The organism is Georgenia subflava, from assembly GCF_009193155.1.
Taxonomy (GTDB): Bacteria; Actinomycetota; Actinomycetes; order Actinomycetales; family Actinomycetaceae; genus Georgenia; species Georgenia subflava.
Genome location: NZ_VUKD01000003.1, coordinates 55,151 through 111,641, shown reverse-complemented (window position 1 = coordinate 111,641; position 56,491 = coordinate 55,151). Strand labels below are relative to the sequence as shown.

Annotated in this window: 52 protein-coding genes and 1 tRNA gene (2 of these 53 cut by a window edge); 26 read left to right on the top strand and 27 right to left on the bottom strand. The window is 73.1% G+C overall.

What is annotated here, in order from left to right; genetic code table 11:
- From GD748_RS10645 to GD748_RS10630, 4 genes are all read right to left on the bottom strand, one after another.
- Positions 1–994 carry the 5' portion of a tRNA (adenine-N1)-methyltransferase gene (locus GD748_RS10645; RefSeq protein ID WP_193312942.1) on the bottom strand. Its footprint begins 203 nt before the window's first position, so 994 of the gene's 1,197 nt are visible here — the first part of the coding sequence; it begins with the start codon at positions 992–994; its stop codon lies off the left edge, out of view.
- Between the two features lie 65 nt (positions 995–1,059).
- A complete protein-coding gene (locus tag GD748_RS10640; RefSeq protein WP_152195197.1) occupies positions 1,060–2,217 on the bottom strand; it encodes a site-2 protease family protein in 1,158 nt (385 codons plus the stop codon).
- A 52-nt stretch (positions 2,218–2,269) separates the two neighbouring features.
- A complete protein-coding gene (locus tag GD748_RS10635; protein ID WP_152195196.1) occupies positions 2,270–3,499 on the bottom strand; it encodes an RNA polymerase sigma factor in 1,230 nt (409 codons plus the stop codon).
- Positions 3,496–3,819, bottom strand: coding sequence for a YciI family protein (locus tag GD748_RS10630; protein ID WP_152195195.1), 324 nt, complete (start codon positions 3,817–3,819; stop codon positions 3,496–3,498). Before GD748_RS10630 ends, GD748_RS10635 begins: the two co-directional genes overlap by 4 nt.
- Positions 3,820–4,078: 259 nt before the next feature.
- Here GD748_RS10630 and GD748_RS10625 point away from each other — a divergent pair, with 259 nt between their 5' ends.
- Both GD748_RS10625 and GD748_RS10615 read left to right on the top strand, forming a co-directional pair.
- Positions 4,079–4,675, top strand: a complete 597-nt coding sequence (locus GD748_RS10625; RefSeq protein WP_152195194.1) for a dihydrofolate reductase family protein — start codon at positions 4,079–4,081, stop codon at positions 4,673–4,675.
- A gap of 253 nt (positions 4,676–4,928) precedes the next feature.
- Positions 4,929–5,999 carry a RecB family exonuclease gene (locus GD748_RS10615; RefSeq protein ID WP_264372477.1) on the top strand — a complete coding sequence of 357 codons (1,071 nt, stop codon included), beginning with the start codon at positions 4,929–4,931 and terminating at the stop codon, positions 5,997–5,999.
- On the opposite strand, the gene GD748_RS10610 is transcribed toward GD748_RS10615, so the two are convergent.
- Positions 6,000–6,704 (bottom strand): HAD family hydrolase, encoded by a 705-nt coding sequence (locus GD748_RS10610; RefSeq protein WP_226921173.1) that lies wholly within the window; start codon positions 6,702–6,704, stop codon positions 6,000–6,002.
- Between the two features lie 31 nt (positions 6,705–6,735).
- On the opposite strand from GD748_RS10610, the gene GD748_RS10605 reads away from it, so the two are divergent.
- Entirely contained in the window at positions 6,736–7,707 is a 972-nt protein-coding gene (locus GD748_RS10605) for a PAC2 family protein (RefSeq protein ID WP_152195193.1), read from the top strand.
- Positions 7,708–7,753: 46 nt separating this feature from the next.
- Entirely contained in the window at positions 7,754–8,455 is a 702-nt protein-coding gene (locus GD748_RS10600) for an MBL fold metallo-hydrolase (RefSeq protein WP_152195192.1), read from the top strand.
- 119 nt (positions 8,456–8,574) lie between these two features.
- On the opposite strand, the gene mshC is transcribed toward GD748_RS10600, so the two are convergent.
- Positions 8,575–9,852 (bottom strand): cysteine--1-D-myo-inosityl 2-amino-2-deoxy-alpha-D-glucopyranoside ligase, encoded by a 1,278-nt coding sequence (gene mshC, locus GD748_RS10595; RefSeq protein ID WP_152195191.1) that lies wholly within the window; start codon positions 9,850–9,852, stop codon positions 8,575–8,577.
- A 76-nt stretch (positions 9,853–9,928) separates the two neighbouring features.
- Positions 9,929–10,813, bottom strand: a complete 885-nt coding sequence (locus GD748_RS10590; protein ID WP_152195190.1) for an undecaprenyl-diphosphate phosphatase — start codon at positions 10,811–10,813, stop codon at positions 9,929–9,931.
- 187 nt (positions 10,814–11,000) lie between these two features.
- Between GD748_RS10590 and GD748_RS10585 the strand changes: the two genes are divergently transcribed.
- The gene (locus GD748_RS10585) at positions 11,001–11,975 is read left to right on the top strand and encodes an aldo/keto reductase (protein ID WP_152195189.1); all 975 of its coding nucleotides are present in this window, start codon (positions 11,001–11,003) and stop codon (positions 11,973–11,975) included.
- Positions 11,976–12,049: 74 nt separating this feature from the next.
- Here the strand turns inward: GD748_RS10585 and GD748_RS10580 are convergent, their stop codons facing one another.
- The gene (locus GD748_RS10580) at positions 12,050–12,319 is read right to left on the bottom strand and encodes a DNA primase (RefSeq protein WP_152195188.1); all 270 of its coding nucleotides are present in this window, start codon (positions 12,317–12,319) and stop codon (positions 12,050–12,052) included.
- A gap of 102 nt (positions 12,320–12,421) precedes the next feature.
- Here GD748_RS10580 and GD748_RS10575 point away from each other — a divergent pair, with 102 nt between their 5' ends.
- A complete protein-coding gene (locus GD748_RS10575) occupies positions 12,422–12,658 on the top strand; it encodes a DUF5703 family protein (RefSeq protein WP_152195187.1) in 237 nt (78 codons plus the stop codon).
- Positions 12,659–12,821: 163 nt separating this feature from the next.
- Here the strand turns inward: GD748_RS10575 and GD748_RS10570 are convergent, their stop codons facing one another.
- Genes GD748_RS10570 through GD748_RS10560 form a run of 3 tightly spaced genes read right to left on the bottom strand, consistent with a single transcriptional unit; the run spans position 12,822 to position 17,461 of the window.
- Complete coding sequence (locus GD748_RS10570) at positions 12,822–14,168, bottom strand: M20/M25/M40 family metallo-hydrolase (protein WP_152195186.1); 1,347 nt, start codon at positions 14,166–14,168, stop codon at positions 12,822–12,824.
- 48 nt (positions 14,169–14,216) lie between these two features.
- Positions 14,217–16,337 carry a M3 family metallopeptidase gene (locus tag GD748_RS10565; protein WP_152195185.1) on the bottom strand — a complete coding sequence of 707 codons (2,121 nt, stop codon included), beginning with the start codon at positions 16,335–16,337 and terminating at the stop codon, positions 14,217–14,219.
- Positions 16,338–16,372: 35 nt separating this feature from the next.
- A complete protein-coding gene (locus GD748_RS10560) occupies positions 16,373–17,461 on the bottom strand; it encodes a bifunctional GNAT family N-acetyltransferase/nucleoside triphosphate pyrophosphohydrolase family protein (protein WP_152195184.1) in 1,089 nt (362 codons plus the stop codon).
- A gap of 81 nt (positions 17,462–17,542) precedes the next feature.
- On the opposite strand from GD748_RS10560, the gene GD748_RS10555 reads away from it, so the two are divergent.
- The 4 genes from GD748_RS10555 (at position 17,543) to GD748_RS10540 (ending at position 20,054) form a co-directional block, all read left to right on the top strand.
- Complete coding sequence (locus GD748_RS10555; protein WP_152195183.1) at positions 17,543–18,403, top strand: SDR family oxidoreductase; 861 nt, start codon at positions 17,543–17,545, stop codon at positions 18,401–18,403.
- 150 nt (positions 18,404–18,553) lie between these two features.
- A tRNA-Leu gene (locus GD748_RS10550) sits at positions 18,554–18,639 on the top strand.
- A gap of 213 nt (positions 18,640–18,852) precedes the next feature.
- Positions 18,853–19,383 carry a hypothetical protein gene (locus GD748_RS10545; RefSeq protein ID WP_152195182.1) on the top strand — a complete coding sequence of 177 codons (531 nt, stop codon included), beginning with the start codon at positions 18,853–18,855 and terminating at the stop codon, positions 19,381–19,383.
- Positions 19,380–20,054 carry an RES family NAD+ phosphorylase gene (locus tag GD748_RS10540; protein WP_193312916.1) on the top strand — a complete coding sequence of 225 codons (675 nt, stop codon included), beginning with the start codon at positions 19,380–19,382 and terminating at the stop codon, positions 20,052–20,054. Before GD748_RS10545 ends, GD748_RS10540 begins: the two co-directional genes overlap by 4 nt.
- 186 nt (positions 20,055–20,240) lie before the next feature.
- Here GD748_RS10540 and GD748_RS10535 read toward each other — a convergent pair whose 3' ends face one another.
- Positions 20,241–20,447, bottom strand: coding sequence for a hypothetical protein (locus GD748_RS10535; RefSeq protein WP_152195180.1), 207 nt, complete (start codon positions 20,445–20,447; stop codon positions 20,241–20,243).
- A gap of 162 nt (positions 20,448–20,609) precedes the next feature.
- On the opposite strand from GD748_RS10535, the gene GD748_RS10530 reads away from it, so the two are divergent.
- From GD748_RS10530 to GD748_RS10520, 3 genes are all read left to right on the top strand, one after another.
- The gene (locus GD748_RS10530) at positions 20,610–22,367 is read left to right on the top strand and encodes a sensor histidine kinase (protein ID WP_152195660.1); all 1,758 of its coding nucleotides are present in this window, start codon (positions 20,610–20,612) and stop codon (positions 22,365–22,367) included.
- On the top strand, positions 22,355–23,002 hold the full coding sequence (locus GD748_RS10525; protein ID WP_152195179.1) for a response regulator: 648 nt from the start codon (positions 22,355–22,357) through the stop codon (positions 23,000–23,002). The genes GD748_RS10530 and GD748_RS10525 overlap by 13 nt, the downstream gene beginning before the upstream one ends.
- Before the next feature lie 339 nt (positions 23,003–23,341).
- The gene (locus GD748_RS10520; protein WP_152195178.1) at positions 23,342–24,175 is read left to right on the top strand and encodes a mycofactocin-coupled SDR family oxidoreductase; all 834 of its coding nucleotides are present in this window, start codon (positions 23,342–23,344) and stop codon (positions 24,173–24,175) included.
- Positions 24,176–24,218: 43 nt separating this feature from the next.
- Here GD748_RS10520 and GD748_RS10515 read toward each other — a convergent pair whose 3' ends face one another.
- The 4 genes from GD748_RS10515 to GD748_RS10500 are packed head-to-tail and all read right to left on the bottom strand — an operon-like array spanning position 24,219 to position 29,880.
- A complete protein-coding gene (locus GD748_RS10515; RefSeq protein ID WP_152195177.1) occupies positions 24,219–25,391 on the bottom strand; it encodes an NAD(P)H-dependent flavin oxidoreductase in 1,173 nt (390 codons plus the stop codon).
- A gap of 24 nt (positions 25,392–25,415) precedes the next feature.
- Positions 25,416–26,357, bottom strand: a complete 942-nt coding sequence (locus GD748_RS10510; protein WP_152195176.1) for a hydroxymethylglutaryl-CoA lyase — start codon at positions 26,355–26,357, stop codon at positions 25,416–25,418.
- A complete protein-coding gene (locus tag GD748_RS10505) occupies positions 26,357–28,300 on the bottom strand; it encodes an acetyl/propionyl/methylcrotonyl-CoA carboxylase subunit alpha (RefSeq protein ID WP_152195175.1) in 1,944 nt (647 codons plus the stop codon). Before GD748_RS10505 ends, GD748_RS10510 begins: the two co-directional genes overlap by 1 nt.
- 5 nt (positions 28,301–28,305) lie before the next feature.
- Positions 28,306–29,880 (bottom strand): carboxyl transferase domain-containing protein, encoded by a 1,575-nt coding sequence (locus GD748_RS10500; protein ID WP_152195174.1) that lies wholly within the window; start codon positions 29,878–29,880, stop codon positions 28,306–28,308.
- A 69-nt stretch (positions 29,881–29,949) separates the two neighbouring features.
- Here GD748_RS10500 and GD748_RS10495 point away from each other — a divergent pair, with 69 nt between their 5' ends.
- Entirely contained in the window at positions 29,950–30,567 is a 618-nt protein-coding gene (locus GD748_RS10495) for an SACE_7040 family transcriptional regulator (RefSeq protein ID WP_152195173.1), read from the top strand.
- A 57-nt stretch (positions 30,568–30,624) separates the two neighbouring features.
- On the top strand, positions 30,625–31,896 hold the full coding sequence (locus tag GD748_RS10490) for a glycosyltransferase (RefSeq protein ID WP_152195172.1): 1,272 nt from the start codon (positions 30,625–30,627) through the stop codon (positions 31,894–31,896).
- Positions 31,897–31,930: 34 nt separating this feature from the next.
- Here GD748_RS10490 and GD748_RS10485 read toward each other — a convergent pair whose 3' ends face one another.
- The 6 genes from GD748_RS10485 to GD748_RS10460 all read right to left on the bottom strand — a co-directional run bounded on the left by GD748_RS10485 (position 31,931) and on the right by GD748_RS10460 (position 37,024).
- Positions 31,931–32,722 carry an enoyl-CoA hydratase-related protein gene (locus GD748_RS10485; RefSeq protein ID WP_226921169.1) on the bottom strand — a complete coding sequence of 264 codons (792 nt, stop codon included), beginning with the start codon at positions 32,720–32,722 and terminating at the stop codon, positions 31,931–31,933.
- Between the two features lie 5 nt (positions 32,723–32,727).
- Positions 32,728–33,123 (bottom strand): VOC family protein, encoded by a 396-nt coding sequence (locus GD748_RS10480; RefSeq protein WP_152195171.1) that lies wholly within the window; start codon positions 33,121–33,123, stop codon positions 32,728–32,730.
- 188 nt (positions 33,124–33,311) lie between these two features.
- Complete coding sequence (locus GD748_RS10475) at positions 33,312–34,832, bottom strand: catalase (RefSeq protein ID WP_152195170.1); 1,521 nt, start codon at positions 34,830–34,832, stop codon at positions 33,312–33,314.
- Entirely contained in the window at positions 34,829–35,269 is a 441-nt protein-coding gene (locus tag GD748_RS10470) for a Fur family transcriptional regulator (protein WP_152195169.1), read from the bottom strand. The genes GD748_RS10475 and GD748_RS10470 overlap by 4 nt, the downstream gene beginning before the upstream one ends.
- Before the next feature lie 349 nt (positions 35,270–35,618).
- Complete coding sequence (locus GD748_RS10465; protein WP_152195168.1) at positions 35,619–36,524, bottom strand: D-hexose-6-phosphate mutarotase; 906 nt, start codon at positions 36,522–36,524, stop codon at positions 35,619–35,621.
- 47 nt (positions 36,525–36,571) lie between these two features.
- Positions 36,572–37,024, bottom strand: coding sequence for a hypothetical protein (locus tag GD748_RS10460; protein WP_152195167.1), 453 nt, complete (start codon positions 37,022–37,024; stop codon positions 36,572–36,574).
- Between the two features lie 356 nt (positions 37,025–37,380).
- Here GD748_RS10460 and GD748_RS10455 point away from each other — a divergent pair, with 356 nt between their 5' ends.
- The 4 genes from GD748_RS10455 to GD748_RS10440 all read left to right on the top strand — a co-directional run bounded on the left by GD748_RS10455 (position 37,381) and on the right by GD748_RS10440 (position 41,685).
- Positions 37,381–38,088, top strand: a complete 708-nt coding sequence (locus GD748_RS10455; RefSeq protein ID WP_226921165.1) for an HAD hydrolase-like protein — start codon at positions 37,381–37,383, stop codon at positions 38,086–38,088.
- Positions 38,081–39,073: an aminoglycoside phosphotransferase family protein gene (locus GD748_RS10450; protein WP_152195165.1), complete on the top strand. Its 993-nt coding sequence runs from the start codon at positions 38,081–38,083 to the stop codon at positions 39,071–39,073. Before GD748_RS10455 ends, GD748_RS10450 begins: the two co-directional genes overlap by 8 nt.
- A gap of 28 nt (positions 39,074–39,101) precedes the next feature.
- Positions 39,102–40,487 carry an AI-2E family transporter gene (locus GD748_RS10445; protein ID WP_226921162.1) on the top strand — a complete coding sequence of 462 codons (1,386 nt, stop codon included), beginning with the start codon at positions 39,102–39,104 and terminating at the stop codon, positions 40,485–40,487.
- Between the two features lie 70 nt (positions 40,488–40,557).
- On the top strand, positions 40,558–41,685 hold the full coding sequence (locus GD748_RS10440) for an LOG family protein (RefSeq protein ID WP_226921159.1): 1,128 nt from the start codon (positions 40,558–40,560) through the stop codon (positions 41,683–41,685).
- A gap of 361 nt (positions 41,686–42,046) precedes the next feature.
- Here GD748_RS10440 and GD748_RS10435 read toward each other — a convergent pair whose 3' ends face one another.
- Complete coding sequence (locus GD748_RS10435) at positions 42,047–42,688, bottom strand: toll/interleukin-1 receptor domain-containing protein (RefSeq protein WP_193312915.1); 642 nt, start codon at positions 42,686–42,688, stop codon at positions 42,047–42,049.
- A gap of 362 nt (positions 42,689–43,050) precedes the next feature.
- Between GD748_RS10435 and GD748_RS10430 the strand changes: the two genes are divergently transcribed.
- Entirely contained in the window at positions 43,051–44,037 is a 987-nt protein-coding gene (locus tag GD748_RS10430; RefSeq protein WP_152195163.1) for a diaminopimelate dehydrogenase, read from the top strand.
- Positions 44,038–44,140: 103 nt separating this feature from the next.
- Here the strand turns inward: GD748_RS10430 and GD748_RS10425 are convergent, their stop codons facing one another.
- Positions 44,141–47,626, bottom strand: coding sequence for an error-prone DNA polymerase (locus tag GD748_RS10425; RefSeq protein WP_152195162.1), 3,486 nt, complete (start codon positions 47,624–47,626; stop codon positions 44,141–44,143).
- 167 nt (positions 47,627–47,793) lie between these two features.
- On the opposite strand from GD748_RS10425, the gene GD748_RS10420 reads away from it, so the two are divergent.
- The 3 genes from GD748_RS10420 (at position 47,794) to GD748_RS20265 (ending at position 50,662) form a co-directional block, all read left to right on the top strand.
- Positions 47,794–49,752, top strand: coding sequence for an LTA synthase family protein (locus GD748_RS10420; protein ID WP_152195161.1), 1,959 nt, complete (start codon positions 47,794–47,796; stop codon positions 49,750–49,752).
- Positions 49,753–49,850: 98 nt separating this feature from the next.
- A complete protein-coding gene (locus GD748_RS10415; RefSeq protein ID WP_152195160.1) occupies positions 49,851–50,222 on the top strand; it encodes a DUF4267 domain-containing protein in 372 nt (123 codons plus the stop codon).
- A 29-nt stretch (positions 50,223–50,251) separates the two neighbouring features.
- Positions 50,252–50,662, top strand: coding sequence for a PIN domain-containing protein (locus GD748_RS20265; protein WP_405002676.1), 411 nt, complete (start codon positions 50,252–50,254; stop codon positions 50,660–50,662).
- A gap of 106 nt (positions 50,663–50,768) precedes the next feature.
- On the opposite strand, the gene GD748_RS10405 is transcribed toward GD748_RS20265, so the two are convergent.
- From GD748_RS10405 to GD748_RS10395, 3 genes are read right to left on the bottom strand one after another with little or no spacing between them, the layout of a single operon-like run.
- Entirely contained in the window at positions 50,769–51,590 is an 822-nt protein-coding gene (locus GD748_RS10405; protein WP_152195159.1) for an MBL fold metallo-hydrolase, read from the bottom strand.
- 50 nt (positions 51,591–51,640) lie between these two features.
- Positions 51,641–53,260: a DNA polymerase Y family protein gene (locus GD748_RS10400; protein ID WP_152195158.1), complete on the bottom strand. Its 1,620-nt coding sequence runs from the start codon at positions 53,258–53,260 to the stop codon at positions 51,641–51,643.
- A 1-nt stretch (position 53,261) separates the two neighbouring features.
- A complete protein-coding gene (locus GD748_RS10395) occupies positions 53,262–54,245 on the bottom strand; it encodes a hypothetical protein (RefSeq protein ID WP_152195157.1) in 984 nt (327 codons plus the stop codon).
- A 393-nt stretch (positions 54,246–54,638) separates the two neighbouring features.
- On the opposite strand from GD748_RS10395, the gene GD748_RS10390 reads away from it, so the two are divergent.
- The 3 genes in view from GD748_RS10390 to GD748_RS10380 are tightly spaced (each overlapping or abutting the next) and all read left to right on the top strand, a layout consistent with a single transcriptional unit that may run on beyond the window.
- Positions 54,639–55,166 carry a YbhB/YbcL family Raf kinase inhibitor-like protein gene (locus tag GD748_RS10390; protein WP_152195156.1) on the top strand — a complete coding sequence of 176 codons (528 nt, stop codon included), beginning with the start codon at positions 54,639–54,641 and terminating at the stop codon, positions 55,164–55,166.
- Positions 55,163–55,771, top strand: coding sequence for a YbaK/EbsC family protein (locus tag GD748_RS10385; RefSeq protein WP_152195155.1), 609 nt, complete (start codon positions 55,163–55,165; stop codon positions 55,769–55,771). The genes GD748_RS10390 and GD748_RS10385 overlap by 4 nt, the downstream gene beginning before the upstream one ends.
- Positions 55,772–56,491: the 5' portion of an AAA family ATPase gene (locus tag GD748_RS10380; RefSeq protein WP_152195154.1), read on the top strand. 561 nt of this gene lie beyond the right edge of the window; the window shows 720 of its 1,281 coding nt (coding positions 1–720); the start codon lies at positions 55,772–55,774; its stop codon lies off the right edge, out of view.

The window sequence follows — 56,491 nt, the reverse complement described above, 5'->3', positions numbered from 1 at the left end:
GGCGGGCGATGTCGCGACGGACCCGGCGGACCTTCTTGTCCGAGATGACCCGCTCGCCGACGTCCTCGGGCGACCAGTCGCCGTCGGCCGGGTACGCCCCCTTCGCGGGACGGCGGGTGCGCTGTGGCGGGGTGTTGCCGGGGGCGAGGCGCCGGGTGGTGACCAGGAAGCCGGTGTGGGCGATCATCCGGTGGTCCGGGCGCACGGACAGCCCTTCGAGGTGCCAGGTGCGCACCATCGACTCCCACGCGTGCGGCTCGGTGAAGCACTCGGTGGCCCGCACGTCCTCGGCGAAGCGGCTCAGCTGGGTGGCGGTGGCGACGTAGGCCACGAGCACGCCGCCGGGGACCAGGGCGTCCGCGGCGACCTCGAGGTTCTCCCAGGGGGCGAGCATGTCGAGGACCATGCGGTCGACCGTGCCGGGCTCGACGGCGCCGGGCAGCACGTCCGCGAGGTCGCCGACGCGCACGTCCCACGCCGGGTGCGTTCCGCCGAACCAGGACTCGACGTTGCCGACGGCGATCTCGGCGAAGTCCTCGCGGCGCTCGACCGAGAGCAGGCGGCCGCGCTCCCCGATCGCGGAGAGCAGGCTCATGCTCAGCGCCCCGGAGCCGACGCCGGCCTCGACGACGCGGGCGCCGGGGTAGATGTCGCCCATCTGCACGATCTGGCCGGCGTCCTTGGGGTAGACGACGGCGGCGCCGCGCGGCATCGAGAGCACGTAGTCGCTGAGCAGCGGGCGCAGGGCGAGGAGCTGGTGCCCCGTGGCGGTGGTCAGCACGGTGCCCTCGGGCTTGCCGATGAGCTCGGTGTGCCGGAAGGAGCCGCGCTGGCTCTGGAAGTAGCCGTCCGTGGTGAGCAGGATGGTGTGCAGGCGGCCCTTGGTGTCGGTGAGCTGCACCCGCTCCCCCGCCCGGAGCGGTCCGCGCCGCCGGGCGGGGCCGCCGGGAAGGTCGGTCGCCGCGTCGGGAGCGTCGTCGGCGGGTGAGGTCACGGCGTCGGTGGCGTCGGTCTCGGCGGTTGGCTGGGCGTCGGGCTCGCTGGTCACGACGGGCGAGTCTACGTTCCGCGGATCCCCATGGCGCGCGCCACCGCCGCCACCTCGACGACGCCGAGCACCTGGACGCCGTCGTGCAGCACCACGGCCGGTCCGTGACGCTGGGCCTTGGCCACCGCGGCGACGGCGGACGGGCCGGTCAGCGGCGCGACGACCTGCTCGGGCGCCAGGGTGCGGGCGACGGACCCGAGCGAGGTGGTGGCCCGGTGCTCGGGCGGCACGGCGGCGACGGCGGAGGGATCGAGCATGGCCACGGGCCGGCCGGCATGGACGAGCACGACGGCGGCCCCGCCGCCGGAGAGGACCGTGTCGGCCGCCGCGAGGGAGGCGGTGGCGTCCAGCACGACGGTCGGCACGGCCAGCGAGCGCAGGTCGACGGCGGCCGCGGCGCGCTGCATGCCGGCGCCGCGCAGCGCCTGGCTGGCGCCGGCCCAGAGGAAGGAGCCGAGCAGGACCACCCAGATCACGCTGGTCAGGTCCGGACGGCCGCCCCGCAGCATCGGCACCACGAGGAACCAGAGCAGCACGCCGATGACGACGACGCGGCCACCCCAGGCGGCGACCACCGTGCCGCGGGCCCGGTCGCCGGTGATCTTCCAGACGAGCGACTCCAGGACCCGGCCGCCGTCGAGCGGCAGCCCGGGCAGGAGGTTGAACGCGGCGACGATGCCGTTGGCGATCACGGCAGCGAACAGCACGAGCCAGGCGGTGATGTCGAGCCGGTCCAGGCCGACCGTCTCGAGCACGAGCCAGGCGAGGCCCGCCAGGGCGGCGTTGGCGGCCGGGCCGGCGATCGAGACGAGGGCCGAGGAACCAGGCCCCGGCAGCTCCCGGTCGAAGGCGGTGTGGCCGCCCCAGAAGGTCACGACGTACTCGCGTGCGCGGGCGCCGAGCGGTGCGGCGGTGAGTCCGTGCGCGAGCTCGTGGACGAGCACCGAGACGAAGAGCATGACGACGAACGCCAGCGTGGTGAGCACGACCGTGCCGGTCGGGGCGCGCGGCACATAGCTGGAGACGACCGGGTAGTACAGCAGCACCAGCACGGCGGCGATGAGCAGCCACGACGGCGCGAGCACGACCGGGACGCCGCCGACCCGGCCGATCACCCAGCCCGAGGAGGTTCGCATGCCCAGGCGGGGCCGGTCGGTGGCTTGGCTCATCGTCCCAGCCTATGCGGGGCAGGCGTCGACCCGGCCCCGCCCTGTGCGGGCGCTACCCCAGCTGGTCGCGGCGGCGCGTCAGGTAGGCGATCTCGGCGGTGTTGCCCGCCAGCTCGATGGCCCTGTCGTACGCCGCGCGCGAGCTCGTGCCGCGGCCCAGGCGGCGCAGCAGGTCGGCGCGCGTCGCGTGGTAGGCGTGATAGCCGGCCAGCTCGTCCGCGAGCTCGTCGACGGCCGCCAGGGCCGGCTCCGGGCCGTCGAGCTCGGCGACCGCGACGGCCCGGTTGAGGGCGACGACCGGCGAGGGGTCGAGGCGGACCAGCTGGTCGTACAGGGCGAGGACCTGCGACCAGTCCGTGTCACGTGCGTCGCGGACGGAGGTGTGGACGGCGCTGATCGCGGCGAGGATCTGGTACCGCCCCGGCGCCACGTGGGCGGCCAGCCGCTCGCGCACCAGCTGGTGCCCCTCGGCGACCAGCTCCGTGTCCCAGGTCCCACGATCCTGCTCGCCGAGCGTGACCAGCTCGCCGCTCGCCGATACCCGGGCGGTGCGGCGGGCCTCGGTGAGGAGCATCAGTGCCAGCAGCCCGGCAGCCTCACCGTCCTCCGGCAGCTGGGCACGGATCAGCCGAGCGAGCCGGATCGCCTCGGTGGTCAGCTCCTGACGCACGGGATCCGTGTCGGGGCCGGTCGCCATGTAGCCCTCGTTGAAGACGAGGAACAGGACGGCGAGCACGCCGGAGATCCGTGCGGGGAGCTCCTCCGCGGACGGCACCCGATAAGGGATGCGAGCGGCCCTGATCTTCGCCTTCGCGCGCGTGATCCGCTGCCCCATGGCGGCCTCCGTCACCATGAAGGCGCGGGCGATCTCGGGCACCGTCAGCCCACCGACCATGCGCAGCGTCAACGCCACGCGGGTCTCCATCGCGAGCGCCGGGTGGCAGCAGATGAAGATCAGCCGGAGCCGCTCGTCGGCGATCGCGCCGAGAGGCTCCGGCGGTTCGTCGTCGTGCAGCAGCTGAGCCTCTCTCTGCTTGCCGTCGCGCTTGTTCTCGCGCCGGATGCGGTCGATGGCCTTGCGGTTGGCAGTGGTGGTCAGCCAGGCGCCGGGGTTGGGAGGCACGCCGTCGGCCGGCCACCGCTGGACGGCGGTCGCGAACGCCTCGGCAGCGGCCTCCTCGGCTATGTCCAGGTCACCGAAACGCCTGGTCAGTGAGGCGACCACCCGGTGCCACTCCTCGTGGTGGACCCGTGTGATCGTCTCTTGGACGTCGACCTTCACCGGAACGGTCGCACCTCGATCTTCCGGTTGCAGGCCTTCGACCCCTCGGCAGCGAGCTTGAGGGCGACGTCGAGGTCTGCCGCCTCGAGGATCCAGAAGCCGGCGAGGTGCTCCTTCGACTCCAGGAAGGGACCGTCGGTGACGATCGCCTCCTCGCCGCGGTTGTCGATGACGGTGGCCGAGCTGGGCGCCGCGAGGCCACCGGCGAAGACCCAGTGGCCGTCCGCCTCGAGCCTGTCGTTGAAGGCGTTGATGGCCTCCATCTCGTCCGGGGTCGCGAGGCCGGCCGTGTCGTCGATCACGGAAACCAGGTATTGCATCTGTCGTTCATCTCCTTGGGTTCGGCCCTGGTGAGGAGCCTCTCACTCCTGCTACGAACGCCGCTGCCCGGATCCGACACCAAGCTCCTGGTGATCCTCACGCCTGCTGCCGGGACATGGGCAGTCATCGGACCGCCCGGGTTTGGCGGGTCGTCCGGAGGCGGTTCGTGGGTCGAGGCATTTGTCGGATCGTCCGGATGCGGTTCGTGGTGGGGGTAGATGGCGGTCATCGGGACCGCCCGGAGCTGAGGAGCATCGGATGACGAACGTCGTCGCAATCATGTCCATGTCGCTCGACGGCTACGTCGCAGACACCGACGACGGCGTGGCCGAGGTGTTCGACTGGTACTTCACCTCGGGGGATGTCGAGGTCCACACCGGAGGGTCGGACCCGATGACGTTCAGGGTGTCCGAGTCAAGCGCCGAGCACCTTCGAGGACTGTGGTCCGAGCTCGGCGCGGTGCTGACGGGTCGACGCACTTTCGACGTCGCCCAGGGCTGGGGCGGGAACCACGCCTGGGGACCAGCATTCGTCCTCACCCACCACGTCCCCGACGGCTGGCCGCGTCCCGGCTCGACCGTCCACTTCGTCACCGAAGGCATCGAGGACGCGGTAGCGCGGGCGAGAGCCGCCGCCGGTGGGAAGTCCGTCGGCGTCCACGGGGCGGACACCATTCGGCAGTGCCTCGACGCCGGCCTCCTGGACGAGATCCACGTCGACATCGCGGCGGTGCTTCTCGGCTCCGGCATCCGGCTCTTCGACAACCTCGCTCGGACGCCGGCCGCCCTCGGCAGCCCCACAGTTGTCCCGGGCAACGGCGTCACCCACCTGCGCTACCCGGTGCACCAGGCGTAGTCAGCCGCCGACACGGCTCGAGCGGACGCCGTCGCCGACGCCCACCCTCATGGAGCAACGGGGGCACTCGGCGACGTCGCCCGCCGCGGCGACGAACCCGTCGAGGTTCTGCGGCGTCGCCCCGCCGTGGCGACGCATTCGCCCGCGGTTCCGCGGCGTTGCCCGCCGTGGCGATGCACCCGAGGTTCCGCATCATGCACAGGTGTGGCGCGGTTGACCGCCGGTGTCGGCGGGCGAGGTTAACGTGAGCAGCATGACGCAGACGACCGACCTCGACACCATGACGGGCCCCGGCGCCGCGCTCGATACGGCACCCGCGGCCGATGCGGCACCGGCTGCCGACATGGCTACGGGAGCCGAGGTGACGACGGCGGTCGACGCAACGACTCCAGCTCTGGGCGGGCTGTCCCTCGGCACGGTCCCCCTCGAGCCGCTGACGCCGGACGCGGCCACCCCCGAGGAGGCGGCGTCGACGCCGGAAGGTTCCCCGCACGGACGACGCCGCGCCGCCCTGTCCCCCTCGCGCGCCAAGGACTTCCAGCAGTGCCCGCTGCTGTTCCGCTTCCGGGCGGTGGACCGCCTGCCGGAGCCACCGTCGGCCGCGGCGGTCAAGGGCTCGCTCGTGCACGCCGTGCTCGAGCGCCTCTTCGACCTGCCGGCCGCCGGCCGCACCGAGGAGGCGGCCCAGTCCCTGCTCGATCCGGAGTGGAGCCGGCTGCAGGCCGAGCGGCCCGACGTCGTGAGCATGTTCGCGGGGCCCGAGGACCTGGGTGCGTGGCTGGCCCAGGCGCGCAGCCTGCTCACCCAGTACTTCCGCATGGAGAACCCGCAGCGTCTGGAACCGGCCGAGCGCGAGATGCTCGTCGAGACCGAGCTGGCCTCCGGGGTGCTGCTGCGCGGGTTCGTCGACCGCCTCGACGTCGCCCCGAACGGCGCCGTCCGGGTGGTCGACTACAAGACGGGCAAGGCCCCCAACCCCCGCTTCCAGGACGAGGCGCTCTTCCAGATGCGCTTCTACGCGCTCATGCTGTGGCGGCTGAACGGCACGGTCCCAGCGCGGCTGCAGCTGGTGTACCTGGGCAACGGCCGCACCCTGACCCACGACCCCGTCGAGGCGGAGCTGGTGGCGCTGGAGAAGCACCTCGACCGGCTGTGGGAGACCATCTCGGCGGCGGCCGCCACCGGCGACTTCCAGCCGCGCGTGTCCCGCCTGTGCGACTGGTGCAGCTTCCAGTCCCTGTGCCCGAAGTTCGGTGGCGAGGTCCCGCCGATGCCGCCCGAGGGCGTCGAGCACCTGCTCACCGCGCGAGCGGCGCCGCAGTAGTCAGTGCCGGCTGTGGCTGGGCTCGAGCTCGTCCACGACCTCGCCGGCCAGCACCCGGCTCAGCAGCTCGACGTCGGCGTGCTCGAGGGAACGCAGTCGCGACAACGTGTCCCGGGCCGGGACCGGGACCATCATCGGCACGGCGACGGTGCGCGCGCCGGACGCCAGCGCGGCGGTGACGCCGACCGTGGAGTCCTCGATCGCCACGCACCGGGTCACATCGACGCCGAGCCGCTCGGCGGCCGTGAGGTAGGCCTCGGGGTGCGGCTTGCCCAGGGTGACCTGATCACCGGTGACCACCGCCTCGAACGAGCCGGTCGGCGCGGCCTGCACGACGGCGTCGGCGAGGGCGGCGTAGGACATGGTGACCAGGGCGCAGGGCACCCCCGCCCCGCGCAGGGCCGCCAGCAGTCGCAGGGCGCCCGGGCGCCACGGCGCACCGTGCTCGAGCACGCGGGACACCACCCCGCCAAGGATCTCCGTCACCAGCGCCTCGGGCGCACCGGGGATACCGGTCTGCTCCTGGATGATCCGGGCCGAGGTCAGCAGGTCGTTGCCCACCAGCTGCAGACCCTGCTCGTGCGTCCACGTACCGCCGTGGCGGGAGACGACGGCGGTCTCGGCGGCCATCCAGTAGGGCTCGGTGTCGACGAGGGTGCCGTCCATGTCCCACAGGACGGCATCCGGAAGAGAGTGGCTGATCACCCGCCGACCATATCCACCCTACTGTGGGTCCATGACGAGCACGGACCCCGGCAGCACCGATCGCCCGGAGGAGACTCCGCCCGAGACCGTCGAGGAGCCTCTGGGCGCGGCGTCCCGGGAGGACTCGCCGGAGCCGGGCAAGGAGCTGCCACCTGCCCTGCTGCTGGCGGCGTTCGAGGGCTGGAACGACGCCGGCGGCGCCTCCACGCACTCCCTCGAGCTCATCGCGGACGCCTGGGAGGCCGAGGTGGTCCACGAGCTCGACCCGCAGGACTACCACGACTTCCAGGTCAACCGGCCCGTAGTCGGCGTCGACGCGGACGGCAAGCGGGACCTGACCTGGCCGAGCACGACCATCTCGGTGGCCAGCACACCGATCTCCGGCCGCAAGGTGGTGCTCGTCCAGGGCGTCGAGCCGTCCTTCCGCTGGCGCGACTACTGCGAGGAGATCCTCGAGGTCGCGAAGGGGCTCGGCGTGGGCACTGTGGTAGGGGTCGGCGCGCTGCTCGCCGACGTGCCGCACTCACGTCCCATCCCGGTCCAGACGAGCTCGAACGACCCGCAGGTCCAGGCGCTCCTCGGCGTCGAGGGCTCCGACTACGAGGGGCCGTCGGGCATCACCGGCGTGCTCACCCACCTCGCGGCCGAGCGCGGTATGCACACCCTGAGCGTGTGGGCCGCGGTGCCGCACTACGTCGCCCAGCCACCGTCGCCGAAGGCCACGCTCGGGCTCATGGTCCGGCTCGAGGAGCTGGTCGGCGAGCCGCTGCCGGTGGGCGACCTGCCCGAGGACGCCCGCGCCTGGCAGGCCGGGGTCGACGAGCTGGCCGGGCAGGACCCGGACGTGGCGGAGTACATCCACCAGCTCGAGGAGGCCAAGGACACCGCCGAGCTGCCCGAGGCCACCGGCGAGGCCATCGCGCGCGAGTTCGAGCGCTACCTGCGTCGTCGGGACATCCGCGGCGACAAGGGCGGCAGCGGACCCGGCCCGGGAGGGCTCTGAGGATTTCGGTTGCCGGCCGACCTACCCGTCACGAAAAGATGACGTGATGATCGCCGAACAGCTGAACCCTGACCTCTTCCTCCTCACCCTCGGCGGCTGGCCCGCCTACCTGTGGCGCGACCCGGACGGCGTCACGCTCGTGGACGCCGGCCCGGTCGGATCCGGGGCGGACCTGCTCCGTGCCCTCGACGAGATCGGGGTGGAGCGATCCGACGTCCGACGGCTCGTGCTGACCCACTTCCACGACGACCACGCCGGCGGCGCCGCGGAGGTCGCCGGCTGGGGCGGCGTCGAGATCATCGCCCACGAGAGCGACGCCCCCATCATCCGCGGCGACCGCCCCGGTCCCCCGCCCAGCTTCAGCGACGCGGAGCGCGCCCTGCACGCGCGGGTGGCTGGTGACCTCGAGCCCGCCCCGGCCTGTCGAGTCGACACCGTGGTCCGCGACGGCGACGTCCTGGACATCGCTGGCGGCGCCACAGTCGTCTCCACGCCGGGGCACACCGACGGCAGCGTGGCGCTCTACCTCGACCGTCCCCGCGTCCTGTTCACCGGCGACACCGTCGCCGAGCACGACGGCGTCATCATGCGTGGCGTCTTCAACCTCGACGGCGAGGCGGCGGCGGAGTCGTTCCGGGCGCTGACGGCGCTGCCGGCCGAGATCGCCTGCTTCGGGCACGGCCGTCCCGTGCTCGGCGACGCCCAGGCGATCCTGACCACCGCCGCCGCCGCGATGATCACGGTCTGACTGAGCTCACCGCTGCCGCAGCCGACGACGTTCGCTTCCCGTGCCACCGCCGTCGCGGCGGAGAGGGTCCCCGTCTGACCGGGCCTCCGACGCCGCAGGTGGTTCGACCCGGGCCCAGGTCAGAGCGCGACGCCGAGCAAGGCGTCCACGGTGTCTCGGACCAGGGCCGGCGCACCGGGCACGCGGTCGGCATCGTCGACGCCCGCGAGAGCCTGCTCGGCCCACGTGTCCACGGCCGCGAGGGCGGCCGGTGCGTCCAGGTCGTCGGCGAGCGCCGCGCGCACCCGCTCGAGGACCGGCTCGGCGTCGGGCCCGGCGGGCAGCGCGACGGCCTGGCGCCAGGTCTGCAGCCGGTCGGCGGCGGCCTCGAGGTGGGCGTCGCTGTACTCCCAGTCGGAGCGGTAGTGGTGGCCCAGCAGCACCAGGCGCACCGCCATCGGGTCGGTGCCGGCCTCGACGAGCCGCGAGACGAGCACGAGGTTGCCGAGCGACTTGCTCATCTTCTCGCCGTCGTAGCCGACCATGCCGCCGTGGCTGTGCAGGAGCACCGGCGCCGGGGTGCCCGTGATGGCGCGCAGGTGCGACTCGCTCATCTCGTGGTGCGGGAAGACCAGGTCCCGGCCGCCGCCCTGGACCTCCACGAGGGGGCCGAGGTACTCGTGGGCGATGCAGGAGCACTCGATGTGCCAGCCCGGCCGGCCGCTGCCGAGCGACCGGCCGTCCCAGTCCGGCTCGCCCGTGCGGGTGCGGCGCCACAGCAGCGGGTCGAGCGGGTGACGCTTGCCGGGCCGCTCCGGGTCGCCGCCGTTCTCGGCGAAGACCTCCAGCATGGCCTCGCGCTCGAGGTGGGCGCCGGCGCCGAAGAACGGGTCGGTGCTCAGGTCGGCGTAGACGTCTCCGAGCTCGCGGTCCTTCCCGCCCGGGCCGTCGGGCACCGGCACCCGGTAGGCCGTGCCGGCGGCGAGCATGTCCTCGACGGCGTCGACGACCAGCGGGATGGCGTCGACCGCGCCGATGTAGTGGTCCGGCGGCACGACCCGCAGGGCCTCCATGTCCGACCGGAACAGGTCCGTCTGGCTCTCGGCGAGCTCGCGCCAGTCCACGCCGGTCTCGTTCGCCCGCTCGAGGAGCGGGTCGTCGACGTCGGTGACGTTCTGGACGTACGTCACGTCCCGGCCGGCGTCGCGCCACGCGCGCAGGAGGAGGTCGAAGGCGACGTAGGTGTTGGCGTGCCCAAGGTGGGTGGCGTCGTAGGGCGTGATCCCGCAGACGTAGAGGGTGGCCCGCGCCGCCGCGTCCCGGGTGGGGCTCAGGGTGTCCGCCGCGGTGTCGTGCAGGTGCACGGCAGGGCCGTGCCCGGGCAGGGCGGGGACGGACGGGGTGGGCCAGGAACGCACACCGTGACTCTAACCGGCGGTGAAGGTCCGCAACGCGTCGGTCCGCGAGGCCTCCGCCACACCCGGCCCGGCGCCCCTACGCCGCGGTTGTCTCGCCGGCGGGCACGGCGTCGATGATCCCGGCGAGGATCATCGCGACGACGGCGACGGCGAGCACGATGCGGTAGACGACGAACGGCGCGTAGCTGTTCGTGGAGACGAACCTGAGGAACCAGGCCACGGCGGCGTAGCCCACGACGAACGCCACGACGGTGGCGACGACGATGAGGACGCCGGGCACGTCGACGACGCCCTCGGCGGGCTCACCGAAGACGACGTCGGTGAAGAGCTTGTAGAACCCGGAGATCATCACCGCCGGGATCGCGAGGAGGAAGGCGTACCGCGCCGCGGCCTCACGGGTGTAGCCCATGAGCAGCCCGGCGGTGATGGTGCCGCCGGAGCGGGAGACGCCCGGCACGAGCGCCAGGGCCTGGGCGAGACCGAAGTAGACGGCGTCGCGCGTGGACATGTGGTCGAGGGTCTTGGTGCGCCGCGAGGTCTTGTCGGCCCAGCCGAGGAGCAGGCCGAAGATCGCGAGCATCGCGGCGGTGATGAACAGGTTCCGCAGCGAGTGGTCGATCGCGTCCTCGAAGAGCAGCCCGAGCACACCGATGGGGATCGACCCGAGGATGACGAACCAGCCCAGACGGGCGTCGGGGTCGCTGCGGGGCACCGTGTTCTTCCACGGTCCGACCGGCAGCGCGCCGACCCAGGCCTTGATGATGTTCCAGATCTCGCGCCGGAAGTAGATGACGACGGCGGTCTCGGTGCCGATCTGGGTGATGGCGGTGAACGCGGCGCCGGGGTCGGCGCCGCTCGGCAGCAGCTCCCCGGCGATCCTCAGGTGTGCGCTCGAGGAGATCGGGAGGAACTCGGTCAGGCCCTGCACGAGCCCCAGGATGATTGCTTCCCACCATGTCACGGTCGGAAACGATAGGGCACCGGCCCGGGCCGGTCGTCACCCCACGGGCGGACCGTGGGGCGCCTCACGTCCGACCCAGGGATGTGACGCCGGTGGCCGCTCGCGGCGCAGGACGTCCGCACGGACCGGCCGCCGCGCCGCTGGACCACGGGGCGTCGGCCGGCGCGCGCCCGCTAACGTGACGGACATGCAGCAGCGCAGGGTCGGCCGGACGGGTCTGACTGTGTCCAGCCTCGGGCTCGGCACCATGACGTGGGGCCGTGACACCGACGAGCACGACGCCGGCGAGCAGCTCGAGGCCTTTCTCGAGGCCGGCGGGAACCTCGTCGACACCGCCGCCTCCTACGGCGACGGCGAGTCCGAGCGGGTCATCGGGCACCTGCTCGACGGCTCGGTCGACCGCGAGGACATGGTGCTGGTCTCCAAGGCCGGGGTGCGCACGAGGCGCACCCCCGACGGCGCCGGCGTGGTCGACGCCTCGCGCGGCTCCCTGCTCGACACCCTGGACGCCACGCTCGGCCGCCTCGGTACCGACCACCTCGACCTGTGGCTGGTTCAGACGCCTGACCTTGCCACTCCGCTGGCCGAGACCCTCGACGCCCTCGACCACGCCGTGCGCACCGGCCGAACCCGCTACGTGGGCCTGTCGAACTACCCGGCCTGGACCACCGCCCAGGCGGCGACCCTCCTGTCCGACGGCGGACCCGGCCTGGCCGCGGTGGAGGTCGAGTACTCCCTCCTCCAGCGCGGCGTCGAGCGTGAGCTGCTGCCGGCCGCCGAGGCGTTGGGCGCCGGTGTGCTGGCCTGGTCCCCGCTCGGACGCGGGGTGCTGACCGGCAAGTACCGGGCCACCGTGCCCGCGAGCTCGCGGGCAGCCTCCCCGCACCTGAGGGGGTTCGTCGAGCCCTACCTCAACGACCGCTCGCACGGCGTGGTCGAGGCCGTCACGACGGCGGCCAACGGGCTGGGCCGCACGCCGCTCGAGGTGGCGCTCGCCTGGGTGCGCGACGCACCCGGGGTGAGCTGCGCCGTCGCCGGTGCGCGCAGCGCCGGTCAGCTGCACGGTGTCCTGGCGGCGGCCGACCTGGAGCTGCCCGACCCGATCCGTGCCGTGCTCGACGAGGTCACCGCGCCGGAGCTGGGCTACCCCGAACGCTTCTGAACGCCCCCGGCCGCCCGGCCCGGTATGGCCTCAGGCCTCGCCGGATGTGGCCACAGGCCTCGCCGGGTGTGGCCTCAGACCTCTTCGAACTCCTCGTCGTCCTCGTCCTCGTAGTCCTCGTCGTCGTCTTCTTCTTCGTCGTCGTCCGAGTAGATGTCGAAGGGCGTGTCGACCCCGTAGCCGGTGAACAGGGCGTCGTCGTAGGTGTCGAAGGCGTCCATGAGGGTGTTCGCTGCTGCCACCACGGCCGGTGAGTCGCTGTCCTGTGAGGCGACGACAGCGTCGTAGTGTGCCTCGAACGCAGCGATGAGTCGGTCGAGCGCAGCCCGCGGGTCGTTAGCCATGGCATGAGCCTAGCGTCCCCGCAGGGGTGACACACCCCGCCCCTGACCTGCGCGGATGCACCGAATTTTCCCGATGTGGGCGATGCGAGGGAGCATATGGCGATGCCGAGGAAGACCGAGGATGCGACCGCGAGCCAGCGGGTGGGCGCCGGTGCCGCGTACTACGAGTACCGCACGGTGACCCTGCCGGGCACCGTGAGTCGAGGCGACGTGCGCAAGCTCCTGACCGACGAGGCCGAGTACGGCCGGTGGGAGCTCGCGCGCACCCGCATCTATCTCGGGGGCACCCGGCGGGTGTGGCTGCGCCGCAGGGCGATGAAGGTCCCCAGCACCCTGTAGGTAGGGGCCCCGCGGATACCGCGCTGGGCGACGTGCCGCGGGTGCCGCGCGTCGGCGACGGCCCGCGGTACCGCGCTGGGCCACGACCAAGGCGATGACGACGACCACCGCGACCACCCGCTCTCGAGCGCGGGTCGAGGGCGCGGCCGGCTGCCTGGCTGGGTCAGCAGGTGCGCAGCATCCGCTCGAGCACCCGGCAGCCGAACTCGAGCGCGTCGGTGGGCACCCGCTCATCGACGCCGTGGAACATGCCGGCGAAGTCGAGCTCGGCGGGCAGTCGCAGCGGCGCGAAGCCGTAGCCGGTGATGCCCAGACGGGACAGGGCCTTGTTGTCGGTGCCGCCGGAGAGCATGTAGGGCAGCACGGTGGCGCCCGGGTCCTCGGCGTCGATGGCCGCGACCATGGCGTCGACGAGGTCGCCCTCGAACGGCACCTCGAGCCCGACGTCGGAATGGATCCGCTCGATGCGCACGTGCGGTCCGGCGAGCTCGGCGAGCGTCTCCATCACCTGCGGCTCGTCGCCCGGGATCGTGCGGACGTCGATGCTGGCGGTGGCCTGGCCGGGGATGACGTTGGCCTTGTAGCCGGCGCCGAGCTGGGTGGGGTTCGCGCCGGTGCGCAGGGTGGCGCCGACGAACTTCCTGGCCGGGCCCAGTGCCGCGACGAGGCGGTCGATGCCGTCCGGGTCCTCGGGGTCGAAGGTGGTGCCGGTGAGGTCGGCGACGCCGGAGAGGAGCTGACGCACCGTGCCGGTCAGGTGCAGGGGCCAGGAGTGGGCGCCGATGCGGTGCACGGCCTCGGCGAGCCGGGTGATGGCGTTCTCGGTGTTGACCTGGGAGCCGTGCCCGGCGCGGCCGTCGGCGACGAGACGCAACCACGCGAGGCCCTTCTCGGCGGTCTGCAGCAGGTAGACGCGGCGGCCATCGATCTCCACTGAGTAGCCGCCGACCTCGCTGACGGCCTCGGTGGCGCCCTCGAAGACCTCGGGCCGGTGGTCGACGAGCCAGTGCGAGCCCATGACGCCGCCGGCCTCCTCGTCGGCCAGGAACGCGACGACGAGGTCGCGCGGCGGGCGCCAGCCGGTGCGGCCCATGTCCCGCACGACGGCGAGCATCATCGCGTCCATGTCCTTCATGTCGACGGCGCCGCGGCCCCAGATCATGCCGTCGCGCACCTCGGCGGCGAACGGGTCGACCGTCCAGTCGTCGGCGGCGGCGGGGACGACGTCGGTGTGCCCGTGGAGCACCAGCGCCGGCCGGGTCGGGTCGGTGCCCGGGATGCGCAGGAGGACGCTGGCGCGGCCGGGCGCGGACTCGACGAGCTCGGGGTCCCAGCCGACCTCGGTGAGCAGCTCCATCACCTTCTCCGCGGCGGCCCGCTCCCCCGGCCCGGATCCGTCGCCGTAGTTGGAGGTGTCGATGCGGATGAGGTCGCGGCAGATGGCGACGACCTCGTCCTCGGGGCGCAGTGCGCTCACGGCGGCGTCGGGTCCGGGGGTGGGGCTCGTCATGCCTGCAGGCTACCTGCGCCGGCGCGGCTGCCGACCCGGCCGGACGGCTCAGTCGGTGAGCCCCCGACGCACCAGCAGCGGGTCGATGCGCGAGTCGCGGCCGCGCAGCTCCCGGAAGGACGCGAGCGGGTCCTGGGAGAACCCGCGGGAGAGGAGCGTCTCCCGGAAGCGCTGGCCGGCCCGCCGGTTGAGGCCGCCGTCGCCGTTCTCGGCACCGTCGCCGGTGAACCACTCGACGGTGTCGGCGTCGAGCACCTCGGACCAGATGTAGGAGTAGTACCCGGCGTCGTAGCCGCCGCCGAAGGTGTGGTTGAAGTAGGTGGACCGGTAGCGCGGGGGCACGAGGTCCACGGCGACGCGCGCCCGGACGAGAGCCTCGGACTCGAAGGCCTGGACCTCTTCGACGGCGGTCGGGACCCGCTCGGGCCGGACCTGGTGCCAGGCCTGGTCGAGGAGTGCGGCGCCGAGGTACTCGGTGGTGGCGAAGCCCTCGCCGTAGCCCGCGACGGCCAGCACCTGGTCGAGAAGCTCGGCCGGCAGCGGCTCGCCGGTGACGTGGTGGCGGGCGAAGCGGGACACGACGGCCGGGTTGGCCATCCACATCTCGTTGACCTGGGAGGGGTACTCCACGAAGTCGCGCGGCACCGAGGTGCCCGACAAGGTCGGGTAGCGGACGTCGGAGAACAGCCCGTGCAGCGCGTGCCCGAACTCGTGGAAGCAGGTGCGGACCTCGTCCCAGGTGAGGAGCGTCGGCTCGCCCGCGGGCGGCGGGGTGATGTTGAGGTTGTTGACGACGACCGGACGCCGGTCGAGCAGGTGGGACTGGTCGACGAGGTGGTGCATCCAGGCGCCGCCGCGCTTGCCGGCGCGGGCGTAGAAGTCGCCGACGAAGAGCCCCAGGCCGCTGCCGTCCTCCTCCGTCACCTCCCACACCCGGACGCCGTCGGCGTATCCGGCGAGGTCGTCCCGCTCGTGGAAGGTGATGCCGTACAGGGCGGTGGCGGCGAAGAACACTCCGTCGGTGAGCAACCTGTCGAGCTCGAGGTAGGGCCGCAGCACGGCGTCGTCGACGCTGTAGCGCTCCTTGCGCAGCCGCTCGGCGTAGTAGGACCAGTCAGCGGCGCTCAGCTCCGTGCCGGCGGGCACGGCCGGGTCCGCCTCGAGCATCGCCCGGAGCTCGTCGGCCTCGCGCTCGGCGTTGCGGGCGGCGGGTGCGGCGAGGCGGGCGAGCATCTCGTTGATCGCGTCGGTGGTGGCCGCGGTGCCGTCCTCGGCGACGTAGGCGGCGTGGTGCTCGTAGCCGAGGAGCTGCGCGCGCTCGGCACGCAGCCGGGCGATCTCCAGGAGGGTGGCGCGCGTGTCGGAGGCGGCGTCGACGCCGGTGCCGCGCGCCTCGGAGGCGGCGAGCAGCTCGGCGCGCAGCTCGCGGTCGTCGGCCCGGGCCAGCAGGGGCTGCTGGGTGGGCAGCACCAGCGTGACGAGGTGGTCGGCACCCGCGTCGCGGTCGGCTGCGCTGCGGGCCAGGGCGGCGAGCGTGCCCTCGTCGAGCCCGGCGAGGCGGGCGGGGTCGTCGACCTCCACCGCGCCGGCCTCCATCGCCTTGACGACCCGCTGGGAGAACTCCGTCTCCAGGGTGACGAGGCGGGAGTTCAGCTCACGCAGGCGCTCCATCTCGGCGTCCTCGAGTCGGATGCCGGCCCGGACGAAGTTCTTGCGGTACTGCGCGAGCAGCCACGCGGTCTCGGCGTCCAGGTCGAGCAGTGCTGTGGCGCCGGCGAGCGACTCCAGCCGGTTGAAGATGCGGCGGTCGAGCCAGAACGCGTCGTGGTGGGCGGCGAGCCGGGGCGCCACCTCGGACTCGATGGCGTGGATCTCGTCGCCACCGACCGAGCCGGCGAGGGTGTGGAAGACGACGAGCACCCGGCCCAGCAGCTCGCCGGACCGCTCGAGGGCTTCGAGGGTGTTGACGACGTCCGGCACCGCGTCGTCGGTGGCGACCGCCTCCCACTCGGCGCGCTGGGCCGCCATGCCGGCCGCGATCGCCGGCGCGAGGTGCTCGGTGCGCACGGCGACGAAGTCGGGCAGCCCGTAGGGCAGCCCCGACGGGGCGGCGAAGGGGTTGGCCGGGTCGAGCTGCTCAGGTGCGGCCGTGGCCGTCGCGTCAGACATGCCGGTCATTGTGCCGTGGGCCGACCGGGACGGGGTCAGCCGCGCGGCCGGTACCCGTGCCGGGCGAGGACGCGGGCGATGTCCGGCGGGAAGAAGCCCGGCCCCTTGAGGACCTTGCCGTCCTCCCGGTAGATCGGCTTGCCGTCCGCCCCGAGCTTCGACAGGTTCGACGCCTGGATCTCGGCGAGGACGTCGTCGAGCGGGATGCCGCACTCGAGCGCCATGCCGTACACGACATACGTGAGGTCGCCCAGGGCGTCGGCGGCCTCGACGGTGTCCCGGGTGCCGTCGTCGGCCGCGACGGCACGGGTGAACGCGGCGGACATCTCGGCGCCGGCCGCCTCGCCGTAGACCGCCTCGACGAGCTCGGCCGTCTCCTCGGCGACAAGTGCCATGCGCATGTGCACCCGGTCGCGGTCGACGCTCGGCGCGTCAGCCACGACGGGCAGTGCGTAGGTGTCGTGGAACTGACGGACCAGCGCCTCGGGGTCGCGCGACGACGGCGGCACGGGTGCAGCCGGTGCGGTGTCGCCAGCCCGACTCGACTGGGTCTCGGGACCGTCCCAGGGGGAGACCGGCTCGCGGGCGTCCTCGCGGCGCAGGGTGCCGATCCAGCCGTCCTTCCACTCCCCGCGGGAGAGGTTCAGGGCGCGGACGGTGCCCTCCTTGCGGAACCCGTGCCGCCACACGACCCGCCAGGACGGCCAGTTGCCGAGGTCCGCGCGCCACTGGACGACGCCGAGGCCGAGCCGGCCGAATGCCGCGTCGAGCACCAGGCCGACGGCGGTGTGCATGATCCCGTTGCCGCGCGCTTCGTCGGCGAGCCAGTAGCCGAGGTCGCCCTTGCCGTGCTCGACGCCGTCGAGCCCGATCATCCCGACGAGACGCTCGTGCCCGTCGGCGACCGTGCGGATCGCCCAGGTCGGTGAGCCCTGCTCCCAGTTCGGGCCGACGACGTGCTCGACGAAACCTTCGGCGTCGCCCCTCGTGTACGGGCTCGGCACGGTGGTCCAGCGCTGGATGTCCGGCTCGGCGCAGAGCTCGGCGATCCGGTCGACGTCGTCGGCGGTCGGGGCGGTGAGCAGCAGGGTGCCGTCGGGCGAGCGCAGGGCGAAGCGGTCCATGGTCCCCGACCGTAGCGCCTGCCACCCGTGTGTCCGTGCCGCCGACGTGCGGCGGACACCGACCTCCCGCACGCTGGTGCCATGGACGTCGACACCGAGGCAGTGAAGAACCTTCCCGAGCAGCAGCAGGAGTGGCCGGGCCGGACCGACGAGCTGAAGCCCGTCCCGGACCACGGCGAGACGAGCTACACCGGCCGGGAGCGGCTGGTGGGCAAGAAGGCCCTGGTCACCGGCGGCGACTCCGGGATCGGCCGGGCGACGGCGATCGCGTTCGCCAAGGAGGGCGCCGACGTCGCGATCGCCTACCTCCCGCAGGAGCAGGACGACGCGGAGGAGACGAGGAAGCAGGTCGAGGCCGCGGGCCGCACGTGCGTGCTGTGCCCGACCGACCAGCGCACCGAGCAGGCCAACATCGACCTGGCGAAGGCCGCCGTCGAGGGTCTGGGCGGTGTGGACATCCTCGTCAACAACGCCGGGTACCAGATGGCGCAGGACGGGCTGGAGAAGATCTCCGAGGAGCAGGTTCGCCAGACGTTCGAGACGAACATCTTCTCCATCTTCTTCCTGACGAAGGCGCTGCTGCCCCATCTGAAGGAGGGGTCGTCCGTCATCAACTGCTCCTCGATCCAGGCCTACGAGCCGTCGGAGACGCTGCTCGACTACGCGTCGACGAAGGCGGCGATCAACAACGCCACGGTGAACCTCGCCGCTGAGCTGGGACCGAAGGGCATCCGGGTCAACGCGGTGGCCCCGGGGCCGATCTGGACGCCGCTGCAGCCCGCGACGAAGCCGAGCGTGAAGGACTTCGGCATGAACGCGCCGCTGGGCCGGCCGGGCCAGCCGATCGAGGTGGCGACGGCGTTCGTGTACCTCGCGAGCGACGAGGCGTCGTACGTCTCCGGCACCGTTCTCGGCGTGACCGGCGGCAAGCCCGTCTTCTGACGCCCGACGCCGCTGTGGTGTCCGTCACGAACGCCGTCGTGGCGCGGTCCGCGGTTCGAACGTGCGTGCCTGCCCGTGCTATCTTTTACGGCGTTGCCCAGGCGGGCGGACGAGGTCCTCGGGCCCCGTCGGCGCGGCGGAGCACCACCTGTCCGGGTGGCGGAATAGGCAGACGCGCTAGCTTGAGGTGCTAGTGCCCTTTATCGGGCGTGGGGGTTCAAGTCCCCCTCCGGACACTCGTTGAGACAGCGACGAGAACGGCTCCGCACCCCGGGGAAACCTGGGTGTGGGGCCTTTTTCGTGTCGCGTCCGCCTCCCCTCGACGCCCGTGTCTTGGCCGGACGCGTCCACACCCCCCCGGCCCCGGCGCACTTCGACTGCTTGCCCAGTCACGCTCCTGACGACCTTGGGGTACGGTAAGAATCGTAAGGACGCTCAAGGAGGTGGCGATGATGACTGCTCCCGAGGTCGAACGCCCGGGCGACCGGGTCACCGAGCTGTTCCGCACGTGGGCGCGCGACTCCGCCCTGGGCCTCTCATCCCTCTCCCCCGCGATGGCCGCGGCGGCGACCTCCGTCTCACCCCAGCTGGCCCGGGCAGCCCAGGCGACCGAGAACGTCTGGCGCCAGATCGGGCAGGAGTTCGGCCTGCTGACCAGCACCGAGGCGGCCGAGCACATGGGCTACGGCAGCAACCGCACCTGGGCGTCTGCCCAGCGGAAGGCCGGACGCCTGCTCGGTGTGAGGCGCGGCGGGGCATACCGCTACCCCGGGTTCCAGCTCGACGCCGCGCTCGTCCCGAGCATCTCCGAGCTTGTCGGCATCGCGCGCCAGCACGACTGGAGCGATGAGTCTGTCGTCTTGTGGCTGTGCTCCCCCTCGGGCTGGATGCCCGGAGGCGGCCGGCCTGTGGACTCGCTGCATCAGGAGCCCCGCTCGGTGATCGACGCGGCCCGCTCGGCGATGGCGCCGCGGTGGTGAGCGACTCTTCCCCACCCACGCCGGACCCGGCGCGGTTCGAGGTGGCCATACCGCCCCCGCCCCACCCGTTCGAGCCGCTCATCGAGGTGCTGCCTGCCGGCTCTCGGCTGTTCCGTAGCTTCTCCGCCGCACCGGACCGGCACGCGACCACCTTCAACCCCGGCTACGGCGGCCCGCACAGGTTCTCCTTCTTCGGCGACCCGACGATCGCCGTGCTCTACGCCGCGCAGACCGAGATCGCTGCGGTGTGCGAGTCACTGCTGCACGACGTGCCGCTCTTCGGCGGTCGGCTGATGCCGGAGCAGTACGAACGTACGGTGGTCGCCGCGCTGGACACCACGCGTGAGCTGCGCCTCGCCGCATTCCACGGGGTGGGTCTGCGCCGCCTCGGCGTCGAGCCCGCACAGCTGACCTCCTCGCCGGCGAGCACCTACGGCACCACGGTCGCGTGGGGCGAGGCCGCGCACGCCGCCGGGTTCGACGGGGTGGTGTGGATGTCGGCGCGGTGCAACACCGACCGCGCGTACGTGCTCTTCGGGGACCGGGTGCATGGTGACGACCTGCGGGTGGTGCCCGACTACGGCCGCGTCTTCACCACCGGCCCGGACCGAGACTGGCTGGTCGACCTGTGCGCTTTTATGAAGGTCGACGTCCTCACGCGCGCACCTTGAGCCGGGACATCACAGGTCCAGGACGCGTTCCGGTAGTGGCTGGGCCTTCCGGATACTCGTCGAGACAGCGACGGGAACGGCTCCGTACCTAGGGAAACCAGGGTGCGGAGCCTCTTTCGTGGCCGCGCCCTACATCAACGCTCCGTACCCGGGGACCCACGGTACGGAGCCCTTCTCGTCCCTGGGTCACTCGCCGTGGTACCAGGTCCCGTCCGGGTAGCGGAAGCTGTTGCCGAACTGCTGGGGCGCGTTCAGCGTCATGGGGACGACCGGGGCGTGAGGCCGCCGGCGCCTGGCCATGGCCCGCCGGAGCGTGGCCGCGAGCAGGGCCCGGGACGTTCCGCGGCTCGGTGCACCGGCCAGTGGTTGGGACGCGCTCATCGTCGCGTTCATCGGGAGTCCTCCTCGGGTCTGCCCGCGACCGGAGCTCGGGTCGCCCAGGCTGGTCACCGACAGTCTTGGCCGGCGACATCCCGGGCGGAATAGACCCAGGTCGCCTCTGCGTCCCCGACCCAGGTCACGTGCGCAGCGTGCCGCACCGTGCCAGGCTCAAGCATGGCCGGCTCGCCGGTGACTCCCACCGCGGCCCGTTCGACGCACCGCGCACTGGTGCTGCTCGTTGCGGCCGTGGCGCTGGCCGCCGCCCTCGAGCTCGCGCTGGGACTCGGTCCGGCCGAGCTGCCGTGGGAGACGAGCCTGTTCGTGCTCGTCGCCGGCATCTACCTCGGGGCCGGGATCCTGGCCTGGTGGTGGCGGCCCAGCAACCAGCTCGGCGCGATCATGGTGGTCGGTTGCCTCTCCGTGCTGAACGCCGGTCTCGCGCTCACCGCGCTCCCGGTGCTGGTCGCCGCCGGCACCGTGGGCGCCACCGTGATCCTGGCGGTGATGGTGCACCTGCTGCACGCCTTCCCGTCCGGACGGATCCGGAGCCGTGTCTCGCGCTGGACGGTGATCGCCGGCTACACCGTCTCCCTGGTGCTGCAGGCGCCGCAGTACCTGTTCGCGCCGGCGCCTCCGCCCTACCACCTGCTGGCAGTCGCCGACCGCCCGGCGCTCGCCGCCGCCGGCACTGTCGTCCAGGCGGCAGTTGGCGCCGTCGTCATGGTGGTCACCACAGTGATCCTGGTGCACCGGCTGCGCGGCGCCGACCTGCCGCGCAGACGGGTTCTCGCGCCGCTCTACACCTACGGCGTTGTGGCGGTGCTGTTCATCCCCGTCAGCGCCAACCTGGTCCGGCCGGTGCTCGGCCTCTCGCCGGAAGCGGTCGGCGCGACGCAGCTCGCCGTCATCGGCGGCGTGCCGCTGGCGTTCTGCCTCGGTCTGCTCCGCGGCGGGTTCGCTCGCACCGGTGAGGTCGAGGAGCTCGGCGCGTGGCTCGGCGGCACCGGTACGGCGCGCACCACGCTCACCGAGGCACTCGCCCGCACGCTCGGCGACCCGACCCTGCTGGTGGCCTTCTGGGTCCCCGACGAGCAGAGGTACGTCGACGCCGATGGTCACCCGGTCCGCCTGCCGCTTGTCGGCGGGGAGCGGGCGGCCGTCGAGGTACGCGTGGAGCAGCGCCGCGTGGGTGCGATCATCTACGACGCCACTCTCCTCGCCGATCCCGAGCCGGTCCGCGCGGCCGGCCGGGTGGTCGCCCTGGCCGTGGACAGAGAGCGGCTCACCGCCCAGCTGCGCTCGAGCGAGCGTGCGCTGCGGGAGTCGCGCGAGCGGCTGGTCGAGGCCGGTGACCGGGAGCGTCGCCAGATCGCGCAGGACCTGCACGACGGCGTCCAGGCCCAGCTGGTCGTGCTGGCGCTGGACGCCCAGCGCATCGCCGCCGACCCGGCCGCGACGCCGTCGACCGTCGAGGCGGCCACCAGGCTGCGGACGGGCATCGACGACGCCGCCGGCGAGGTGCGCCGGTTCGTGCACGGGGTGATGCCCGCGCCGCTGCTCGAGCGAGGTCTGTCGGCCGCCACCGAGGACCTGGTCGACCGGCTCCCGCTGCCCACCCACCTCGAGCTGGACGTCACCGAACGGACGGTGCCCCCCGCGGTCGAGAGCACCGCCTACTTCATCCTCACCGAGGCCCTCGCCAACGCCGTCAGGCACGCCAGGGCCAACCAGCTGTGGGTCCGCCTCGCGGTGAACGACGGCCGGCTCGAGGTCGAGGTCGGCGACGACGGCGTCGGGGGTGCGCACCCCGGCCACGGGCTGGGTCTGCGCGGCCTGGCCGACCGGGTGGACGTGCTGGGCGGCGAGCTCCGGCTCGACAGCCCGCCGGGGCGGGGCACCCGGCTGTCGGCGGAGCTGCCGTGCGCGTCGTGATCGGCGAGGACGAGACCCTGCTGCGCCAGGGCCTGCAGCTCGTCCTCGACCACGCCGGCCACGACGTCGTGGCGGCGGCCGAGGACGCCGCCGGGCTGCTGGCGCTGACCGACGAGCACCGCCCGGACCTGGTCGTCACCGACATCCGGATGCCCCCGCGCTACGCCGACGAGGGCCTGGTGGCGGCCATGTCGATCCAGCGCACGCATCCCGAGACCGCGATCGTCGTGCTGTCCCAGTACGTGCAGCGCCGCTACGTCACCGAGCTGCTCGCGGCGCGCCCCGCAGGGATCGGCTACCTCCTCAAGCAGCGCATCGCCGACATCGACACCTTCTGCGCGGACCTGGAACGCGTGCGCGCCGGCGGAACCGTGCTCGACCCCGAGGTCGTCGCCCTCCTGGTGGCCCGGGCACGCCGCGACGACACCGACGTCCAGCGCCTCACCGCCCGACAGCGCGAGGTGCTGGAGCTGATGGCGCAGGGACGCAGCAACTCCTGGATCGCCCGCCACCTCACCCTCTCCGAGAAGGCGGTGGTGCAGCACACCTCGCACATCTACGACGCCCTCGGGCTGCCGCCGAGCGACGACGACCACCGGCGCGTCCTGGCCGTCCTCCACCACCTCACCCGGTGAGGTGTCGCCGATCCCGGCCCACCGGGGGGCAAGGTGACCGGCGGGCCGCCGGTGAAGGCGACCACGGGCCGCCCTCACCGGATCTCGCGGCTACGGCTGGGGACGGTCGTCCCGCGGTGCCGCCGGCGTCACCTGCCCCTCACCGGGCCGGGGCGGGAACGGCTGAGCGTCCACCGGTGTACCGGCGGTCGGACAGGCCCCCTGCTCCGCCGGTCGACGAGCTCACGGGCGTCGATCGTGCGATTACGGATTAGTTCCGCCCGTTATGACGTTTGACCTGAACACAGTGTTCACGACCGCGGGCAGTCGGGCCCGCGCAACGGGAAAGAGGTACCGAGAATGGCACGACTCGACGGCAAGGTCGCCTTCATCACGGGCGCCGCACGAGGCATGGGGCGGGCGCACGCCGTCCGCCTGGCCCAGGAAGGCGCCGACATCATCGCGGTCGACCTGGCACGGGACGAGCCGAGCATCGACTACCGGCAGGGCACGCCAGAGGACCTGGCCGAGACGGTCGCGCTCGTGGAGGCAGAGGGACGCCGGATCGTGGCGAGGACCGCCGACGTGCGGGACCAGGCGGCTCTCGAGACAGCCGTGGCCGACGGCGTCGCGGAGCTCGGCGGCATCGACGTCCTCGTCTCCAACGCGGGCATCTCGAACCAGACGCCCGCCCTGGACCTGACCGACCAGCAGTGGCAGGACATCCTCTCCGTCAACCTCGTCGGTGCCTGGCACGCGGTCAAGGCCGTCGTGCCGGGGATGATCGAGCGAGGGCGGGGCGGCTCGGTCGTCATCATCAGCTCGACCGCCGGGCTCATCGGTGCCCCGAACCAGGCGCACTACACCGCGTCCAAGCACGGCCTCCAGGGGCTGATGGGGACGCTCGCGAACGAGCTCGGGCAGCACAGTATCCGGGTCAACACGGTCAACCCGGGCATGGTCAACACCGAGATGGCCATGAACGAGCGCCTCCTCAAGGCCTACATCCCCGACGTCGAGAACCCCACCCCCGACGACGTCGCCCGGGTGTTCGGCGGTCTTGCCCTGCTGCCGACGGCGTGGGTGGAGCCGGAGGACGTGAGCAACGCGGTGCTGTGGCTGGCGTCGGAGGAGTCGCGGTTCGTCACCGGCATCTCGGTGCCCGTGGACGCGGGCCTGCTCGCGAAGTTCTAGCCCGGCGGGCCGGCAGCGCAGACGGACCCCTGACCCCGTTCGGTCAGGGGTCCGCCCGTCCCGGGACCGGTTGCCCGGGGGCGACGAGGGTGGTCAGCTCCCGCAGGCGGAGCTCGCAGCCCTCGACGATGTCGCGGACGATCTCGGCGGTCGGGCGCAGCTGGCGGAAGCTCCCCACGACCTGCCCGACGAAGAAGGACTCGAGCTCCTGCGCGGCCGGGTCACCACGACCGGCCGCGACGTCGATACGCTCCCAGGCCTCGCGCACGAGCATGGGCTGCAGCGGCAGCGGCAGCGTCGCGGGCGCCCCGGGAGCGTCCCACTCGTCGATCCAGGCACTGCGCAGCTGCCGGGCGGCCTTGCCGGTGCGGGTGGTGGAGATGACGGTGTCGGAGCTGCCGGCGGCGAGGAGCTTGCTCTTGATCGCGTCGCTCGCCAGGTCCTCGACGCTGGAGAGCCACACCGACCCGGCCCACCCGCCCGCGGCACCCAGCGCGAGCGCGGCCGCGAGCTGGCGGCCCGTGGCGATGCCGCCGGCCGCCAGCACCGGCACCGGCCCGGCGATCTCGGCGACCTCCGGGGTGAGCACCATGGTGGCGACGCTGCCGGTGTGCCCGCCGCCCTCGGTGCCCTGCGCGACGAGAAGGTCCACCCCGGCGGCGAGCTGACGCTCGGCGTGCGACCGCTTGCCCACGAGTGCCGCGACCGGCACCCCGTGGGCACGTGCCCGCTCGAGCATCGCGGGGGGCGGGGTACCGAGCGCGCTGGCGACCAGCGCGGGCCGGTGCGAGAACGTGACGTCGAGCAGGCCCGTCACGAGCCGTTCGTCCGTGTTGGTCTCGAGGCTCGCGTCGATCCGGCCGGTGCGGTCCAGGACGTCGCCCTCGGACAGCGGCGGGATGCCGTACTTGGTCATGAGGCCCTCGACGAACCGCCAGTGCTCCCGGGGGATCTGCTCGCGCAGGCCGGCGACGAGCTCCTCCGTGGCGGTGTGCGTCACGGCGGCCGGGACGAGCAGGTCGACGCCGTAGGGCCGGCCCTGCAGCTGTTCCTCGATCCAGCCCAGCTGTGCGTCGAGCTCCTCCGGCGTGTACATCGTCGCTCCGAGCACCCCGAGACCACCGGCGCGCGAGACCTCGACGACGACCGCCGGTGAGCGGTTGAACCCGGCGAGCGGATGGTCGACGCCGACCAAGTCGGTGAAGGCGGTGCGCATCTGGTCTCCTCCTGTGCGGGGTGGCTACGACGGTGACGGCTGGTGGGCGAGCGCCCGGACGGCGCGCGAGGGGCTGGGGCGGCCGAGGTGGGCCGCGAGCCACGTGCTGGTGGCGACCAGGGCGGGCAGGTCGACGCCCGTGTCGATGCCGAGCCCGTGCAAGAACCACACCAGGTCCTCGGTGGCGAGGTTCCCGGAGGCGCTGCGGGCGAACGGGCATCCGCCGAGCCCACCCGCTGCGGCGTCGACGGTGGTGATGCCGCGCTGCAGCGCGGCGAGGGTGTTGGCCAGCGCCTGGCCGTAGGTGTCGTGGAAGTGCACAGCGAGCCGCTCGACGCCGAGGCCGACCTCCGCCAGCGCGTCGAGCAGCGCCTGCACGTGCCCGGCGGTGGCGACGCCGATGGTGTCGCCGAGGGAGAGCTCGGTGCAGCCGAGCGCCATGAGGCGGGCGGCGACGTCGGCGACCCGCTCGGGCGGGACCTCGCCCTCCCAGGGGTCGCCGAAGCACATCGACAGATAGGCACGCACCGGCACCCCGTGCTCACGTGCGGTCGCCACCACCGGGGCGAACATCGTGAGGGACTCCTCGACGCTGCGGCCGAGGTTGCGCTGCGCGAACGACTCGGTCGCCGAGCCGAACACGGCGATCTCCTCCACGCCGGCGGCGAGCGCCCGGTCGAGGCCACGCACGTTCGGCACGAGGACGGGGTAGCGCACGCCCGGCGAGCGCGCGAGACCCGCCCAGAGCTCTTCCGCGTCGGCGAGCTGGGGCACCAGGTCTGGGCGGACGAAGCTGGTGACCTCCACGGTGCGCAGCCCGGCACCGACGAGCCGGGTGACCAGCTCCGCCTTGACTGCGACCGGCACGACGGCGGCCTCGTTCTGCAGCCCGTCACGCGGGCCCACCTCGTAGATGCGGACCCGCTCGGGCAGTCCAGGCATCGGCACCGTCGTGGGAGCGAGCATCAGGCCTCCTCCCGCGCGGCGATGCCGAAGAGCGGCTGGCCGAGGGCCACCTGGTCGCCGGCACTGACCTGCACGGTCTCGACGACGCCGTCGTGCGGGGCGGTCAGGGCGGTCTCCATCTTCATCGCCTCGAGCACCCCGAGGACGTCGCCGGCGCTGACAGGTTGACCCGGCCGCACGCCGACGTCGCGGACGAGCCCGGGCATCGGTGCGGTCACCAGCCCGTCCGAGACGACCGCATGATCGGCACCCAGCCGGTCGGGGACGGTGAAGGTGTACGACTCCCCGTGGTGCGCGACGACGGCCCCCGCGCCGCCGGTACGGATCACGAACCGGTGCACCATCGCGTCGATCTCCAGGGCCGTCTCCCCCGGCCGGGAGGCGGTCTCGCGGAGCGTCCATGCCTTCTCGCCGACCCGGATCACGCCGTCCAGATGCACGTGCGCGGTGTGCCGCTCGCCCGCGTGCTCGAGCGCGACGACGACCGGTGCCGGCGGGCCGCCGAGCCGCCAGCCGTCAACGGTTCCGAACGGATGGTCCGGCTGGTCGGTGCCGGCCCGGGCGAGCGCGAACGCCGCGGCCAGCAGCGGCAGCTCGGCCGGTGGCGGCGGGAACGCGCCGGGTGTGCGGTCGAGCCAGGCGGTGTCGATCGTGGCGTCGCGGTACTCGGCCGAGTCGACGAGCCGGCGCAGGAACCCGGTGTTGGTCGTCAGGCCGAGGACGGCGGTGTCGTCGAGGGCGGCGACCATGGCCGCGCGGGCGGCCTCACGGGTGGGGCCGTGCGTGATGATCTTGGCGAGCAGCGGGTCGTACCAGGTGCCCACCGTCTGGCCGTCCTCGAGCGCCGCGTCGACCCGGGCGCGGGTGGGCCAGCGCACCGTGACGGCGGTACCTGCCTGGGGCAGGAAGCCCTGGGCCGGATCCTCGGCATAGACGCGCGCCTCGATCGCGTGACCGGAGACCCGCACGTCCGCCTGGGTGATCGGCAGCGGATCGCCCTGCGCGACCGCCAGCTGCAGCGCGACGAGGTCGAGCCCGGTGACGGCCTCGGTCACCGGGTGCTCGACCTGGAGGCGGGTGTTCATCTCGAGGAGCCACGCCTCCTCCCCTGCCACGAGGAACTCCACGGTGCCGGCGCCGACGTAGCCGACCTCGCGCGCGAGACGGACCGCACCGTCGGTGACGAGTGCGCGCACCGCCGGGCTGATCGCGCGGGCGGGTGCCTCCTCGACGACCTTCTGGTGGCGGCGCTGGACCGAGCAGTCGCGCTCGTGCAGGTGCACGACGGAGCCGTGGGTGTCGGCGAGGACCTGGACCTCGATGTGCCGGCCGCGCTCGACGTAGCGCTCGACGAGCAGGGTGTCGTCACCGAAGGCGGCGGCGGACTCGCGCCGGGCGGCGGCGAGCGCGGCGGGCAGGGCGGACTCCTCGCGGACCACGCGCATGCCCTTCCCGCCACCGCCGGCGGCGGCCTTGACGAGCACCGGGAGGCCGATCTCGGCCGTCGCCGCCGCGGCGAGCGTGGCGTCGTCGGCGCCCTCGACGGCGGGCACGACGGGGACGCCGGCGGCGAGCGCGATCCGCCGGGCGGCGTCCTTGCGCCCCATGGTCTCCACGACGGCGGACGGCGGGCCGACGAAGACCAGTCCGGCGTCCTCGCACGCCCGGGCGAACGCGGCGTTCTCCGAGAGGAACCCGTACCCGGGGTGGACCGCCTCCGCGCCGGTGCGGCGGGCGGCGTCGAGGATCGCGCGGACGGAGAGGTAGGACTCCTCGGCCGGGGCGGGACCGAGCCGGGCCGCGACGTCGGCGGCGCGCACGTGCGGTGCGTCGCGGTCGGCGTCGGAGTAGACGGCGACGGTGCGCAGCCCGGCACCGCGGGCGGCCCGGATGATCCGCAGGGCGATCTCGCCGCGGTTGGCTACCAGGAGGGTGGTGAACACTGCCGTCACATCCGGAACAGAGCCGGCACCGGCTCGGGCACGGGGGCGTTGGCGGCTGCGGCCAGTGCGAGGCCGAGCACGCGGCGGGTGTCGACCGGGTCGATGACGCCGTCGTCCCACAGGCGCGCGGTGGAGTAGTAGGGCGAGCCCTGCCGCTCGTACTGCTCGCGGATCGGGTTCTTGAAGGCCTCCTCGTCCTCGGCGGACCACGTCCCGCCGTCGGCCTCGATGCCGTCGCGACGCACGGTGGCCAGCACGGCGGCGGCCTGCTCGCCCCCCATGACGGAGATGCGGGCGTTGGGCCACATCCACAGGAACCGGGGGTCGTAGGCGCGGCCGGCCATGCCGTAGTTCCCGGCGCCGAAGGAACCACCAATAACGACCGTGAGCTTCGGGACGACGGCGGTCGAGACGGCGGTGACCAGTTTGGCGCCGTCCCTGGCGATGCCTGCGTTCTCGTAGTCGCGGCCGACCATGAACCCGGAGATGTTCTGCAGGAACACCAGGGGCACCCCGCGCTGGTCGCACAGCTCGACGAAGTGCGCCCCCTTGAGGGCCGACTCGCTGAAGAGGACCCCGTTGTTGGCCACGATGCCGACCGGGTACCCCCACAGGCGCGCGAAGCCGCAGACGAGGGTCTCGCCGTAGAGGGCCTTGAACTCGTGGAAGCGCGAGGCGTCGACGATGCGGCGGATGACGTCGTGGACGTCGTAGCCGGTGCGTGGGTCGGTGGGCACGACGTCGTAGAGACCCGCCGGGTCCTCGTGCGGCTCCTCGGACGGTTCCTGGCGGAGCGACGGCTCGGTCCGTCGTTCGAGGGTGCCGACCACTCCGCGGAGGATGGCCAGCGCATGGGCGTCGTCGTCGGCCAGATGGTCGACGACGCCGGAGCGGCGCGCGTGCACCTCCCCGCCGCCGAGCTCCTCGGCGCTGACGACCTCGCCGGTGGCGGCCTTCACCAGGGGCGGGCCGCCGAGGAAGATCGTGCCCTGGTTGCGCACGATGACCGACTCGTCCGACATGGCCGGGACGTAGGCGCCGCCGGCTGTGCACGAGCCCATGACCGCGGCGAGCTGGGGGATGCCGCGGGCGGAGAGGGTCGCCTGGTTGAAGAAGATGCGGCCGAAGTGGTCGCGGTCGGGGAAGACCTCGTCCTGCAGTGGCAGGTAGGCGCCGCCGGAGTCGACGAGGTACAGGCAGGGCAGCCGGTTGGCGAGGGCGATCTCCTGGGCGCGCAGGTGCTTCTTGACGGTGACCGGGTAGTAGGTGCCGCCCTTGACGGTGGCGTCGTTGGCGACGACGACGCACTCCCGGCCGGCGACCCGCCCGACCCCGGTGACGATCCCGGCGGCGGGGACGGCGTCGTCGTACATGCCGGTGGCCGCGAGCGGTGACAGCTCGAGGAACGGTGATCCGGGGTCCAGCAGCCGGTCCACACGGTCACGCACGAGGAGCTTGCCCCGGCCGAGGTGCTTCGCGCGCGCCTTCTCGCTGCCGCCGCGGCGCGCGACGGCGAGGCGGTCCCGCAGCTCGTGCGCCAGGCCCGCCAGACCGCCCTCGCCCGTGCCGGGCTGTGCCATCGGCGCTCCCTCCGCGGTGAGGTTCGGCTGCGGTTAACGATCGTTAACTCGGCGAGTACCATCGTGCCCGTGCCAGCACGGGACGGCAAGCCCCCGCGGCGCGAGCAGATCCTCGCCGCCGCGGCGGACCTGTTCGCCCGGGCCGGGTTCGGCGGCGTGTCGGTCGGTGACATCGGCTCCGCCGTCGGGATCTCCGGCCCCGGCCTGTACCGGCACTTCGCGAGCAAGGAGGCGATCCTGGCCGAGCTGCTCGTCGGCATCTCGGAGGAGCTGCTGCGCGAGGGCACGGCGCGGGTTTCGGCCGCCGCCGACCCCGACGAGGCGCTGGCCGCCCTCGTCGACTGGCACGTGAGCTTCGCCCTCGACCACCCGGCCCTCATCACGATCCAGTCTCGCGACCTCGACCGGCTCGCCGAGCCCGCGCGACGACGGGTCCGCCGCCTCCAGCACGACTACGTGGAGACGTGGGTCGACGTCGTGCGCCGCCGCTCCCCCGCGCTCGGCGCCGAGCGGGCGCGCGCCGCGGCCCACGCGACGTTCGGGCTGATCAACTCCACCCCCCACAGCGCCCGGCTCGACCGGACCCAGATGCGGGGGCTGCTGACCTCGATGGCGCTCGCCTCGCTCCGCACTCTGGACGGCGAGGTCGGCGCCGTCGCACCGGACGGCCGGCGGCTGCGGGGCTGAGAGGGGCCCTGCCGGCCCTCACATGCCCAGCCGCCGGGCCGGTGGGCATCATGGACCATGGCCTCGATCATGATGACGGCGATGCCGTTCGCCGGGCACGCCCGCCCGATCCGCAGCGTCGCGGCCGAGCTCGTCCGGCGCGGGCACGACGTGCGGGTGTACACGGGGCGGTCGTACCTCGAGATGTTCGAGGAGGTGGGTGCCCGGGGCGTGCCCTGGCAGGTGGCGCCGGACTTCGACGAGCGGGACTACGCCGCCACGTTCCCGCGCATGCAGGAGCGAAAGGGCTTCCGGCAGGTGCTGGTGAACCTGCAGGACCTGTTCCTCGGCACCGCACCGGCGCAGCGCACCGACCTCGACGCCGCCTACGAGAAGCAACCGTGGGACCTGATCGCCGGGGACCCCATGGCCCTGGGCACCCGGTTCGTGGCCGAGCAGCGGGACTCGCGCTGGGCGTCCGTGTCCCCGATCGCGGTGTGGTTGCCCGGGAGGGGCATCCCGCCGACGGGGCTCGGCCTCACCCCGGGGCGCGGGGTGCTGGGCAAGGTACGGGACGGGGCGCTCGGCGCCGCCTCCGGTGTCGGCACCGCGGTGCTGACACGCGCGTACCAGCGCACCCGTCGGCAGGTCGGGCTGTCGACCGACCGGGAGACCTTCGCGACGATGTGGTACTCCCCGCAGCTCGTCGTCGCGGCGGGTTCGCCGGGCCTGGACTATCCCCGCAACGACCTGCCGGGGCACATCCGGTTCGTCGGGGACCTCACCGACGACGGTGCGGCGGCGCCACCCGCCGAGCTGCCCGAGTGGTGGCAGGAGGTGGCGGATGCGACCGTGCCGATCGTTCACGTGACGCAGGGCACTGCGAACGTGGACCCGCGGGACCTGATCATGCCCACCCTGGAGGCCCTGGCCCAGGAAGACGTGCTGGTCGTGGTCGGCCTCGGTCACCGTACGGAGCCGCCGGGACAGCTGCCTGCGAACGCCCGCGCCGCGGCGATGGTGCCGTACCCGGAGCTGCTTCCGCGCACGTCCGTGATGATCACGAACGGTGGCTACGGCGGGGTGCTGCAGGCATTGCGGCACGACATCCCGCTGGTCGTCGCCGGCGGCGACCTCGACAAGCCCGAGATCGCCGCTCGCATCGGGTGGCACGGCGCCGGTGTCAACCTGCGCACAGGGACGCCGCGCGCAGCCGCGATCGCCGACGCCTACCGCAGGATCGCCGCCGACCCGGGGTACCGGGCGACCGCGGCACGGCTCGGTGCCGAGCTGCGCTCCCTCGGCGGCGCCAGGACGGCGGCGGACCTCCTGGAGGCCCACCTGCCCTGATCGGGGCCAGTGCGCGCGACACCTTCGTGCAGTACTACCGGGTGGGGCGTGCGGTCCACACCGGCGCTCGCTTCTCGGCGAACGCCTCGAGCCCCTCCTGCCCCTCCGCGGAGGAGAAGTGGGCTGCGGACAGGCGGCCGAGGACGTCGAGCTCGGCGGCGAGCTCCTCGCTCGGCTCGGCGAGGACCGCCTTGGTGGCCGCGAGAGCACGGGGCGCGCCGTGGAGCAGCATGGTGACCCACCGATCGACCTCGTCGTCGAGCCGGGTGATCGGCACGGCGGCATCGACGAGCCCGAGCGCCGCGGCTCGCTCGGCGTCGAACGCCTCCCCGGAGAGGAAGAGGGCACGCATCGGCTGAGCCGGCATCCGCCGGCGCAGCGGGACCGAGATGACCGCGGGCACGAGCCCGAGCCGGACCTCGGGGAAGGCGAACGTCACGTCGTCGGCCGCGACGACGATGTCGCAGGCGGCCATGAGTCCGGTGCCGCCTGCCCGCGCCGCGCCGGCGATCCGGGCCAGCACCGGCTTCGGGCAGCTCATGACGGCCAGCAGCAGGCCCGGAAGGTCGGCGACGCCCTGGTCGACCGGCGACGCCCCGCGCGACTCCTTGAGATCTGCCCCGGCGCAGAACGCGGGCCCCGTGTGCGTGAGGACGACGACGCGCACCGCCTCGTCCGCCGTCGCCGCGGCGAGGTGCTCGCCCAGCTGACGACGCACGACGGCGGAGAGCGCGTTGCGGTTGGCCGGCGAGTCCAGGGTGATGGTGGCGACGCCGCCGTCGACCACGTACGTGACGACCGGCACGGCGCCCGCTCCGTCGGTCACGACGTTCAGGCCGCCGCGGTGTCGGGCTGGTGGATGCCGATGGTGTTGCCCTCGGTGTCGAGGTAGTAGCCCTGCCACGCCATGCCCGGGAGGGCGTACTTGGGCAGGGCGACCTGACCGCCGGCGTCGAGGATCTTCTGCTCGGTGGCGTCGTAGTCCTCGACCTGCATCGTGCACACGAACGCGTTCGTGCCCTGCTCGGGCGCGGGCGCCGCGACGGGGCGCGGGAGCAGCCCACCGTCGATGCCGAGCTCCTCCTTGGGGCCGGTGACGACGCCCCAGTACGGCGAGCCGGTGAACTGGGTGTAGTCCTCGAACGTCCACCCGAACGCCGCGGCGTAGAAGGCCTTGGCGCGCTCGACGTCGTCGGCCTGGATCTCGAAGTGCACCACACGGGACATGCTTCGCTCCTCACCGGCGAGCCTGCGCCCGCCGCGGTCGGTGGATCGGTCACCGGTATCCGACCACCAACGCGTCCGCGAGGCAACAGTCCTCGAGACGACGACGGCCCGGACCGCGGGGACGTTCCGAGACGACGACGGCCCGGGACCGTGGGGACGGTCCCGGGCCGGCCGGCGAGGTCGGTGGGTCAGCGGGTGCTGACCGTCTCCTCGACGAGCTCGTTGTCCATGCCGACCTGGGGGTCGCCCTTGGCGGCGTAGTAGGCCAGCTCGATGCGCTCGCCGATGGACTGGTCGACGGCCTTCCAGTACCGGAAGGCGTTCTGCAGGACGACGCCCTCGACGCCGCCGAGCAGCGAGCCGGAGACGGTCTCGACGAGCTGGTCACGCTGGGCGTCGTCGAAGACCTCGCGCACCAGGGTGCCCGGCTGGCCGAAGTCGTCGTCCTCGGCGTGCAGGGCGTAGGCGCTGCGCACCATCTCGCCGTCGGCCTCCCAGCCGTCGTCGACCCGGCCGGTCTCGTCCGACCAGGGGCGGTCGTAGGAGTTCGGCGCGTAGACCGGGGCGTCGCCGGAGTGCTCGAACGTCATGTTCCCGTCGAACGTGTAGGACTTGACGGGGACGATCGGCTTGTTGACCGGGAGCTGCTGGTAGTTGGTGCCGATACGGGCGCGCTGGGCGTCGGCGTACGCGAAGACGCGGCCGAGCAGCATCTTGTCCGGGGAGACGCCGATGCCGGGCACGGTGTTCGACGGCGCGAACGCGGCCTGCTCGATCTCGGCGAAGAAGTTCTCCGGGTTGCGGTTCAGGGTCATCGTGCCGACCTTGATCAGCGGGTAGTCGGCGTGCGGCCACACCTTGGTGAGGTCGAAGGGGTTGAACCGGTAGGTCTTGGCGTCCTCGTAGGGCATGACCTGGACCGAGAGGGTCCAGCTCGGGAAGTCGCCGGCCTTGATGGAGTCGAACAGGTCGCGACGGTGGTACTCGGCGTCGGACCCGGCGAGCCGCTCGGCCTCCTCGTTGCTGAGGAACTCCATGCCCTGCTCGGTGTGGAAGTGGTACTTGACCCAGAACTTCTCGCCGGCGGCGTTGACCCACATGTAGGTGTGCGAGCCGTAGCCGTTCATGTGGCGCCAGGACTTGGGCAGTCCACGCTGACCCATGACGTAGGTGACCTGGTGGGCCGACTCCGGGTTCTGCGTCCAGAAGTCCCACTGCATGTTGTTGTCGCGCACGCCGGAGGCGGGCAGCCGCTTCTGGGACCGGATGAAGTGCGGGAACTTCATCGGGTCGCGCAGGAAGAACACCGGGGTGTTGTTGCCGACGAGGTCGTAGTTGCCCTCGGTCGTGTAGAACTTCAGCGAGAACCCGCGGACGTCGCGCCAGGTGTCGGGCGAGCCCTGCTCGCCGGCGACGGTGGAGAACCGGGCGAGCATGTCCGTCTTCGCGCCCTGCTGGAACAGCGCCGCCTTGGTGAAGCGGGAGACGTCCTCGGTGGTCTCGAAGGTGCCGAACGCCCCGGCGCCCTTGGCGTGCGGGTTGCGCTCCGGCACGCGCTCGCGGTTGAAGCTGGCGAGGGTCTCGACGAGGTGGACGTCGTGCAGCAGCAGCGGTCCGTTGCTCCCGACGCTCAGGGAGTTGCGGTCCGAGCCGGCGGGGGCGCCGAACTGGGTGGTGGAGGCCGGCTGGTAGCCGTTGGTCTCGCTCAAGAGATCTCCTTCGGTGATGCGGTTCCGGACAGGCAGGAGGGGCAGGTGCCCCAGTAGATGACCTCGGCGGTCTCGATGACGAAGCCGTGGTCCTCGCTGGCGTGCAGGCACGGGGCCTGGCCGACGGCGCACGCGACGTCGGCGACCGTGCCGCAGCTGCGGCAGACGAGGTGGTGGTGGTTGTCGCCGCGCCGCAGCTCGTAGCGGCCGGGCGACCCTTCGGGCTCGATGCGGCGCAGCAGGCCGGCCCCGGTCAGGGCGTGCAGGACGTCGTAGACCGCCTGGGTCGAGACCGTGCCGAGCCGCTCACGCACGGCGGCCCGGATGCTCTCGGCGTCGGCGTGCGGGTGGTCGGCGACCTCGGCCAGCACGGCCAGCCGCGGCGCCGTCACCCGGAGCTGCGCCTCGCGCAGGAGCTCGGTGTGGGTAACGGACATGTTGTCACTATAACCAGTAATCTGGAACAGTTCAAGTTTAGGAAAGGCTCGTCCGGGCCTCCGTCCGATCACCCCGCCCGTGCAGGCTCCCCAGCTCGACGCGCCCTCTCGGCTCGCCGCAGCCGGCGCGCCGAGTGGCACGAACTGGTCGTCCGCTGGCCCGTCGGCGGTGCCAAAGGTGCCACTCGCCGGCGACGGTGTGCCGAGTGGCACGAACCGCACCGGTCTGCGGCGGCAGAGTGGTGCGGTTCGTGTCGCTCGGTGGGCGATGGGAGCGCAGGGCGCCGGGTGGTCGGTGGTGCGTGGTCGGTGGTGAGTGGTCGGTAGTGAGTGGTGGACGTTCTGGCGGTCAGGCCTTGTTGGCGACGGCGTAGCGCGCCGTCATGGTGTGCGTCTCCCCCGCGGCCAGGGTCACCGCGTCGTCGAGCGCGTTGGCGGTCTCGACGCACACCATCGTGGGCCACTCGGCGTCGTCGTAGTCGGGCATGGCGGCGGCCTTGGCGGTCCACGGGTTCCACACGACGGTGTTGGCGGAGGAGCTCTTGGCGACGGTGATGGTGCGCGCACTGCCCGGGTCGACCACCGTGGCGGTGCCGGTGGAGTGGTACACCCGGTCGGTCTCCCCCGCGAAGACCACCGGCCCGTCCTGGGTGCGACTCTCGGCGCCGGACACCTTGTCGACGTAGCGGGCGCCGTCGAGCCCCTCGACCGTGACGCCGGTGACATCCTTGACGTGCAGGTAGGTGTGCAGCGCCTCTTCGAACGAGTACTCGTCGGTGCCGGTGTTGCGCACGCTCAGCGCGAGGCCGAGCTCGCTGCCGAGGGTGATGGAGTACGTCGCCTCGAACGGGTGCGGCCAGACCTGCGCCCCCGGCACGCCGGTCACGTCGGCGTCGGTCAGGCGCAGCGTGAGGGTGACGACGCCGGCGTCGTCGTCCGCGCCGACGAGCGTCCAGCCGGCCAGGCGTCCGAAGCCGTGGGCGGGCGACATGCCGGGCTCGCGACCGGCACCGAACCAGGGGAAGCAGATCGGCACGCCGCCGCGGATCGCCTTGCCCGGAGCGAAGGTGCTCTTGCTGCTCATCCAGATCACCGGGTCCTGGCCGGCTGGCGTCCATGCGGTGAGGTGCGCCCCGTGCAGGTACACCTCCGCGGTCGCGACCGGGGTGGACACGTCCAGCCGGGACAGGCCGCCCTCGCCGTCGACGAGGGTCACCGTGGAAGGCAGGTCGGTCGCGATGAGGCTCTCCGTCATGGTTCGACGGTAGACCTGGTGGGCCGGGGACACCCGTCGGTGCAGGATCACGGCTCGATCGTGCGAGCGTCCTCCTCCTTCTCGTCGATGAAGGCGCTGAGGATCTCCTCGGAGAGCTCGTCGATCCGCCGGTTGACGTGCTCCGTCTCCTTGGCGGCGGCCTTGCGGCCCATCGCCGCGAGCACCGGCAGGGAGGCCTCGAGCCTGTCGAGCTGCACGCGCCACCCGTCGGCCCGGTCGCGCTCGGCGGCGTCGTCAGCCGAGGAGTAGAGGAAGGCGACCTGGTCGCGCAGGATCTTCAGCCGCTTGCGGATGCCCTCCGGCCCGCGGCTGTTCTTGCGGGCCTGCGCGAGCTTCTGGACCTGGGCGGCGACGGCGTCGAAGACCTCGGGGTTCTCCTTCTTCAGCTTCGTGAGCGTCGGGCCGAAGCGCCGGACCAGCTCCACGATGGTAGGCCCGGCGACCGCCGCGACCTTGATGAGTGCCCCGACCTTGCCCATGTGCGTGCCTGTCCTCTCTGCCCGAAGTGCTCTGCGGCTAGCGTGCCATGTGGCGCCGGGCGGTGCCCGAGCACGACGCGTGATCGAGCGCCTTCCCGTGCGTGTATCGAGCGCCTCCCCATGCGCGAATCGAGCGCCTCCCCGTGCGCGCCACGATCTCGGTGGGGACGAAGGGAAGGACATCGGGACGAAGGGAAGGACCTCGGCACGGGCGTCGGCCGGCATGGCCGGCAGCACGTCCCCGACCCGAGTGGCCGATGCCACGTTCCGCCGGTGGTGGACCTCACGGCCTCTCGGGCGGGTCACGGCCTAGCCTGTTGCCAGACCCATCCAGTGCCGAGAGGACCCGATTCTTCGTGACGCCCCTGACGAGCGCCGCCCCCGTCGCCGACCGTGCCCCGGTCGAGCTCAGCCCCACCGCCGTCCTGCTCGACCTGGACGGCACCATCACCGACTCCGCCCCGGCGATCACCAGCGCCATCGCCGAGTCGCTCGCCGCCTTCGGCTACCCCGCCCAGACGCCCGAGCAGCTGCTGCGCCACGTCGGCCCGCCGATCCGCGACGGCCTGCTGGAGCTTGCCGGCGTGAGCGAGACAGACCTCGAGGCCGTCGTCGAGCACTACCGGACCATCTACGCCGAGCGCATGCTCGACGTCTCCCTCTACCCCGGCGTGCCGGAGCTGATCCGCGTGCTCCACGCGGCCGGCATGCCGCTGGCGCTGGCGACGTCGAAGATGCGGCACATGGCCGTGCCGATCCTCGAGCACGCCGGCCTGGCTCAGTACTTCACCGTCATCGCCGGCGCCACGGCCGACGAGTCGCGCAGCACCAAGGCCGATATCGTCGAAGACGCCCTCGCCGGCCTGACCGCTGCGGGGATCGACACCTCCCGGGCCGTGATGGTCGGCGACCGGCACCACGACGTCGACGGCGCGACGACGCACGGCATCCCGGCCGTGCTCGTGCGCTGGGGCTACAGCCGGCCCGGCGAGGAGGTCGGCGCCTTCGGCGTCGTGCACGACGCCGCCGAGCTGGCCGCCGTGCTCGGCGTGGTGCGTGGCTGACCCACGCCGCGTCGGACCGGTGAGCTCGCCCGACGTCGTGCAGGTGCCGGACGCGATGCGGCGCGAGCTGTCGCCCACCGCGGACGGGCCCGCCTGGCTGGCGCGGCTCCCCGAGCTCGTCGACCGCGCGCGGACCCGGTGGGGCCTGCGCCTGGGCGAGCCCTTCGAGTCCGGCGTCGCCGCCTGGACGGCGCCGGCGCGCACCCGCCACGGCGAGGACGCCGTCGTCAAGATCGTCTTCCCGCACGCCGAGGCCGCCCACGAGGCGACCGCGCTGGCGCTGTGGTCCGGACGCGGCGGCGCCGAGCTCCTCGACCACGACGCCGACGCCTGGACCCTGCTCCTGCGGCGCCACCGTCCCGGGCACGGGCTCGAGGAGGACCGGCCGCTGCTCGAGCAGCGGCCGGAGGCACGTCTCGACGTCGCCGCCGAGCTGCTCGGGCGCCTGCACGCCGCCCCGGTCGCAGAGCTGTCGCAGGCCGTCACCGCGCTGACGACCTGCGCCACCACCGCCGCGGAGCTGGTCCGCGAGCGCTCCCAGCGCCACGGCCCCGCCCTCGGCGCCGACCCAGGGCTCCTCGCCGCTGCCGCCGAGCTGTGGGAGGAGCTGCCCGCCACGGCACGCTCGACCGTCGTCGTCCACGGCGACCTCAACCCGGGCAACCTCGTCGCCGACGACGCCACCGGCACGCGTACGTGGGTGGCCATCGACCCCAAGCCGATGGTCGGCGACCCGGACTTCGACCCGTGGCCGTTGCTGAGCCAGGTGGCCGAGCCGTTCCGTGCGGAGAGCCCCGTCGCGCTCCTGCGCGGACGCACCCGGGTGGTGTGCGCGGCGGCCGGTCTCGACCCCGGTCGGGTCGCGGCGTGGGCGATGGCGCGTGCGGCGGAGTCCGCCCTGTGGCGCGCCGCCGAGCAGGGCGACCGCACGGGTGCGCTCGCCGAGCTCGACCAGGCAAGGATCTGGTCGCGCCTGGCGGTGTAGCGGGTCTCGTTGGGGCAGACTGGCCACGATGAGTGCCATGCGCGATCGGTCCAGACGCCTGCTGGGGCAGGTGGGCCGTCGTGTCCAGCGTCAGGTGCGGCCCTCGCACCCGACCTCGGTCGACCAGGTCGTCTCCCAGGCCGCGCTCGGGCCCGGGAACCAGCCGCCCAGCGCCGCGCCGCGCAGCGTCCGCCCCTCCGTGGCGGGCCGGCTCACCGTCCGCCGGATGCCCGAGCGCGTCGCCCACGTGGACTCCCCCGCCGACGGCGTGCCGCGATGGATCCGCAAGTACGGCACGATCGCCTGGCTCCTCATCGGGATCGTCATCGTCGTCGGCATGGTGGTCTTCGCGACCAGCCGCATCCAGGTGGTCTTCATCGCCGTCTTCCTGTCGCTGGTGGTCACCTCCGTGCTCGACCCGATGGTGACCTGGCTGTCGCAGTACATGCCGCGGCCGCTCGCCACGGTGCTGGCCCTGCTGGGCTCGTTCGCCGTCGTGGCCGGCCTGCTCACCTACGTGATCCGTTCCGTCGCGGGGCAGTGGGAGACGCTGGCCGACCGCTTCACCAACGGCATCGACACGATCCTGGAGTTCTTCGAGACCGGTCCGCTGCCGTTCCACTTCACGCAGGCCGAGATCAACGACGCGATCAACGAGGCGGTCGCCCAGGCCACCGCGTACGTCCAGGAGAACGCCGCCGACCTCGCCGGGCAGATCCTCAACAACGCCGGGGCGGTCGCCCTGGTGTTCACCGTCCTCGCCCTGAGCCTGTTCCTGACGATCTTCTTCCTCGCGCGCGGCGGGTCGATGTGGACGTGGTTCCTCAACCAGCTGCCCGCGAAGAACCGCGAGCGCACCCATGCTGCGGCGACGGCCGGCTGGTACACCTTCTCCGGCTACGCGCGCGGGACGATGATCGTGGCGCTCGCCGACGGCGTGATGGCGTTCATCCTCCTCTCGATCGTCGGCGTGCCCCTCGCCGCCCCCCTGTCGGTGCTGGTCTTCATCGGCGCCTTCATCCCGCTGATCGGCGCCCCCGCCGCGATGATCGTCGCCGCCGTCGTCGCCCTGGCCGCGGTCGGGCCGCTGGCTGCCCTCATCGTGACGATCGGCGTCGCCGCGATCGGGCAGATCGAGGGGCACATCCTCGAGCCGCTCGTGATGGGCAAGCAGGTGTCCCTGCACCCCGTCGTGGTCGCCGTCGGCGTCACTGCCGGCACGTTCCTCGGTGGGCTGCTCGGCGCCATCATCGCGATCCCGGTCCTCGCCGTCACCTGGGCGGTGTACTCGGCGGTCCGGAGTGTCGACCCGCCGATGGAGACGCTGCCACCGGGGCGGCGCGCCGCGTCCTCCACCGAGTCTCCGTCCCGCGCCGCTCTGCCGGGCCCGGGCACCGGTAACGGCGCCGGTTGAGCCCGGCCGTCGACCGGGTGTCCCGCCCGGAGGGGTGCGGCTCGGCGACGGTGGCCATAGGTTCGCCGGTGTGAAGCAGGAGCGCGGTCGGACCGTCGAGGTCGAGTCCCTGGCGGAGTTCGACGAGCGCATCGCCGACGGCGCCCTGGAGATGAGCGGCTGGCACGTGCAGTCCGTCGACCTGCGCGGGCGCGGGCACGTCCTCCGCCGGCTCGACCCGACCGGCGCCCTATTCCTCGGCTGCGCGCTCGAGGCCGGCGACGAGCAGAGCCTGCGGGCCCGGGGCGCCCTGGTCTTCCCGGAGGTTCCCCACGTGCCGGTGGACCAGTACCGCGCGAGCCTGTACACGCCTCAGGAGCTGTACGACCGGCTGGCCACGAGCTACGAGGACACGCTGGACGCGCGGGTGTACGCCTGGTCGCAGCAGGAGCCGGACCTCGACCGGAGCCTGGCCAAGGCGCTGCACGACCACTCGATCGACGACGCCCTGCGTGACGTCGTCGGCGGGCGGAACCTCGTCGGCATCATGGGCGGGCACGCCCTCGCCCGCGGGTCGGCGCCCTACGCCGCCGCGGCGCACCTGGCCCACCGCCTCGCGGGGGCCGGGCTCACAGTGGCCACCGGGGGCGGACCCGGTGCCATGGAGGCGGCCAACCTCGGCGCCTACCTGTCCACGTGGCCCTCGTCGGTGCTGGAGGAGGCGCTCGAGACCCTCGCCGCGGTGCCGGGGTTCGTCCCGTCGGTGCAGGACTGGGCCGGCGCCGCGTTCGACGTCCTCGACCGCTGGCCCGGCGGCGCCCGCTCGGTCGGTATCCCGACGTGGCACTACGGGCACGAGCCGCCCAACGCGTTCGCCACGGACATCGCCAAGTACTTCAAGAACGCGATCCGCGAGGACATCCTCCTGCACCTGGCCACGGCCGGGATCGTCTTCCTGCCGGGGGCCGCGGGCACGGTGCAGGAGATCTTCCAGGACGCGTGCGAGAACTACTACGCGGACACCTCGGCCGTGGCGCCGATGGTCCTCGTCGGCCACGAGCACTGGACGACGACGGTGCCTGTCTGGCCGGTGCTGCAGGCGCTCGGCGCCGGCCGGGACATGGGCGAGCACATCCACCTCGTCGACACCCTCGACGACGCCGTCGCGGTCCTGGACACCGACCCCACAGGGGCCGGGGTGCCCGGCCGAGACTCCTGACCGACCCGTGCCCGGCCGAGACCCCGACCGGCCCGTGCCCGCAACGACTGCTCAAGGTCGGTGATCACCTTGGCAGGTCATGAACCGCGGGCGGATGGCGCCACGGGCCAGCGCCGACGAGAGCGGTGACCCGAGCCCCGGCACGGCGATGGTTCGGTCAGCAGGACCCCGCCCGGCCTGGCCCACCGCGCCAGAGGCCGTCGTTTCGACATGGGTACGCGGACAGATCCCGTAACGTTCACCTCGAAGGTGCTCCCTGGAGTGCGACTACGCGGATCTCGACAATCCGTATCGTCGCAGGTCAGGAGCGCTTTCAGGTCAACGACCCGGCCTCACCGGCGCCGGCGTATAAGCCCGAAACTTACGTCCACCTGCCAGCTTGATGAGCGCGGTTCACGCAACCGGGCGACCGGGGCGGGGGAAGATCGCTCCCACTATCATCTATCGCCGTCAGCAAGACCTGTCCGCAGCACGGGTACTTCCATACCTCCCGATAGTCCTCCCTCGGCCCGGTGTTGCCAACATTGGTCGGGTCGGAAGGATGATACGAGCAGTTCGCCGAATTGTCGCGATAGAATTGCTGGTGACAGTTGATGCAATAAAGCAACTTGATCCAAGGCCGGAAGTCCCGCACAGTGCGTTTCAGATTGTCAATCAAGGTGGACGAAGGCATTGCACGGCTGCGCACGTCTTCGAACTCTCGGTCCGACAGCCGAAAGAATCGCTCGCCCGCAAGAAGGAGCGGGAAGATCTCTCGGTGCCGGAGTTCCGCTTGAGCTATCTCTCTCTGCACCCAGTCCGAACTCGCTGAGGCAGGCGACATCACGACAACGAAGGCGGCGCAGCCGTTGATGCGCTCTTCCAAGTCCTCTGCCCAACGACGCCCATGTTCTAAATCGTCGTCGAACCAGACCGGGATGTCGATGGCACGCAATTCGGTCACAAATTGACCGACATAAAGCTGGTCTGCACGCGCATAAGAGATAAACACATCTCCAGCCACCCTGCCATGATCGCAGCCCTGCCTTCCCGAGGCTAGGCCCCGATACCCCAGACGTCAGGAGACTGCCGGTTCGATATCCGTGTGCCGGAAGTCGTCGCCCTTGTGCAGCAGGACATCACCCGCGGTGGCGGCAAGGGCGTAGGAGAAGCCGTCACCCTAGTTGAGGCGTGGCGACGATCGCCGAGGTGTCGAGGATCACCGGGGAAGCCCGCGCTCGTCGTAGAGGTCCGCCTCGCCGCGGAACGGCTCGTCGATCGCGCTGCTGCGCTCGGCCAGGTCGAGCAGTGGGCACGGCCCGCACCCGGTGGGCCCTGCCGCTACCGTTCCAGAGGCACGGCACACGCAAAGTGGGAGGCACGGCAGTGAGCGAGAAGATCCGCATCGGCATCGTCGGCTACGGCAACCTGGGGCGCGGCGTCGCCCTCGCCCTCTGGCAGAACCCGGACATGGAGCTCGTCGGCATCTTCACCCGCCGTGCGCCCGCCGACATCGACGCGCCGGATGCGAGCACGCCTGTCCTGCCCGTCGACGGTCTGACCGACCGGCGCGACGACATCGACGTGCTCATCCTGTGCGGAGGCTCCAAGGAGGACCTGCCCGAGCAGGGTCCGGCGCTGGCGGCGCACTTCAGCACCGTCGACAGCTTCGACACCCACGCCCGCATCCCCGAGTACTTCGAGGCGGTGGACGGGCCCGCCCGCGCGGCCGGGACGACGGCGCTGATCTCCGGCGGCTGGGACCCCGGCATGTTCTCGATCAACCGGCTCTACGGCGAGGCGCTGCTGCCGGACGGGGAGACCTACACGTTCTGGGGCAAGGGCCTGAGCCAGGGCCACTCCGACGCGGTCCGCCGCGTGCCGGGCGTGGCCGGCGGCGTGCAGTACACCGTTCCCTCCGACGTCGCGGTCGACGCCGTCCGCAGCGGCAGCCGCCCCGAGCTCAGCACCCGTGAGAAGCATCGGCGCGAGTGCTACGTGGTGCTCGCGGACGGCGCCGACGCCGCCGAGGTGGAGCAGGCCATCGTCACGATGCCGCACTACTTCGCCGACTACGACACCGAGGTGCACTTCATCAGCGCCGCCGAGCTCGGGCGCGACCACGGCGCGATGCCGCACGGCGGCTTCGTCATCCGCTCCGGCACCACCGGCGCCGGCAACGCCCAGGTGGTGGAGTACCGCCTGCAGCTGCAGAGCAACCCGGAGTTCACCGCAAGCGTGCTCGTCGCGTACGCGCGGGCGGTGCACCGGCTCAACCGCCGGGGTCAGGTGGGTGCCGTGACGGTCCTCGACGTGCCGCCGGTCCTGCTCTCGCCGAAGTCGCCGGAGACGCTGCGCGCCGAGCTCCTCTAGGCGGATGCTGTCGTGATGGTTCGGGCGCCGAGGTCGTCGTCGCCCGGCACGGCGGCCGTTGTCGTGTCGGGCGTGTGACTGGGCACGGCACGCCACGGCCGCCTCAGCGGAAGTCGCGCGAGGTCGTCGGCACCCTGAGGCTGAGCGCCTCGATCTGGTCCGCGACGAGGTTCGTCACGCCGTCGGCCCGCTCCAGGGTGCCGCGCACCACGAGGGCGGCGCTGGTGCGGGCGACCTGCCGGTAGCGCGCCCACACCCCGGCCGAGCACACCACGTTGAGCAGACCGGTCTCGTCCTCCAGGGACAGGAAGGTCACGCCGCCGGCCGTGCCCGGGCACTGCCGGTGCGTCACCACCCCGCCGACCCGCAGCCTCGCACCCGGGGCCGCGCCTGCCAGGTCCGCCACCGTCCAGACCCCGGCGGCGGCCAGGTCCGCGCGGCGGAACTGCGTGGGGAAGGAGTCCGGGGAGACGCCGGTGGCCCACACGTCGGCGACGGCGGTCTCCACCCGGTCCATCGCCGGCAGACCGGGGGACTCGGCCCCGACGGAGGTCAGCGGCAGCGGCGGCTGGAACCAGACGCCCTCGTCCTGCGCGGGCGACTCGCGCACGGCCACGGCCCGGGCGCCCTGGGACACCTTCCACGCCCCCAGGGGCGGGTGGTCCGCCGACCGGCCGTGCCGTGACGCCGAGTCACGACCGGCGCCCCGGGTGCGCCGATGCCCGTGCCGGCTCCCGTGCTCGCCGGCGAGCACCCCGGCCGCCCACAGCGCCTCCCGGCGCTCCAGCCCGAAGCAGCCCAGCGCCCCGGCGGTGGCCAGGGCCTCGAGCTGGGCGGCCGTCAGGTCCACCCGGCGGGCCAGGTCGGGCAGGTCGGCGAACGGGCCGCCCGACTCCCGCTCGGCCACGAGCCGCTCGGCGACCTTCTCCCCCACCCCGCGCACCGGCGCCAGCCCCAGCCGCACGGCCAGGTCCGGGTGCGGACGGACCAGGCGGGCGACGTCGGGCGAGACCACCTGCCCGGCCGTGGCGGCGGCGCGGCGCTCCGCCGTCGTGGGCTCGACCCGGGCCTGGGCGGCGGAGGAGCTGACGTCCGCACGCAGCACCGCGACCCCGTGCCGGCGGGCGTCGGCAACCAGTGACTGCGGGGAGTAGAACCCCATCGGCTGGGCGGCCAGCAGGGCGGCGTAGAACGCCTCGGGGTGGTGCACCTTGAGCCAGGAGCTGGCGTAGACGAGGTAGGCGAACGAGAAGGAGTGCGACTCGGGGAAGCCGAAGTCCGCGAAGGCCTTGAGCTTGTCGTAGATCTGCTCGGCCACCGCCTCGTCGATGCCCTTCTCGGCCATCCCGGACAGCAGCCGCCCGTGCAGGGCCTCCATGCGCTCGGAGGAGCGCTTGGACCCCATGGCCTTGCGCAGCTGGTCGGCCTCGGCCGGGCTGAAACCGGCGACGTCCATGGCGATCTGCATGAGCTGCTCCTGGAAGAGCGGCACCCCCAGGGTCTTCGACAGCGCCGGCTCGAGCAGCGGGTGGAGGTAGGTGACGGGCTCCCGGCCGAGGCGCCGGTTGATGTAGGGGTTGACCGAGTCGCCCTGGATCGGGCCGGGGCGGATGAGGGCGACCTCGACGACGATGTCGTAGAAGTTGCTCGGCCGCAGCCGCGGGAGGGTGGCCATCTGGGCGCGCGACTCCACCTGGAAGACCCCGACCGTGTCCGCCGCGCACAGCAGCTCGTACACCGCTGGGTCCTCCTGCGGCAGCGAGTGCAGACCGAGCTCGGCGGTGCCGGGCGGCGCCGCGGCGTTGATCGCATCGAAGGCCAGTCGCAGGGCGGTGAGCATGCCCAGACCGAGCAGGTCGAACTTGACCAGGCCGGCGTCGGCGCAGTCGTCCTTGTCCCACTGCAGCACGGTGCGCCCGGGCATCGTCGCCCACTCCACCGGGCACACCTCGATGACCGGACGGTCGCACAGCACCATGCCGCCGGAGTGGATGCCCAGGTGCCTCGGCAGGCGCAGCATCTGCTCGGCGACGTCCAGCACCGGCTCGGGGATGCCGCCCAGGTCGTCCGCCGGCGCCGGGGCGGGCCCGTCCCGGCCCGGTGCGCCGTCGCCGCCGTCGTCGGGGGTGCGCAGGCTCCCCCACCGCTCGATGCTCTTGGACCAGGCGTCCTGCTGACCGACGTCGTAGCCGAAGGCGCGGGCGGCGTCGCGCACGGCCGAGCGGGGCCGGTAGGAGATGACGTTGGCGACCTGGGCGGCGTGGGTGCGCCCGTAGCGGCCGTAGACGAACTGGATGACCTCCTCGCGGCGCCCGGACTCGATGTCCAGGTCGATGTCCGGCGGGCCGGAGCGGCCGGGCGAGAGGAAACGCTCGAAGAGCAGCCGGTGCTGGACGGCGTCGACGGCCGTGATGCCCAGGGCGAAGCAGACGGCGGAGTTCGCCGCCGAGCCGCGCCCCTGGCACAGGATCCGCCGGTCGCGGCAGAACTGGACGATCTCGTGGACGATGAGGAAGTACCCGGGAAAGTCCAGGTCGGTGATGATCTTCAGCTCGTGCTCGATCATCTCGTAGGCGCCGCGGACGTGCCCGCGCGGGCCGTAGCGCTCGGCGGCGCCGCGGTAGGTCAGCTCGCGCAGCCAGGTGGCCTCGGTGTGCCCGGGCGGGACCGGGTGCGGCGGCAGGTTCGGGGCGACGAGCTGCAGGTCGAAGGCGCACTCGGCCGCGAGCGCCACGGACGTGGGCACGGCGCGGGGGTGGCGGTGGTGCCGGGCGGCCATCTCGGCGCCGGAGCGCAGGTGGGCCGGTGCGACGGGGAGCCAGCCGTCGATCTCCTCCAGGGACGCCCGGGCGCGGGTGGCGGCGAGGACGTCGGCCAGTCGCTGGTCGGCGGGCCGGGCGCAGTGGACCCCGCCGGTGGCCACCAGCGGCAGGTGCGCGGCGTCGGCCAGGTCGGCCAGGGCGTCGGCGACGGCGGAGTCCGTGGGCGAGCCGGTGTCGGTGATCTCCACGGCCACGTTGTCCCGCCCGAACAGGGCGGTGAGCCGGTCCAGCTCGGCGCGGGCGGCGGCTCTGCCCGGGTCGACGGCGGAGCCCGGGGCCGCGCCGTCGAGCGCCTGGCGCACGGCGCCCTTGCGGCAGCCGGTGAGCACCAGCCACTCCCCGCCGGCCTGGGCGGCGAGGTCCTCGAGGTCGTACTCGGCCCACCCCTTGGTGCCGGAGTACAGGTGGGCCTGGGCGATCGCGCGCGAGAGGCGCCGGTAGCCCTCGGGGCCGCGGGCCAGCACCAGCAGGTGGGTGCCGTCGGGGTCGGGACGCCCGCTCATCCCCGGCACCGCACCGGGACCCTCGTGCGCCCCGGCCCGGCCGGCGGTGCCGAGGTTCAGCTCGGCCCCCAGGACGGTGGGCAGGGCGAGGGCGCGGGCCGCCTCGGCCAGGCGCACCACGCCGTAGAGACCGTCGTGGTCGGTCAGCGCCAGCGCGTCCAGGCGCAGCCGGGCCGCCTCGACGGCGAGGTCCTCGGGGAGGTTCGCGCCGTCGAGGAAGCTGAAGGCCGAGTGCGCGTGCAGCTCGGCGTACGGGACCGACACCCCACCAGCATATCGAACGACTGTTCGATCCGCTGGCCGGTGCGGGCGGGTGGAGACCCTGCCCGGTCGCCGGAATCAATTCCGTGTTAACGCGCGGTTCGACTAACGTTTACCGACGCCACCGCGTGTGCGCGTCCCCGCACACCACGCACCGACGCAGGGTCCCGATGCTCCAGACCGCCGAACCGCGAGAGTCCGTCGAGAGCCGACCCCAGGTGCGCCTCTCGGGCAGGCACCCTGGTGCGCGCCGCCGGGCGGGCCGGCTGGCGGACCTGGTCGTGCGCGCCGTGCCCACCCTGTGCCTGAGCCTCGCCGTCGCGGTGGTCATCACGATGGGCGTCGAGCTGGTCCACGTCCAGACCGACACGTGGCTGGAGCCGATGGAGCGGGTCCGCACCTGGCAGACGGACCTGCTCGCGCTGCAGCTGATCGTCGTCTGGGCGGTCGTCGGCCTGGTCCAGGCGGTGGTGGGCCGGCTGTGGGTCGCGGCCGTCGTCGTCGGGACGCTCGCCGCGGTCATCGCCTTCGCCGACTACCAGAAGATGCTGGCGCGCAACGAGCCGCTCTACCCCACCGACCTCGAGCACCTGCGCGACGCGCCCCTGCTCCTCGAGGGGCTGGGCATCAACCCGGCGCTCGTCCTCGCCGGGCTGATCGTCCTCGCGGCCGGCGTCGTCGCGGCCGCGCTGCGCGCCCGCCGCCGTCGTGGGCGCCGACCGTGGTCCGAGCGGCGTGCCGAGACGCTCGCGCGCGTGGTGGGCGGCGCCGTCGCCGCGGCCGTGCTGGCCGGAGCGGTGACGTTCAACGAGGACGGCAACCCGCTGCGCGCCCTGTGGGACCGCGGGGAGGCGACGTGGGCGCGGTGGAACCAGGTCGAGAACTACGCCGAGAACGGGTTCGTCTCCGGCGTGCTCTACAACATGCCCGGCACGGCCATGGAGACCCCGGCCGGGTACTCGGCGGCGCGGATGGCCGAGATCGGCGAGAAGTACGCGGCCGTCGCCGCCGAGACCAACGCCGGCCGCACCGGCGCCCTGACCGACACGAACGTCCTCGTCATCCTCAGCGAATCGCTGACCGACCCCACACGGCTGCGGGGCCTCGAGGTCGAGGAGGACCCGATCCCCTTCATCCACTCCCTCATGGAGCGGACCACCTCGGGCACGATGCTGAGCTCGGACTACGGCGGCGGCACGGCCAACGTCGAGTTCGAGGTGCTCACCGGCATGTCGCTCGACCACTTCCGGCCGCAGATGCACACCCCGTACCAGATGCTCGTGCCGTTCCAGGAACGCTTCCCCTCGTTCCTGCGCTCGGTCGGGGCGGCCCACGAGGCGATCGCGATCCACCCCTACCAGCACAACTTCTACCGGCGCGACGACGTCTACGCGACCCTCGGCTTCACCCGGGCGGCGTTCGAGCGGGACATGGTCGGCACCGAGCCGGTGGAGAACAACCCGTTCATCTCCGACGCCGTCACGTTCGACCGCGTCCTCGGCGAGCTGCGCACGTCCGAGGACCCGATGTTCGTCAACGTCGTGACGATGCAGAACCACCGTCCGTACGCCGGCAAGTACGCCGACCCGATCGGCGTCGACGGCGCGATGTCGTTCTTCGAGCGCCGGAACGTCGAGCAGTACCTGCGCGGGCTGCGCTACAGCGACGAGGCGCTCGAGCATCTCGTCGGCGACCTCGAGGCGCTCGACGAGCGCACGATCGTGCTCTACTACGGCGACCACTTCCCCGCGATCTGGTCCGAGCAGGTCAAGGCCGCCAACGGCGGTCAGGGGATGTACCAGACGCCGTGGCTGGTCTGGGCGAACTTCGACACCGAGCAGGTCGACGCCGGGGCCGAGCTGCTGGGCCCGAACCACCTGATGAACCAGGTCCTGACGGCCGCGGACGCCCCGGTCACCCCGTATGCGGCCCTGCTGGCGGCCATCGCCGAGGAGGTGCCGGCCGCCGAGCGCGGCATCATGCTCGACCCGGACGGCCGCGCGGTCACCGAGACGGACCTCTCGCCGCGGGCCCGCGAGCTCCTCGCCGACTACCGGCTCGTGCAGTACGACCTGGCGGTGGGCGAGCGGTATGCGCTGGAGGCCATGCTGGACGCGCCGCCGGGCTGAGACGGCCGACGGCGCCGGGCGGCAGCCTTGTGCCCGACGCGGGCATGCGCGCAGTCTGTCGGTGACAGCTTCCTCATCGACAGATCGAGGTGATGAGCATGACGGCGGCCGGGATGGCCATCGCGGGCCTGGCCGGGGTCGGGATACTGATCGTCGGGCTCTGCTACCTCGCCACGCCGCGAGCGATGGCGGCGAGCTTCGGCCTGCCGACGCTTCCCGAGGCCGACGCAACGCCCTGGCTGCGGCTCAAGGGCATCCGCGACCTGACGACCGGCGTCGTCGCCCTGGTCCTTCTCGTCCTCGCCGACCCGCACGTCCTGGCGTGGGCGGTGATCGCGTTCGCCCTCATCCCTCTCGGCGACGCGGTCACGGTTCTGCGTGCCGGCGGGTCCCGTGCCGCCGCCCTCGGGATCCACGGGACCACCGTGGTGGTCATGCTGGTCGGAGCGGCGCTCCTCCTCGCGGCCTGAGCCTCGCTCGAGGCCCGACGAGGATCGAGGTGCGCCGACACGTCGGCCATGCTGGAGTGGTTGCGTGGCACCGGGTCACGATCGACGGTCACGCTCCGTCGCCTCCGTGCCGAACCCGCCGACCTGTGCCTGACGCAGCCGGTTGTCATGGAGATCCTCATGGGTGCGCCACCGGACATCGAACCACGCACCCGCGCGGCGCTCATGAGATTCCCCACCTCGACGTCGAGCCGCACACCGACTTCGAGGTCGCAGCCGACCTCGACCGCGCCGTCCGCCGTACCGGTCACACCGTCCGATCGGCCATGGACTGCCTCATCGCGGCCGTTGCCCTGCGGCACGGGGCAGTCCTGGTCCGCCGCGACCGCGACCTTCGTCGCCTCGCGTCCGTCGCCCCTGAGCTTCGCTGCCTCGACACTCTCGACGACGGCCAGACCTGAGAGCCGAGGTGCCGCAAGGACCTGACCCGATGCTTCCAGCGGGAGACCTACCGATCCTTCCGGACTGGACCGCATCGGATTTCAGGACCTGGCGAGCGCCGAGAGATCAGGTCTCGTCGTCGTGGTCGCCCCGCACCCAGGCGACGTGCCGGTCGGCGCTGCGACGCACGGCGGCCTTGCCGTCGCGCGGGATGGCGTTGCCGAAGTTGCCGTAGATGCGGTCGAAATCGAGCTCCTCGATGCTCCGGGCGACTCGCTCGGTCACGGCCCCCGAGAGCGGGATGCGGTTGGGGTAGCTGCGCATGAAGGCGACGGTCGTCCGGTCGGGGTTCGGGCCGATCGTGTCGCCGCAGAGCAGCACGCCGGTGCCGTCGGCCCCGGTCCAGGTGACGACCGTGTTGCCGGGGAAGTGCCCGCCGATCTGGTGCAGCACGACGCCGGGCACCGGCTCGGTGCGGCCGGACCAGTACTGGACGGCGTCGTCGGGACGGGCCAGCCACTCCCTGTCGGCCTCGTTGACCAGCACCGGGACGCCGCCGAGCGCCCGGCTCCACGCGACCTGCACCCCGAACATGTGCGGGTGGCTGGCTGCGATCGCGACCACCGGCCCGGCCTCGCGGACCCGGCGCACGCCGTCGTCGTCGAGGAAGCCGATGGGGTCCCACAGGAGGTTGCCGGCGGGCGTGGTGACCACGAGCGCCTGCTGCCCGATGCCCACCTGCGGCACGGCGGTGACGCCGAGCAGTCCGGGCTCGACCTCGCGCACCACGGTCCGGTGCCCGAGCTCCTGCAGCTCGGTCAGGGTGGTCCAGGCCTGCCCGGTCGCCGGCACCCACTGGCGCTCGTCGGTGCAGATCCGGCAGATGGTGGGCGGGACGTCGGTGTCGGCGTGCTCGACGGCGCAGGTGTGGCAGATCCAGACGGTCATGACTCGATGGTCCCCTCTCTCGTGCCGGCGGCGCCAGGCCCTGGCGCACATCAGTCGTAGACGCCCTCGACCCGCCAGGCCCCCTGCTCGAGCGCCAGGAGCAGGGCGGGTGCGCCGTCGGGCACCACCTGGACGTAGGCACGACGGCGGCCCTGGCCGGACCACCACCGCTCGGTGCCGTGCCAGGGGCCGGCCCACGCGAGCAGCGGGTATTCCCCCGGCTCGACCGGACCGGGCGCCGCCGTCGGGGCGTGCGGGAGCACGACGACCCGGGCCGGGGCACCGCTCGTCGTCCCCCGGGCGTCCACCCGGACCTCCGCCCCGACGGCGTCCACCAGGCGTGCCGGGACCGGCTCGGTGGGCACGGTGGCCGGCCAGGGAGCGGGCACCTGGCCCGGCCATGGGGCGTCGGTACGGCGCAGCGGGGCCGCCTCGTCGCCCCAGGCCACCAGCCGGGCCGCGGCACGTGGGTCGCGACCACCCTGCAGGACCGGGACGAGCACCCCCTCGGCGCCGAGCAGGCCCTGCACGCGCAGGGCCGCCCGGGAGGCCTGGGCCTCGCCGCGGCGCGAGCGGCCCCACAGCCCGTCCTGCACCGCCCCGGCGGGGCTGACCTCCTGGGCCTCCAGCTCCAGGTGGGTGAGCGGGGCCGACGGCGGGCGGCCGCTGCGCCCGGACAGCCACCCCTCGAGCTGCCAGCGCACCCGGTCGGTCAGCTCGGCGGCGGTCGGGGCGTCGTCGATGCTCCAGGTGCGCACCAGCTCGGTGCCGTCCTCGGTGCGGGCCGCCACCTGCAGCCGGGCGCACACCACCCCGCGGCGGAGCATCCGCTCGGCGAGCTGCTCGGCCAGGGATCGGGCGGCGAAGGCGGCGACGTCGGAGCGCTCGGCGGGCGGGTCGAGCTCGGTGGCGGCCAGGACGTCGTCCTCCGGGCGGCGGCTGACCGGCGGGCGCACGTCCAGCCCGCGGGCGAGGCGGTGCGCGCCGAGGCCGTGGGTGCCGAAGCGGGCGGCCACGTCACCGGTGGCCAGCGCGGCGAAGGCTCCCAGGGTGCGCAGGCCCAGGCGGCGCAGCAGGTCGACCAGCTCGGCGGTCTCGGCCGTGGCCTGCCGCGTGCTCGCGGCCAGGGTCAGCGCCGCGACGTCCTGCCCGGCGAGGAAGGCGGGGGTGGTGCCGGCGGGCACGAGCACCCCGGCGCGGGCGGCGAGCATGGCGGCGAGCAGGCCGTCGCCGATGCCCACCTGGCACTCGGCGCCGGTCTCGGTGGCCACCGTCCCCACGAGCAGCTCGGCGAGGATCTCCTCCGAGCCCACGTGCCGCACCGGGCCGCGAGCGAGGAAGACCACCATGCCGGGACGGACCACCTCGACGTCGGCGACGACCGTCTCCACCGCCTGGACGAGCGGCTCGAAGGCGCGGGCGTCGCGCACCGGGTCGGCGGGCAGCAGCACCAGCTCGGGGCACAGCTGCTGGGCGCTGCGCCGGCGCATGCCGCGGCGCACCCCGGCGGCCCGGGCCGGCGCGGAGGCGACGACGACACCACGGTTGTCGTGGACCGCGACCGGCACCTGCGGGTCGACCAGCCCCTCGGCGACGGCGGCGGCCACCGGCCAGTCGGGGACCCACAGCACCGCCCGGCGCGCCGCGCGACCGGGCTCGACGGCTGCCACCTCACACCGCCCGCAGCAGCGGTGCGGTCTGTCCGTCGGGCGCCCGCTGCACGACGGGGGCACCGGCGGGTGCTCGCAGCCCGTCCGGGCCCACCCGGACGCTGACCTCGCGCACCCCGGCGGCGCCGGCTCGGCCGGTGGCGCGCACGGTCAGCTCCTGGTCCGCCAGGTGGCCCCAGCCCTGGCCGAGCCCTTCCCAGCTCGCCCGGGCGGCGCGCAGCACCAGGTGCGCCCCCGGCCAGGCGTGGGTGCTCAGCAGCACGGCACCGCGGGTGCGGACCCGGGCGGCGATCGAGCGTCGGTCGCGCTCGCTCAGGGCGGGGCAGCGACCGACCACGAGCACGTCGAAGCCGTCGGTCAGCGCCCCGACCACGGAGGCGGCGTCCGGTCCGGGGCTCGGCACCACCGCGACCCGGTCCAGGGCGAGCCCGGACCCGGCGGCGGCCCGCCACCCGATGTGGGGCATGGCCGCGAGCGCGCACCAGGCGCCCTCCTGGCTCGCCGCGGCGGCCAGGGCCAGCAGCACCGAGGTGGACCCGCCCACCTGGACCACGCTGCCGCGAGCCACGGCCCCGCCGGGGAAGAGCGGGGCGAGCGCAGCCGGGACGGGGAGGGTGCGGTCGGTGGCCGCCGCGGGCTCCTCCACGGTCCGCGGCGCGGCGCCGGGCAACGGCGACACCGGCGCCGGGTCGGTGCGCCCGGAGGTGAGGGCGGGGCTGGTGCTCAGACCGGGTCCGCCGAGGCGGGTGCGCAACCCGGCGGCCAGCTCTGCCCTGCCCAGCGCCGCCCGGGCAGCCGCCAGACGGGCCTGCGGGTCCGGCCGGTCGGCCGCCAGGTCCTGGGGGTGGGGCCGGTCGGCCACCAGGTCCTGCGGGTTCGGCCGGTCGGCAGCGGCGGGTGCCGACTCGTCAAGAACCGACTCATCAGGGATCGTGATGACGTCCGACGCGAGCCTGAGGTCGTCCGGGGCGACTGCGAGCCTCATGCCCCCTCCTCTGACCGTCCGGATCCATGAAACCGTTCGACAAATCCTGTCGAACAACTGTTCGATTCTACCTCAGTGTTCGTGCGGTCGTCCCCGCTGTCAACCGGGCTCCGACGCTCTCGGCGCACCGGCGAGCACCACCTGTCCGCGGACGCCCGCCCCGCAACCCGCGCGGGCCGCTCGCTGCAGCCCGCGCCAGGCCCGGACCCTCGCAGTCTGGTCCCGACCACCCACACGGGCCGTCCGCCCCGACCTCCGGCGTCGCCACCAGCGCGACGACGCCCGCAGCCGTCCACGGACACACCCCGGGGCGGGAGGGCATGCCCGGCGCCGAGGGCATAAGTTGGCGGCAGGGGGCCGCGCGGCCCCGCACCGAGCCGAAGGAGGACCGACGTGGACCTTGACCGCCCGATCGCCCAGGACCCCTACGAGAAGCTCCCTGCCGTCCCATCGTTCACGCTGACGTCCGCCGACCTGACCGACGGCGCCCAGCTGCCGCGCTCCCACAGCCTGAGCGGCGGCAACGTCTCGCCCCAGCTGTCGTGGTCCGGGTTCCCCGAGGGGACAAAGGGGTTCGTGGTGAGCTGCTTCGACCCCGACGCGCCCACGCCGTCGGGCTACTGGCACTGGACGGTGCTGGACCTGGGTGCGGACATCACCGAGCTCGAGCAGGGCGCCGGCGAGTCGGACCTGATGCTCCCCGGTGCCGCCTTCCACGTGCGCACGGACGGCGGCGAGCACGCCTACGAGGGCGCCGCCCCGCCGGCCGGGGACCGCCCGCACCGCTACGTCTTCGCCGTGCACGCCCTGGACACCGAGACCCTGGAGCTCGAGGAGGACCACTCCCCCACCAAGGTCGCCTTCACGGCCGTCTTCCACACCCTGGCCCGCGCGACCCTGACGGTCACCTTCCAGGCATGAGCGACGAGCACGTCCCCGAGCCGACAGCGGCCCTCGGCGAGGACGGCGCCGTCACCTACGGCACGCTGCTGTGGGTGCCCGCGCTCGAGCGGGCCGACCTGCTCGCCGGCCCGGTGCGCACTGCCCTGGCCGAGCTGGCCGCCCACCATCCCGATGCGGCCAGTCAGGTGCTGGTCACCGAGATCGACCCCGAGCTTGCGGACACCGCCGCGATGACCGACGCCTACGACCTGCCGCTGTCGGCCTCGGCCAACTGCGTGCTCGTCGCCGGGCGACGGGCGGCCGAGGAGCGGGTGGCCGCCTGCGTGGTCCGGGCCACCACCCGGGCGGACGTGAACACCACGGTGCGGCGGCTGCTGGACGTGCGCAAGGCGTCGTTCTGGCCGACCGAGCAGGCGGTGGCCGCCTCCGGCATGGAGTACGGCGCGATCACGCCTGTCGGTCTGCCCGCCGGGTGGCGAGTGCTGGTCGACCCGGCGGTCGGCGTCGGGGAGGCGATCATCGGCTCAGGTGTCCGAGGTTCGAAGCTGCTGCTGCCCGGCGAGGTGCTGGTGTCCCTGCCGGGTGTCGAGGTGGTCGAGGGCCTCGGCCTGCCGGTGGGCTGAGTGCTCACCGCCGTCGCCGTCCGCGGCTACCGCTCCCTGCGCGACGTCGTGCTGCCGCTGGGTGCCCTGACGGTGGTCACCGGGCCCAACGGCTCCGGCAAGTCGAACCTCTACCGGGCTCTGCACCTGCTCGCGGCCACCGCACGGGAGGGCGCGCCGGCCGCGCTGGCCCGCGAGGGCGGGCTGGCTTCGGCGCTGTGGGCCGGGCCCGAGCAGGGTGGCGGCGGTGAGGGCACGGTGCGCCGTCGCCCGGTTCGGGTCGAGCTCGGCGTCACCGGCGACGACACCGGGTACGCGCTGACCCTCGGCCTGCCGCAGGTGGCCCCCGAGCCACCCAGCCCGTTCGCGCGGGACCCGGAGATCAAGGCGGAGACGGTCTGGGCCGGCCCGCTCGCCCGGCCGGCGAGCGTGCTGACCGAGCGCCGCGGGCCGCACGTGCGCACCCGCACGGACGACGGCTGGGCGACGCTCACCACCGCCGCACGCCCGCACGAGTCCATGCTCGACGTGGTCGCCGACCCCAACCGCTCCCCCGAGCTCGTCACCCTGCGCGAGGAGCTGCGCTCCTGGCGGCTGTACGACCACCTGCGCACCGACCCCGGGGCGCCGGCCCGGCAGCCGCGGCCCGGATCACGGACCTCCGCCCTCGCGGCCGACGGCGCCGACCTGGCGGCCGCCCTGGCCAGCGCCGCCGACATGGGGGCCGACCGCGAGCTGACC

What these genes read in the sequence shown, in the direction of transcription:
- GD748_RS10640 (WP_152195197.1), bottom strand. Translation starts at nt 2,217, where the DNA reads ATGAGCCAAGCCACCGACCGGCCCCGCCTGGGCATGCGAACCTCCTCG.
- GD748_RS10630 (WP_152195195.1), bottom strand. Translation starts at nt 3,819, where the DNA reads ATGCAATACCTGGTTTCCGTGATCGACGACACGGCCGGCCTCGCGACC.
- GD748_RS10625 (WP_152195194.1), top strand. Translation starts at nt 4,079, where the DNA reads ATGACGAACGTCGTCGCAATCATGTCCATGTCGCTCGACGGCTACGTC.
- GD748_RS10615 (WP_264372477.1), top strand. Translation starts at nt 4,929, where the DNA reads ATGACGCAGACGACCGACCTCGACACCATGACGGGCCCCGGCGCCGCG.
- GD748_RS10605 (WP_152195193.1), top strand. Translation starts at nt 6,736, where the DNA reads ATGACGAGCACGGACCCCGGCAGCACCGATCGCCCGGAGGAGACTCCG.
- GD748_RS10600 (WP_152195192.1), top strand. Translation starts at nt 7,754, where the DNA reads ATGATCGCCGAACAGCTGAACCCTGACCTCTTCCTCCTCACCCTCGGC.
- GD748_RS10585 (WP_152195189.1), top strand. Translation starts at nt 11,001, where the DNA reads ATGCAGCAGCGCAGGGTCGGCCGGACGGGTCTGACTGTGTCCAGCCTC.
- GD748_RS10580 (WP_152195188.1), bottom strand. Translation starts at nt 12,319, where the DNA reads ATGGCTAACGACCCGCGGGCTGCGCTCGACCGACTCATCGCTGCGTTC.
- GD748_RS10575 (WP_152195187.1), top strand. Translation starts at nt 12,422, where the DNA reads ATGCCGAGGAAGACCGAGGATGCGACCGCGAGCCAGCGGGTGGGCGCC.
- GD748_RS10570 (WP_152195186.1), bottom strand. Translation starts at nt 14,168, where the DNA reads ATGACGAGCCCCACCCCCGGACCCGACGCCGCCGTGAGCGCACTGCGC.
- GD748_RS10565 (WP_152195185.1), bottom strand. Translation starts at nt 16,337, where the DNA reads ATGTCTGACGCGACGGCCACGGCCGCACCTGAGCAGCTCGACCCGGCC.
- GD748_RS10560 (WP_152195184.1), bottom strand. Translation starts at nt 17,461, where the DNA reads ATGGACCGCTTCGCCCTGCGCTCGCCCGACGGCACCCTGCTGCTCACC.
- GD748_RS10555 (WP_152195183.1), top strand. Translation starts at nt 17,543, where the DNA reads ATGGACGTCGACACCGAGGCAGTGAAGAACCTTCCCGAGCAGCAGCAG.
- GD748_RS10545 (WP_152195182.1), top strand. Translation starts at nt 18,853, where the DNA reads ATGATGACTGCTCCCGAGGTCGAACGCCCGGGCGACCGGGTCACCGAG.
- GD748_RS10535 (WP_152195180.1), bottom strand. Translation starts at nt 20,447, where the DNA reads ATGAACGCGACGATGAGCGCGTCCCAACCACTGGCCGGTGCACCGAGC.
- GD748_RS10530 (WP_152195660.1), top strand. Translation starts at nt 20,610, where the DNA reads ATGGCCGGCTCGCCGGTGACTCCCACCGCGGCCCGTTCGACGCACCGC.
- GD748_RS10520 (WP_152195178.1), top strand. Translation starts at nt 23,342, where the DNA reads ATGGCACGACTCGACGGCAAGGTCGCCTTCATCACGGGCGCCGCACGA.
- GD748_RS10515 (WP_152195177.1), bottom strand. Translation starts at nt 25,391, where the DNA reads ATGCGCACCGCCTTCACCGACTTGGTCGGCGTCGACCATCCGCTCGCC.
- GD748_RS10510 (WP_152195176.1), bottom strand. Translation starts at nt 26,357, where the DNA reads ATGCTCGCTCCCACGACGGTGCCGATGCCTGGACTGCCCGAGCGGGTC.
- GD748_RS10500 (WP_152195174.1), bottom strand. Translation starts at nt 29,880, where the DNA reads ATGGCACAGCCCGGCACGGGCGAGGGCGGTCTGGCGGGCCTGGCGCAC.
- GD748_RS10490 (WP_152195172.1), top strand. Translation starts at nt 30,625, where the DNA reads ATGGCCTCGATCATGATGACGGCGATGCCGTTCGCCGGGCACGCCCGC.
- GD748_RS10480 (WP_152195171.1), bottom strand. Translation starts at nt 33,123, where the DNA reads ATGTCCCGTGTGGTGCACTTCGAGATCCAGGCCGACGACGTCGAGCGC.
- GD748_RS10470 (WP_152195169.1), bottom strand. Translation starts at nt 35,269, where the DNA reads ATGTCCGTTACCCACACCGAGCTCCTGCGCGAGGCGCAGCTCCGGGTG.
- GD748_RS10465 (WP_152195168.1), bottom strand. Translation starts at nt 36,524, where the DNA reads ATGACGGAGAGCCTCATCGCGACCGACCTGCCTTCCACGGTGACCCTC.
- GD748_RS10460 (WP_152195167.1), bottom strand. Translation starts at nt 37,024, where the DNA reads ATGGGCAAGGTCGGGGCACTCATCAAGGTCGCGGCGGTCGCCGGGCCT.
- GD748_RS10445 (WP_226921162.1), top strand. Translation starts at nt 39,102, where the DNA reads ATGAGTGCCATGCGCGATCGGTCCAGACGCCTGCTGGGGCAGGTGGGC.
- GD748_RS10420 (WP_152195161.1), top strand. Translation starts at nt 47,794, where the DNA reads ATGCTCCAGACCGCCGAACCGCGAGAGTCCGTCGAGAGCCGACCCCAG.
- GD748_RS10415 (WP_152195160.1), top strand. Translation starts at nt 49,851, where the DNA reads ATGACGGCGGCCGGGATGGCCATCGCGGGCCTGGCCGGGGTCGGGATA.
- GD748_RS10405 (WP_152195159.1), bottom strand. Translation starts at nt 51,590, where the DNA reads ATGACCGTCTGGATCTGCCACACCTGCGCCGTCGAGCACGCCGACACC.
- GD748_RS10395 (WP_152195157.1), bottom strand. Translation starts at nt 54,245, where the DNA reads ATGAGGCTCGCAGTCGCCCCGGACGACCTCAGGCTCGCGTCGGACGTC.
- GD748_RS10385 (WP_152195155.1), top strand. Translation starts at nt 55,163, where the DNA reads ATGAGCGACGAGCACGTCCCCGAGCCGACAGCGGCCCTCGGCGAGGAC.